Below are 54,848 nucleotides of genomic sequence, written 5' to 3'. Positions count from 1 at the left end.
GAGGCCCTGGTGTGGCGTCACGGGCGGCTCGTTGACACCGTCGCCGGGCTCGACCTTGGCGATGAAGATGTTGGCGCCGCCGAGCTTCACGTCGATGCGGCCGGGATTGCGCACGATCTCGCCGCCGAGGATCTCGCGGAGCCAATTGGCGGTCGCTTCGGGGTCCGGGCTGCGCAGATGGATGTGGTCCCAGGTGACTTGCAGCATCGTCGATGTCTTTCGAGTGAGTGAACCGCGGCCGCGGCAGCGGCGTTGGGCATGTGGCGGCAATATGCGGACTTCTACCGGCTCGCCGTCGGGGGCGCCAGTCCAGCACATGAAGCGGTATCCGGGCCTGCCCTCCTATTGTCGGCTTTGCACGCTACGTTTCCTCCGCTTGCCGATCGAAGCCTCCAGACGCCCGGCCGGGCAGCCGATGGTGCAGACATGAGCGCGGGTCTCTTTCATTCGCAGGAGCGCAAGCTTGGTCCTGCAGCTTCGCCGGCCGTGAAGCGGCGCGGATCGGCTTATCTGCCTCTCGGTGCCGCGCTGTTCGGATTGGCGACGCTCGCGGCATTGACGTTCGGGATGGTCGGCTGGGTGGTTCTGTCCGTCGACGAGGGCGAACTGGCCGAGGCCGACGCCAGCCTGATGCCGTTGACGTCTGATGCGTCGGCCGAGCCATCCGCGGGAGAAGAGGATCGAACGGAACCGTCGCGAGGCTTCGTGTCGGTGGCGCCAGGAGCAGCGGCATACGGCGCCCAAGCGACCGTCGGTGCGGTGGCCAGCCCGGCCTCCAGTTTCATGAATGCCAATGCGAGTCTTCCGCCGCAGCGGTCGGTACCGGCTGCTGGTGACCCGGCAATTTTGTCCGGCCTGCGGATCAGTTCCCAGTCCTGGCAGCGCGGCGGCATGGGATCGAAGGCGCTGGTGACGTTCACGCTCCGAAACAGCAACGGCTTCGCCGTGCGGGACGTCGAGATCAACTGCGCCTTCAGCCGCCGTGACGGCAGCCATGTGACCGAGCGCCGCCGAGTGGTCCCGGGCGAAGTCGGCTCCAGAAGCCGCAAGACCTTCGCCGCCGTCCCTGTCGGATTTGTCAACGTTAATGTCAGTACGGCCAAATGCGCGCTGGTTGCAGCGACGAAAATCTAATTATGTCGCGCTAGTTCTCCGTGACCTTTGAACCTGAGCGTTCGGCGCGGGAACATACCGTCATGATCCTCCGTTAGGTGGATGTCGGCGCAGGTGCCGACGGAGCGGTAAACTTATGCCCATTCTGCGTTACTTCCTTTTTGTCGGCGGAGCTTTGCTCGCGTTGTTGGTCCTCGCCGATTCGGTATTGCCGAGCGTGCCGCTGCCGACCACGTTAACATCTGCGTCGGAACTTCCCCCTGTCCGCATCCAGTCCACGCGCAAGTGGCCGGAGCGGATCGTGATGGATACGGCGGCCGTGGTTCCCGCAAGCGCTTCCGAGAAACTGGCCAAGGTGGAGCAGCACGCGCAGCCGGCGGTTGCTGTAGAGCCGGCCAAGAGCAGTGCACGGGACGCCTATGCCCAGATGACACCTGCCGAGGTGCGCCCACAGGCGGTCGCGCCCAAGTCGGCCGAAAAGCTCCACGCCGCGAAGCTCTCCGAGGCGGTCAAGACGACGGACTCGAAGAAGCGCAAGGTCGCGAAGGCGCCGGGCCGACCGATGATCCTCGTGGCGCAGCAGCCGCACTCCGGCCTGTTCGACTCGACCTGGTAACTCTGCGCTTCCGATCAGCCGACGGCGGCAAGCCGCGTACCACGCCGCCAGACTGCCTTGATCTTGCGCAAAGTGCGCTCTGCCCGGAGCGCCTAGCGTCACTTGGATGGGACCAGGGAGCGTTGCCCGGGGACCCACGGAGACGCTGTATGACTACCACGCCCACTTTGTCGATCTCGCCGGAAAAGGTCGCCTTTGTCGTCACCAAGACGCATCAGTACGAAATGGAAGCGTCCGAGCCCGAGCTGCTGGCCGGTCTGACTGATGATGATTCGTCCACCGGCACGGGCGGACGGGGGACGAGCACCGATCGCTCCGAGCTAGTCAGCTTCATTCGTGGGCTCAACGTCGACGAACAGATCGATCTCGTGGCGCTGACCTGGCTGGGCCGGGGCGACGGCTCGCTGGAGAATTGGGATGAGCTCCGCGCTCAGGCGGCTCAGGCTCACAACAATCGCACGGCAAACTATCTGATCGAAACGCCGATGCTTGGCGACTATCTGGAAGAGGCGCTCTCGGAGTTCGGCCTCTCCCTGGAAGACTTCGAAGAAGGCATCTAGCTGGACGACGTCAGTCTCCCAGCCAGCCGCTTGGTTCTTCGTTGATACTGCGAGGATGGAGTAAGCTCATGGACAAGATGAAGGTCGGAACGGGTGATTGGGTCGTCGTGTGCGACGGCCGCAAGGCGCTGATCCTCGAGAACATCGGCGACAGCATGTTTCCGAATCTGCATACCAAAGAGGTCCGCGAGCACGAGAACGAGCGGACCGGCGCTCAGGGTACGGATGCGCCCGGCTCGGTGCAGCAGTCGTTCGGCCACGCCCGCAGTTCGGTTGAACAGACCGACTGGCATGACCAGGCTGAGCGCGCGTTCCTGAAGCAACTGGCCGACCGCTTGCATCATGCCGTTCTGGCGGGCGAAACCAAGGCTGTGACCATGGTGGCCTCGCCCCGTGCGCTCGGCATGATCCGCGCCGACTATTCGGACGCTGTCCGCAAGGTCCTGCACGGCGAGGTCCACAAGGACCTGGTCAAGCTGCCGGTCTACGAGATCGAAAAACAACTGCTGGCTTGAGCCGAGGAGCCGGCCTTCGAACCGACGCCGCCGACACACTCGGCATCTGGATCCCGTCGCTGTCGTGTGGCAGCGACGGGATCTTTTTATGGCGCTCTCCTGCAACGCCTTCTCGAGGCTGTTGGCCAAAATCCGTCCAAACATGGTCGTACTGACGCCGCCCTGGAACCGGAGAAGTCGTTCCCGGTTGGAGCTTGCGGAACGTTGGCGGGATACGGAGTGAAGGGGATCGGGCCGATGCGGCTGTTGTTTTGGGTTACACTGCTTGGCGCGCTTGCGGTTGGCACCGGGATCTCGGCCGCCAACGAGACGTGCGGTCCAGGATGTCACGTTGCGCCTAACGGCGGCTGCGTGGTCAACGGCTGGGAAGTCGGCGCACCGGTGTGGAACGAGTGTCCCGCGGGCGCCCGCCCGCGACCGCCGTGCGGCGCGGGATTTCGATGGAGCAGGCAAGCCAGGGCCTGCTTGATGAAGTGAACCGCCGACGCGTGCGGCGTCGAGTTCAGGACTTTGAGGAGGGGACAGTCGGCGCGGGCACGGACTCGATGTCCAGCGTGAACAGTCGCTCTTCGTCCGAAATGTCCGAATGAGCCAACACCTGCTGCAGCAGCGTGATGATTGCAGTCGCCCGGTCCTGCTGATCTGCGTCGTCATAGCTCGCAGCCGCCAGCACCGAGCCGTTGGTTTCGCACTTCGCCTTGATCTGGATAATCATCGTTGCATCCTTGCCGTATTCGATGCGCGACAGACTGGCTGCAATCATCTTAAATTCGCGCCAAATGATCCGAGTAAACCCGCGGTAGAAAATGACCGGTGGGCTTGAACCGGCTGAAGTCGACTTCGTTCAGACCGGCTTTGCGCGGATCACGTCCCGCGGGGCGCTGGTGCCGAAAGACTTCCTTAACCATGTCCGTGCGGGAGCCTCGATCAGCATGTAGGTAATCCAGGCAATTGCCGTCGCGATCATGACGAACAGGCCCAACCGAAGCACAAGCTCGACGGCTCCAGGCGCGTCGGACTTGCCGATCATCGCCAGCCGAATGAGGAAAGGGTGCAGCAGATAGATCGAATAGCTGCATTCGCCGCCGACGATCATCGGTCGTGACGACAGCCAACGCGCATGGCCGTAGCGGCTGGCCGCAATGAACACGATCGTGAAGCCGATGATCTCGATCAATCGGACGGCGAGTTCGATGGAGAACGACCAGCCAGGCAGCCGTGGTTGCAGGAACAGCAGTACGGGTGCGCAGACGAGGCTGACCAGTGAGATCCAGAACAGGATGCCGACGCCGCGCCGTTCTCCATCGGTCACACTCGTATTCGCGCGGTTCTGATAGATCATCGCGGCAAAGCAGCCGGCGATGAACTGGGCGATATGGAGGTAGGGCGAGTAATAGGTGAGCCACTGCATCCCGTGCTGCGTGAGACTCGGCGCAACGGCCTTCAATACGGCATCGCCAACGCTGAAGAAGGCAACGATCGTCAGTGCAAACAGCGCGACGTTCACGAGCGCGAGCCCGACCATGGTCGGCAATCTGACGACGCTCCCGAGCAGCAGACAGACGAACGGAAACAGCAGGTAGAAGAACAGTTCGACGCTGATCGACCAGAGGTGCTGCAATGACGGAACAACCGCAACCAGCATCGTGCCGTTCTGAACCGGAAACCAGGCCTGGGTCATCGTCAGAATGAACCCCAGCGAAGGAGCCGACAGACTTCGGGCAATCATCAGATACGTGATGATCACAAGCACCACCGCCGCGTACATGGGATAGAGACGCGCAAATCGTGCGATCGCGAATTCGCGCAGGGCGGGGCCAAGCGGTTGCGACCGCAGGCGTTCGGCATAGTTCAGCCACAGCACGAATCCGCTGAGCACGAAGAACATTGTCATGCCGATGCTGCTGACCTGGGCGATCAGGTCCGGCAGCGGGCCTGACGCCAACGAGGGGGCGCCATGTCCGACGGCCACCGTCGCGGCCGCGACGAAGCGCAGGCCGGTCAGCGAGCCGATGAAGCGTTGGTCATTCACGGCTGGAGACTGTCCTGAGGGCTGGGTCACGCGGGCGTTTTAGAAACAGCAGCCCGCGCAGGCAACCGGATGTCGTGAGGACGGACCAGACAACGGCTCAAATCCGGAGTTTTGACCCACGTCCGCCGCGCCGAGACCCCCGACGAACCATTTCGCCAACCTTGGCCGGGGAACAGGCTGGCGCGCTCGGAGAGATTCGAACTCCCGACCCTCGGAATCGAAATCCGATGCTCTATCCAGCTGAGCTACGAGCGCGCAGTGCGGGTCAAACCCCACGTGAACCGGATACCAGACTTGGCTGGGCAAGGCCAGCCTCCGTCACGCATGAGGTGGGCGGTCGCAGAGGTGCGACATGCCGTGGAAGAAGTTTAGAAGCAGGGATGCCGGCGTCGGTCCTGGCCGATATAGGCCGCCGAACTCTGGTAGCAATGGTTGGTCGACGGGCCATCATAGAACGCGAAGGTGCCGGGCAGGGGGCCGGGACCGTAGTTATGGAGGAAGCTGATCGCGTAAGGCAGGCAATGGTGGTGGCGATGGTGCCGATGGTGGTGGCGCGCCTCCGAGGGCGCGGGACACAGGGCCACCCCGGCCGTGACCAGGGCGGCGGCGAGGAAAGCGAGCTTGCTCATGTCTTTTCTCCGGAAACAGCGCTAAGGCCAGCCAACTGGCCGACAATCTAACCCCGAACGGGCGGAAAGGGTGCCGCAAAGGCGGATATCGGTCAAAATTTTGGCCTTTTCCGCATGCTTAACGAATCCGTGACAAAGTCCGGCAAATTCGTCGTGCAGTGGCGGCCGGCCTTGTCGCGACCTTGCCGAGATACGACCAGGTTTTTCGTCCGCTTCATGAACCGCCTGATTCCATGCGTGCTGCTTTCGCTGGTCGCCGCCGCTCCGGCGCGCGCGGATCTGCATATCACGCGCGATCATGGCGGCTACATCGAGGAATACAAGGCGAAGTATAAGCACATCCGCGACACCCGCCAGCGTGTCATCATCGACGGCATCTGCAATTCCGCCTGCACGCTGGTGTTCGGCATCGTGCCGATGAACAAGATCTGCGTCACGCCGAAAGCGAGCCTCGGTTTTCACCAAGCCTACTACGACAAGGCCTTCACGTTCGGCATCAAGGTCACCAGCGTGGAGGGGACATCCGAGCTGATGTCCTATTATCCGGATTCCGTGAAGGACTGGATCCGCCGCAATGGTGGGCTGACCACCGAGATGAAGCGGATCAAGAACGGCGTCGAGCTCTGGAAGATCGTCGATCCATGCCCGGACGCCTGGTGAGCGGAACCCGGGGAAACAGCGACGCCGTCGACACGAACGAAACAATCCAGCGCCAGATCGTCCCCACTGCCGGGCACTGGATTGTTTCGCCTGGACTGTCAGCACCGGGCGTTGCCCGCCTTCAGTCCCCAACCAAGCCGATCAGCGCTTGGCCTTCTTCGTCTTCTTGGCCGCTTTCTTGGTGGCCTTCTTCGCAGTCTTCTTCGCAGCCTTCTTGGCGGCTTTCTTCACGGTCTTCTTGGCCGACTTCTTGGTGGCGACCTTCTTGGCCTTGGCGGCGGCCCGCTTGGGGGCGGCCTTCTTGGCGGGGGTCTTCTTCTTTGCGGCCCGCTTGGCCTTGGGAGCCGCGGCGGTCACAGGATCCGTCGCAGCCTCGGGCGGCGTGCCCGGCGCGGCGACGGTCGGGTCGGTGAGTGTGGTGTCGTCCATATCGGTCCCCCGATTTGTTGGAAACCCGAGGACGATAGCTGGATTCTCCGTGCTGTCAAAGCGAGCGCAACTAATCACTTGTGCGCAAGCGCGCGTAGGCCGCCAGCGCACGCTCGCGCCCCAGCTTGTGGTCGACGGCCGGCGCCGGGTAGGAGCGTCCGAGTGCCACGCCCGCCTCGGCGAGCTCGAGCGGCTTTGCTGCCCAAGGTTGATGGACCAAAGGGGCCGGCAGGCGCGCCAGTTCGGGAACCCAGCGCTTCACATAGGCGCCTTGCGGATCGAACTTCTCGCCCTGCAGCACGGGATTGAAGACCCGGAAATAGGGGGCCGCATCCGCGCCGGAGCCTGCGACCCATTGCCAGCTCGCCGGGTTGCTGCCCGGGTCGGCATCAACCAGCGTATCCCAGAACCACTGTTCGCCCTGCCGCCAATCGATCAGCAGGTGCTTCACCAGCAACGAGGCCACCACCATGCGGACGCGGTTGTGCATGCTGCCGGTGTGCCACAGCTCGCGCAGGCCGGCGTCGACGATCGGATAGCCGGTCTGGCCGCGCTGCCATGCCGCAAGCGCGGCGTCATTCTGAATCCACGGAAAGGCGTCGAACGACGGTTGCAGGTTGCGGGTGGCGAGGTCGGGATTGTTGAACAGCAAATGCCGGCTGAACTCGCGCCAGCCGACTTCGCTCAGGAACTTGTCGATCCCCTTCGCCAATGCGGGACGCTCCTCGGCGGCGAAGCGCGCCGCGTGAAAGACCTGGCGCGGGCTGATTTCGCCGAAACGTAAATGCGGTGACAGCCGCGAGGTGGCTTCGATGTCGGGGCGGTCGCGATCGGCGGCATAGCTGCCGACCGCCGTTTCGAGAAACTGAGTGAGGCGCTGCTGCGCCGCGCGCGCACCCGGCCGCCAGGCGTCGCGCAGTCCGCCGGCCCAGTCCGGCTTCGTCGGCTCCAATCCCAATTCGTCGACGGCGAGGCTCGCAAGGCCGGCCAGCGGCGTCAGCCGGACCGGCGTCGGCAGCGGCTTCGGCGGTGCGCCCAGCGCCAGCACGCGCTTCCAGAACGGGGTGAACACGCGCGGCCCGCGTCCGTCCTTGCCGCGCATCTCGGCCGGGTCGACCAGCAGGTCATCCGCGAAGACGCGGGTCTTCACATCGATCCTGCCAAGCGCCGCCTCGACACCGTCGGCGACGGCGCGGGGACCGCTCTGCGCGACGTCGTTCCAGTACACCGCGGCGGCCTTGGTCTCCGCCGCGAGGTCGCCGAGCACCTTTGCCGCCGGCCCCCGGCGAATCACCAGGTCGCTGCCGAGCGACTGCAACTCCGCGCGGAGTGCACGCAGCGATTGCGCCAGCCACCATCGCGTCGCTCCTCCGAGAGGACGGAGTTCGGGACTCTCCTGATCGTAGATGTAACTACAAACAACCGGGCCGCCGGCCTGGGCTGCGGTATACAACGCGGGGTGGTCAGATAGCCGCAGGCTCTCGCGAAACCATACGATGATAGGGCTGGAACTCATTCTCAGGTATCTTTTTGCCGCTTTGTGCAGGAGAGTCCGTATTCTTCCTGCCGGAAAATAATGGGTTGGAAACGAAGTACGGGCAGTTTGAGATTCAGTTGCAGTTCCCTGGGAAGGTTTCTGACGTGCCCGTCAAATTGAAGCTCGGCACCAAGGCGCTGATTGGCGCCGTTGTCGTCATCGCGTTGAACACGGCCCTCGTGGTCGGCGCCGCCTACTGGTCGCTCACGAACGAATTCGCCGATCGCGCCAAGCGCGACATCGAAGGTAATCTGCGGACGTTTGCGCTGGCGTTCGGCGAGACCTTCAAGGACGCCAAAGTCAACGTGCAGAACGGCGTCGTTTCGCGCATCGAGATCCCGGCCATTCCGGAGATCAAGGATCACGCCATCGTCGACCGCGCAGTCTCCTATGTCGGCGGCAGCGCCACCTTGTTTGTTGTCGATGACGGCGGGCAGTTCGTGCGCCGCTCGACCAATGTGAAGAAGGAGAACGGCGACCGCGCGGTCGGCACGCAGCTCGCGGCCGACCATCCGGCGCAGGCGTTGCTGCGCAGGGGCGAGGCCTATAAGGGGCCGGCCACGCTGTTCGGCAAGCCGTTCATGACCGCCTATTTCCCGGTGACCAGCCCGGCCGGCAAGGTGATCGGCATCCTCTATGTCGGCGTGCCCATGGCCGAGCTCGACGCGATGCTGTCGCAGGCGATGCAGACCATGATCGTAGCGGCCGCGGTCGCGGCGCTGCTGGTGCTCGGACTGACGATGCTGGCCGTGAGCCGCATCACCAAGCCGTTGAGCGCCGTCACCGAGGCGCTGACGGCGATCGCCGAGGGACGCGAGACTGTCGAGATCAACTCCGACGAGCGCGGCGACGAAATCGGCGAGATTGCCCGCAGCCTCGTCGTGTTCCGCAGTGCGGCCAGCGAGCGCCGCCGCATGCGCGAGGAGCAGGTGGCGGCCGCGACGGCCGCGGTCGAGCAGCGCAAGGCCGAATTGCAGCGCTTCGTCGACTCCTTCCAGGCCAGCATCGGCGGCATCATCGAGAACGTGCTGACCTCGTCGAGCGAGTTCGAGCGCGAGGCTCGCCAGCTCACCCAGACGGCGCGCACCACCGCAGACCTGTCGGGGCAGTCGGCCGGCGCCTCCGAAAACGCCTCGGAGCATGTCCGCACCGCTGCGGCCGCGTCCGACGAGCTGTCCGGCTCGATCGCCGAGATCATCCGCCGCGTCCAGGAATCCAACGCCATCGCCGCCGAGGCGGTCAACCAGGCGACCGCGACCGACCAGCGCATCAAGGAGCTGTCCGACGCCGGCAACCGCATCGGCGACGTCGTCAAGCTGATCACCTCGATCGCCGAGCAGACCAATCTGCTGGCGCTGAACGCCACCATCGAGGCCGCCCGCGCCGGCGATGCCGGTCGCGGCTTCGCGGTCGTGGCCCAGGAGGTCAAGACGCTCGCCGGCCAGACCGCCAAGGCGACCGAGGAGATCTCCAGCCAGATCGCCAATATGCAGACCGTGACGCAGGAATCGGTCGACGCCATCAAGGCGATCAGTTCGACCATCGAGCGCATCAACGAGATCGCGGCATCGATCTCGGCCGCTGTCGAGCAGCAGCGCGCCGCCACCCAGAACATCACCCAGAGCGTTCGCTCGGCCGCGAGCGGCACCGCCGAGGTCGTCAGCAACATCCGCAGCGCGGCGCGCGGGGCGGGCGAGACCGGCGAAAGCTCCAACCGGATGTTCGCCTCCGCCCAGGCGCTGTCCGGCGAGAGCCTGCGGCTGAAGGCCGAGGTGCAGAAGTTCCTCGACGGGATGCGCGCGGCGTGACATCGCGGCTCGCCTCGCGTCGACGCCAACTCTGTCGTCATTCCGGGGCGCGCGACGCGCGAGCCCGGAATCCATAGACACGACTGGCAATCGCGCCGAAGAACGACGCCACGGGAATCTCGCTCCGCCATGACCTTTCGTGGCTATGGATTCCGGGCTCATTCGCGCGGCTTCAAAATGGCTTCGCCATTTTGCGCGCGAATGCCCCGGAATGACGGCTTGGAAAGATCTCGTCGAAGTCACATGGATCACCCATAGAGCAGCCTCGGCAGGATCGTTACGATGCCCGGGAACAGCGTGAGCAGCAGCACGAAGGCGACCATGATGATGAGATAGGGGGCGGTCACGCAGGCGATATAGCCGAGACCGTCCTCCGTCAGGCCCTGGATCACGAACAGGTTGAAGCCGACCGGCGGCGTGATCTGCGCCATCTCGACCGCGAGCACCAGGAAGATCCCGAACCACACCTCGTCGAAGCCGGCGCCCTTCACGATCGGCAGCACGATCGGCAGGGTCATCACGATCATCGAGAAGCCGTCGAGGAAACAGCCCAGGATCAGGTAGAACACGATCAGGACTACGATCAGCATGAACGGCGACAGGCCGAGGCCCTTCACAAAGGCGGCCACCGCCTGGGGAATGCCGAGGAAGGCCGCGGCGTTGCCGAGGATCGAGGCGCCGAGCACGATCAGCGCGATCATCGAGCAGGTGATGACCGAGCCGATCATCACGTCGCGGACGACCTGCTGAGACAGTGCTCCCTGGAAGAACGCGACCAGCGCCGCGCCGAGCACGCCGACGGCGGCGGCTTCCGACGGCGTCGCGAGGCCGCCATACATCGAGCCGAGCACGCAGGCGATCAGGAACAAAGCCGGCGCAAGATCCTTCAGCGCGGCGAAGCGCTCCGCCCACGGCACCTGTGACAGCTGCGCCTCGGCCTTCGGCACCATCGCGGGCTTCAGCGTAGTGTGCAGCATCACCCAGCCCATGAAGGTGCCGGCGAGCAGCAGGCCCGGCAGCACGCCGGCCGTAAAGAGCTTCAGAATAGAAACGTCGCCGAGCACGCCGTAGATGATCATGATGTTCGACGGCGGGATCAGGAAGCCGAGCGTGCCGGCGCCGGCGAGCGAGCCGATCGCGATGTCGCGCGAATAGCCGCGGCGCAAGAGCTCGTTGAGCGACATCCGGCCGATGACCTGCGTGGTCGCGGCGGACGAGCCGGAGATCGCGGCGAAGATGGTGCAGCCGATAACGTTGACGTGGAGCAGGCGGCCCGGGAGCAGCCCGGCCCACGGGGCGAGGCCCTGGAACAGCGAGCGCGACAGGCGGGTGCGGAACAGCAGCTCGCCCATCAGGATGAACAGCGGCAGCGCCAGCAGCTCCTGGGTCGTCAGGATGTTCCAGGCGTACTGGGGGAGCAGCTTGTCTAGCGGGATCGAGCGGAACATCGCCAGCAGCAGGGTCGCGGTGAAGGCGAGCGTGAGCCCGATCCACAGGCCGCCGGCCAGCAGCGCGAACAGGATGGCGAAGAGGGCGATGACTTCGATGGTCATGGGGTGGGGGAGTCCGCGGTGAGGAGAGCGGGCGGGAGAGGGTCGGCGGAGCAGGGAGCGGCAGCAGCATCAGTTGCTATTTGCCCGAGTTGGGCACAGATCCTGCGGCGCGAGCGGTGCAACCTCGCCCCGCTTGCGGGGAGAGGTCGGATTGCATCGTCAGATGCAATCCGGGTGAGGGGGTACAGGTCTAACGGTGACCACTGCCCGTGCGGCTGCCCCTCACCCCAACCCTCTCCCCGTAAGAACGGGGAGAGGGGGCGCACCGCTTGCAAGGCGAGGGCTCGATGACAGCTGTCAGGTCTTAGGCACGAACGACGTACCTCGGAGGCCGCGGCCCGCGAAGAACTGATCGTCGCAATATCAGCCCGTCCCCTCATTCGACCGGCGAGGCCTTCATGCGGTGGTCTTCAAGCGGCAGTCCCAGCGCGGCCTGGATGGCGCGGGCGAGGAATTGCAGGGTGAGCAGCAGCATGCCGAAGGTGACGACGGCTTGCGGAAACCACAGCGGGGTGTCGCTGGAAGTCGAGACCTGGCCGCGGATGAAGGAGCCGAAGGCGAACTTCGTCATGGCCGAGGTGAGGTAAGCCATGAAGGCGAAGCCGGCGGCGGCGGCCAGCACTTCCAGCGCGCGCTGCAGCGGCGCTGGCACGTTCTTCAGCAGCAGCACCACGCGGATGTGGCCGCCGACCCGCAACGTCATGGCGGCGCCGAAGGTGAACGACGCCGCCATCAGATAGGACGAGTATTCCCAGGCGATCGAGATCGTCGGCGGGAAGAACGGTAGCACGTTCGACAGCGCCCGCGTGGTCACCTCCGCCAGCATCAGCGTGGTCAGCAGCAACAGGCAGCCGCCGCCGATCCAGCCGTCGAGCCGGCCGAGCCGGTCGATGACATCGAGCAGGATGCGCAGCGGCGCGGGCGCCGCTGCATTGAGGCTCGCCCGATCGGCCGGCGAGGTGGCTTGCGCGATCTCAGCCACGCTTCATCTCGGCGAGATAGGCCTTCACCGGCGCCTCGGCCGCGGGCACGCGTTTGAGGAAGGCTTCCATCTGCGGCGCGGTCTTGGCGCGGATCTCCGTCATCATCGCCTCCGAGACCGGCACCACCTCCATGCCGCCTTCCTTCAGCCGGTTGAGGCTGTCGACGTCGGCCTTGACGGAGTTGGCCCAGAACGTCGGCTCCATCCTGGCGGCGATGTCGCTGATGATCTTCTGCTGCTCCGGCGTCAGCGCCTTCCAGGAATCCAGGTTCACGTTGAGCATCTGCGACGACCACACATGGTTGGTCGGGTAGACGTATTTGAGGAACTCCCAGAACTTGCCGTCGACGCCCGACACCGACGAGGTCGAGACGCCGGCGACGGCGCCAGAGGCCAATGCCGGAATGGTCTCGCCCCAGGGGATCATCACCGCGGCCATGCCGATGGCATTGAGCATGTCGACCGCGTTCTTGTCAGGCACGCGGATCTTGATGTTCTTCAAGCCGGCGACGTCGGAGGACTTGACCTTCAGATGCAGGTACTGCGTCGGCCACGGCACGATGTAGAGGATCTTCTGGTTGTTGCGAGCGGCGATCTTCTCGTATTCCGGCCGGACGTATTTGTGCAGGACCTTGAGCTCGTCCATCGAGCCGGCCAGGAACGGGATGCTCTCGACGCCCATGAACGGCTCGTCGCCGACCTGCTGGATATTGAGCACGTCGGCGAGCGGCACGAGGCCGTCGCGCACCGCGCGCAGATGCTCGGGCCCCTTGAAGCCGAGCTGACCGCCGGCCTTCACCGTGATGTTGACGGCGCCATTGGTCTGCTTCTTCACCTCCTCGGCGAAGGCCATCGCATTCTGAGTGTGGAAATTGCCGTCGGGCCAGACCGTGGACATGTCCCAGTTGGTCGTGGCCGCGCGGGCGCGCGTCGAGACCTGGGTCGCAGCGAGCAGGGAGGCTGCTCCGGCGGTGAATGTGCGTCGCGTGATCATGAGGGTCTCCGCTTCGTTGCTGAGCTAACGAGTTTAAAGGATGCAGTGAGGTAGGCAGAGTTGCGGCCGCCTCTCACGTGCGGCGCCGGTCTCGAATGTCGACCCTGTCCATCAACATGCCTTTCGGTGTGTTCATGGTCAGGTTCGCAGTGCCGATCTCGGCTCTTGATCCTCATGGTGAGGAGCGTCGCCCTTGCGACGCGTCTCGAACCATGAGGCCCAAGTCCGGGCCTCGCCCTTCGAGACGCTCGCCTTCGGCGAGCTCCTCAGGGTGAGGAGTAACAGTTGCGCGCCTTCCTCCCACGAGGACTCGGAGAGATGATCTCACGAACGGACTCCTGGGCTTGCGAAGCGCCTGGCGTTCGGCGCGTACGAGTTGCTCACAGTCCATGCCCATAAACCTTCGCCGCGTTGTCCGCCGACACCAGTCCGCTCTCGACATCGCTCTGCACCAGCACCGCCGCGCGCTCGCGGGGATCGCCGATGCCCGCCCCACCCGGTGTCAGCACCACAAGCCGGTCGTCCGGCGGCACGGTCTGGAAGCCCTTGCCGCGCAGCCTCTTTCCCGACGCGAGCCCGACATAGCCGGCTTCGCCATTGTGGCCGCCGTCGCGGCCGCGGGGCGGGTGGTCGATGCGGTCGAAGGCGGCGAGGATGTCGAACGGCGCATCGACGCCGCTGCCGACCTCGATGATCTGGCCAAGGCCGCCGCGAGTGCGGCCGGCGCCGCCGGAATCTGGCCGCAGCTCCTTGCGCCAGAAGATCAGCGGCGTCTGCGTCTCCGCGATCTCGACCGGCGTGCCGCGCACGCCGCTTGGATAGGCTGTCGCCGACAGGCCGTCCTTGTCGAAGCGCGCGCCGGTGCCGCCGTTGGAGGTCACCGCCATCGAGAACCCGTAATTGCCGCCGGCGCCGGAGCGGGTCTGGCCGCGCACGTTGAGATTCCACAGGCAGGAGGTGCCCTCGGCCGGCACCCGCTCCGGAATGATCTGGCGCAGGCAGCCGAACACGACATCGGGGAGCATCTGGCCGATGACGTGGCGCGAGGCGACGGGCGCAGGCTTCGGCGCGTTGAGGATCGCGCCCGATGGCGCTGACACGGTCAACGGCGACAGCGATCCGGCATTGTTGGGGATCGCTGACGCCACCACGCAGCCAAGGCCGAACACGGTGTAGGCGGTGGTGTAGGACAGCGGCACGTTGATGCCGAACTTCGACGCTGTCGACGTGCCGTCGAAATCGACGTGAATGCCGTCATCGCTGATCGTCAGCGCGGCCTTGATCGTCACCGGCGCATCGTAGCCGTCGACCACCATCTCGTTGCGCCAGGTACCCTTCGGCAGCTTGGCGATCTCGGCCAGCACAGCCTCGCGCGAGCGGTCGCAGACGTAGTTGCCGAGCTCGTCGAGCGTTGAGATGCCGAACTCGCGCATCATCTCGACCAGGCGCTGGCAGCCGACATCGTTACAGGCGGCGAGCGAGTAGGTGTCGCCCTCGGTGTCGACTGGCAGCCGCGTGTTGGCGCGGATCATCGCCATCAGGGTCTCGTTGACGACGCCCTGGTCGATCAGCTTCAGCATCGGGATGTATAGTCCCTCCATGAACACGTCGGTGCCATCGGGGCCGAAGCCGATGCCGCCGATGTCCATCAGATGGCTGGTGCAGGAGAACAAGGCGACCGGCTGACCGTCCTTGAAGCAGGGCGTGGTGACGACGAAGTCGTTGAGATGGCCGGTGCCCATCCAGGGATCGTTGGTGATGTAGGCATCGCCCGGCTTCATCGTCTCGATCGGAAAATGCGCGATGAAGTGCTTCACCGACTCCGCCATCGAGTTGACGTGGCCTGGCGTGCCGGTGACGGCCTGCGCCAGCATGCGACCCTTCAGATCGAACACGCCCGCTGAGAGGTCGCCGCATTCGCGCACGATCGGGCTGAAGGCGGTGCGCAGCAGCACCTGGGCCTGCTCCTCGACCACGGCGATCAGCCGGTGCCACATGATCTGCAGGTCGATCAGGCTGGTTTGGGATGCGCTCATGGTCACGCCGCCTTCCGTTCCATGACGATGCTGCCGGCACCGTCGATATGTGCGTCGAAACTGTTGGAGATGAAGGTCGAGGTCTCGTCCTCGGCGATCACGGCGGGACCTGCGATGACAGCGCCCGGCGCCATCTGCTCGCGGCGGTACAGTGGGATGTCGACGAAGCGGCCGGCGCGGCCGTCGAAGAATTTGCGGTGGCCCGAAGCCGCGCCGGCGGGCTTGCGCGTGATCTCGGCGACGGTGGCCGGCTGGCGGGCGTCCGTCGTGGCCAGCACCGACCAGCTCAGCACCTCGATCGCGGCACCTGGAATGGCGCGCTCGAACAACGCAGCATAGCCGGCCTCGAAGGTCTTGCGCAGGGCAGGGAGGTCCTCCGCGGTCAGTGCGCGGTTCGGCAGCTCGACGCTGATCTCGTGACCCTGGCCGACATAGCGCATGAACGCCGCACGGCGCTCGCGGACCGGTGCGCCGGCCGCGCCGGGCTCGACGAGGGCGCGGGCCTCATCGGCCATCTCCTGCAGCAGGCTGGAGACGCGCGCGGTGTCGAAGTCATCCAGCCGCGCGTGGCGGCTGCGTACCAGCTCATAGGCGATCGGCGCGGCAAGGAAGCCGACGGCCGAGCCGACGCCGGCATTCGATGGCACGATGACCCTGGCGACGCCGATCTTCTCGGCGACGCGGGCGGCGTGCAGCGGCGCGGCGCCGCCGAATGCGATCAGCGTGTGCTGGCCGATGATCGCGCCGCGTTCGACGGCGTGAACGCGCGCGGCGCTCGCCATGTTCTCGCAGACGACCTCGTGCACCGCATAGGCTGCGGTCTCGGCATCCAGGCCGAGCGGCGCGCCGACGTCGCGGAGCAGGGCCTGTTTCGACAATTCCGGATCGAGCTTGATGGTGCCGCCCGCAAAGGCGTCGGGATCGATCATGCCGAGCGCGACGTCGGAATCGGTGACCGCCGGACGCTGACCGCCGCGGCCGTAGCACGCCGGGCCCGGCTCGGACGAGGCGCTCTCGGGACCGACGGTGACGCGCTTCATCGCATCGATGCGCGCGATCGAGCCGCCGCCGGCGCCGATCTCGACCATCTCGATGACGGGGATGCGCACCGGCAGGCCGGAGCCCTTCAGGAAGCGCGCGGCGCGATCGACCTCGAATACGCGCGAGCTCTCCGGCTCGAAGTCCTCGATGAGACAGATCTTGGCGGTGGTGCCGCCCATGTCGAACGACAGCACCTTGCGCTCGCCGAGCCGTGCGGCGATCTGACCGGCGAAGATCGCGCCGCCGGCTGGGCCGGATTCGACGAGGCGCACCGGGAAACGCCGCGCCGTGTCGATCGAGGTGACGCCGCCGCCTGAGGTCACGAGATAGATCGCGCCGCGGAACTGCTCGATACGCAGCGCCTGATCCATCCGCGCGAGATAGGAGTCCATCAGCGGCTGCACATAGGCGTTGGCGACGGCCGTCGAGGTGCGCTCATATTCCCGGATTTCGGGACAGACCGCCGAGGACAGCGTGATCGAGACGCCCGGCAACTCTTCGGCAACGATCTCGCCGGCGCGGCGCTCATGCGCAGGATTGGCGTAGGCGTGCAGGAAGGCGATGGCGATGCTGCTGACCTCCAGCGCGCGCAATTGTGGAACGAGCGCGCGCACCGCCGCTTCATCGAGCGGCAGCCTGACGTCGCCATGAGCATCGACGCGCTCAGGGACGGTGAAGCGCAAGCTGCGCGGCACCAGCGGCTTCGGCTTGTCGATGGAGAGATCGTACTGGTCGTAGCGGCTCTCAGTTCCAATATCCAGAACATCGCGGAAGCCTGAGGTGGCGATCAGCGCCGTCTTCGCGCCGCGTCGCTCGATGATGGCGTTGGTCGCGAGCGTGGTGCCGTGGATGAAGACGTCGATGTCGGAGATGCGGGCCTTCGCATCGGCGAGAATCAGGCGCGTCCCGTCCAGCACGGCCTGCTCTGGCTGCGTCGGCGTCGTCAGCACCTTGCGTGTGCGGCGGTGATCGCCGATGTCGAGAACGATATCGGTGAATGTGCCCCCGATATCGACGGCCAGCCGGACTTCGGCTCCTTCAAGCATTCGGTCATCTCCGCAAGCGACGAATTGAGGTGCGATTTGAGCAAGTCCCATGCCATTGCGCCAGCGGAGATGCGTGTTGCTGCTCTGCGTTTTGTGCGGCGCGGACTTGAGGTCGCGGTGTCGTGCGGGCTCAACCTTGCTGATCGACATGCGACCGTTGCCTGCTCCATCCTCATGCTGTTGCGCGAAGCCAGCCATGTGAGATGTACGATGTTTCCACACCGTCATTCCGGGGCGCCCGGAGGGCGAGCCCGGAATCCATACTCCCGATCGTGGTTATGGATTCCGGGCTCGTCGCTTCGCGCCGCCCCGGAATGACAGCGTATGTGTTGAACGAGCTTGGCAGACGCGCATTCGCATTCCCGCGGCATGATCAGCCCGAGTTCTGCCGTCAGTTCACCCTCACGCAACAAGAGGGCGCAAGGAATGCCGGGTGAAGGCCTCACCCATGGCCCGCCTGCGAAAAAAATGCAGGCGGCAGGTACCACAGGTTCAGCCGAACATCCGGCATTCCCTGCGCGGTGTCTTCACGCTTATACGCAGTCTCCCTGGCGCGCCGGGCTTGTTGGCCACCATGCCGCGACAATGCTTGCGCATTGCGCAGGGGATACCAGCATCGGGGTATCAGGACGCTGCGACTTCACGTCCGCAATCATGACGGTCGTCTGCGCTGAAAGCGCGTCCGACATGACCTGCGGCACCGCATCCCGCCCCGACGTTCGTGACGACGCGTACGTCCCTCTGCATGGGGCGGGACACGCGGATCATACATGATTTCCGTAAAAGCGAAAGAGCAAAATTCGATTTTTTGGAAATCAAGCGAAGCGCCGCGTCATGTCTCTTGAGCCTTCGCCGTTGCCCGTCCCATGACGACAATCGGGTTGAAGCAGCCGAGGATCAGGCGCTTGGGATCGAAAGGGATGTCTGCTGGGATTTCGAAGCGGTCGTCGTCGCGCAGCCGCGCCTCGGCCGCATCGCATGTCGCCCTGTCGGGCCAGACCTGCCAGGAGAAGACGATCTTCTCGCCGGGCTTGGCGGCGACGGCCCGGCGAAAATCCGTGAGCTGGCCGTCGGGAACGTTGTCTTCCCAGGATTCGACGATTTCAACGCAGCCATATTCTTTGAACAGCAGGGCGCCTCGGTCCGCCCATCGGCGGTAGGCCTCGAGTTTCTCGGCGGGCACCGGGATCACAAATCCTGCGACATACATGGCCTCGTCTCCCCTGGACTCCGGTAAGGCTAGCACGACCGGGGCCAGCGCGCTGGGCCGGGCAGAGTCGGGGTTTTATGGCCTCGTGTTCCGGCGCGGCTTGGCGTAAAGCAGCCGGAATCGAAGAAAGGTCTTTCCTTGTCATTCCCCGCGACCAATCCGCCGCTGGCCCGCGCCCTGGCCGAGCGCAATTATGTGAATCCCACGCCCGTTCAGCTCGCCGTGCTCGACGAGGACGCCGAGGGCCGCGACTTGCTGGTGTCGGCGCAGACGGGGTCGGGCAAGACCGTGGCCTATGGGCTGGCGATGGCGGCCGACCTGCTGGGCGAGGCCGAGCGCTTCGGCCCGGCCGCGGCGCCGCTGGCGCTGATCGTGGCGCCGACGCGTGAATTGGCGCTGCAGGTGCAGCGCGAGTTGGCCTGGCTGTATCAGCATGCCGGCGCGCGGGTGATCTCCTGTGTCGGCGGCATGGATCCGCGCCGCGAGCAGCGCGAGCTGGAGGCGGGGGCGCATATCGTCGTCGGCACGCCCGGGCGGCTGTGCGATCATCTGCGGCGCAACCGTCTCGACATTTCGGAATTGAAGGCCCTGGTGCTCGACGAGGCCGACGAGATGCTCAACCTCGGCTTTCGCGAGGACCTGGAATTCATCCTCGAGACCACGCCCGAGACCCGTCGGACGCTGCTGTTCTCGGCGACGTTCCCTCGCGGCATCGTGGCGCTGGCCAAGGAGTATCAGAACGACGCGTTCCGGATCGAGGTCGAGGGCGACGAGGGCGGCCACGCCGACATCGAGTATCGCGCCATCCGCATCGCGCCTGGAGATGCCGAGCACGCGGTGGTCAATCTGCTGCGCTTCTATGAATCGCCGAGTGCGATCGTGTTCTGCAACACCCGCGAGGCCGTCCGGCATCTGCAGGCGGCGCTGCTGGAGCGCGGCTTCTCGGTGGTCGCGCTGTCGGGCGAATTGACGCAGAACGAGCGCACCACGGCGTTGCAGTCGCTGCGCGACGGCCGTTCGCGGGTCTGCGTTGCGACCGACGTCGCGGCGCGCGGCATCGATCTCGCCAATCTCGATCTCGTCATCCATGCCGAGCTGCCGAACGATCCCGAGGTGATGCAGCATCGCTCGGGGCGCACCGGGCGGGCCGGGCGCAAGGGCGTCAGCGTGCTCCTGGTGCCGCCGGCGCGGCGGCGCCGCGCGGAGATGCTGTTGAGCCTCGCGGGCGTCGAGGCCGTCTGGGGCACGGCGCCGCAGGCGGACGAGATCCGCAAGCTCGATCAGCAGCGCATGCTGCAGGATTCGATCTTCACCGAAGAGACGACCGCGGACGATCTGGCCCTCGCGCAGCTCCTGCTCGCGCAACGGCCGGCCGACGACATCGCCGCCGCGCTGGCGCGGCTCTATCGCGCCCGGCTGCCGTCGCCGGAGGACATTCTCGATGCCGTCGAGGATCGCGGCCGGCCGCGGCCCGAGCGTGCCGCGCGCGAGCGGCCGTCGCGGGACGAGGAGCGCGCGCCGGCGCCGCGGACCAAGGGCGGCAAGCCGTCGCGCCACGGCATGGGCGAGCCGAGCGTCTGGTTCCGCGCGGCGATCGGGCGCCGCAAGAACGCCGAGGCGCGCTGGCTGCTGCCGATGATCTGCCGCCGCGGCGGCATCGACAAGCAGGACATCGGCGCGATCAAGATTTCCGACACGACCACCGAATTCGAGATCGCCGCCCGCGTCGCCGACAGCTTCGCTGCCAACATCCGCCGTCCCGACAAGGAGGACACGATCCGCATCGAGCCGCTCGCCACCGCGCCTGCAGCGCAGCCTGCGGCCGAGAAGGCGCGGCCGCAGAAGCCGCCGCGGCGCAAGGCGGAGGAGGGCGCCTATCACCCGCTCCACCGTGACGAGCCGCGCGAACGCGCGGAGGAGAGGCCGCGCGGCAAGCCGCATCGCGAGGCTCCGTCGAAGTCGTTCCGCGAACCGGCGTTCGCGAAGAAAAAGAAGCCGCGCGACAAGTCCGGTCATGGCGGTCAGGCGTTTCCTTCGAGCCATCCGCGCGCGAAGCCGCCAAGTGGCAAGAAGCCGAAGACCAAGCGTCGCGGCTGATCTGGCCGGTCGAGGCGCTCGCGTCGACCGCTGAACCGTGAGGGAGGAGCCGTCCTTGAGCCGCTACGCCGTCCTGTATTTTGCAACTCTGGCCGTGCTGCTCGGCTTCGACATTCCGTTCCTTGCCATCGTGGCCAAGGGCTTCTTCCAGTCGCAGGTCGGCGAGATGCTCGGCGAGGTCCGCCCCGTTCCGGCCGTGCTGTTCTATCTGATCTATATCGCCGGCGTGCTGATCTTCGTGAACGGCACCGCCGACGCCACCTGGCGCTCGACCTTGCTCTACGGCGCGCTGTTCGGGCTGTTCTGCTACGCCACCTTCGAGCTGACCTCGCTCGCGATGCTCAAGCAGTGGACCTGGACGGTGGTCGCGGTGGACATCAGCTGGGGCGTGTTCGTGACCGCGGTGTCGGCGACGGCCGGGCTGCTGATCGCGGACTGGGTCACGCCGCGGGGGTAGTTGGCAGTCATTCCGGGGCGCGCACAGCGCGAACCCGGAATCTCGAGATCCCGGGTCCGCCTCTGCGAGGCGGCCCGGGATGACGGAGGCGAACGTGGTTCGCCGCCATCACTTCGGCTGCGGAACCACCCGCAGATACGGCTTCGGCGCCTTCCAGCCGTCCGGATAGATCGTCTTGGCCTCGTCGTCGGACACGGAGCCCGCGATGATGACGTCCTCGCCCTGCTTCCAGTCGGCGGGGGTGGCGACGCGATGCTTGGCGGTGAGCTGCAGCGAGTCGATGACGCGGAGAATTTCCTGGAAGTTGCGGCCCGTGGTCATCGGGTAGACCAGGATCAGCTTGATCTTCTTGTCCGGGCCGATGATGAAGACGTTACGGACGGTCAGGTTGTCGGCGGCGGTGCGCTTGGCCGGATCGCCCGAGACCGCCGCGGGCAGCATGTCGTAGAGCTTGGAGACGTTGTAGTCGATGTCGCCGATCAGGGGATAGTTCGGCGCCGCGCCTTGCGTCTCGCGAATGTCCTCGGCCCACTGCGAATGCTTGTCCACGGGGTCGACGGACAGGCCGATCAGCTTGACGCCGCGCTTGTCGAACTCCGGCTTCAACCGGGCGAGCGCGCCGAGCTCGGTGGTGCAGACCGGGGTGAAATCCTTCGGATGCGAGAACAGCAGCGCCCAGCTGTCGCCGATCCAGTCGTGGAATTTGATCTTGCCTTCGGTGGTCTGAGCCTCGAAGTCGGGCGCGGTGGAGCCGATTTGCAGAGCCATGGGAGTCCTCATGTGACTGGAAGGGGCGGGATAAAACGTTCTCTCGACTATAGGAAATACCGCCTCCCATGGGAACCGTTCCAGAAAAAAGAGAACATCCTTCTCCTGCAGCCCGCGCGCGCAACAACTTCTTTTGAGTTCACAGCCTGCGGCGAAACATCCGTGAGACTACCGCCTGCCCAGATTTCGCCACGTCTCGGTCGCAACACGCCGCCCCTCGCTTGAGCCGCTTTGAACCGTGATCGAGGTCACTGCGGCAAAAGGGCAACCGATACAAAAACCCACAACGCCGTTTCGAACCATTAACCACTCGTTCAGACGCGGACCGACAAGGTGGGTCAACACAGCAACTGAGAAGAGAACATGGCTAGCTCTGCACCAAAAACCATCGATGGTCTCGAACCCTCCTCGTGTGAGACCGCTGCTTCCGCGCTCGGCATCGTGCGCGACGGCGTGATCACCGGCGAGGGTCCGACCACCGCAGGACGGGTGCACTTCTCCCGCATGCTCGACGCCGAGGACGCCGCCTGGTGCGCGCGCATCCTCACCGCAACCGCGATCAACGACACGCCCGTCAGCCGCGCCGAGGCCGAGGCGCTGTTCGAGATCGACGCCGCCGCGACCGAGCGCAAGGATGACGGCCGGTTCGAGGATCTGCTGGCCAAGGCGATCGCGCATCACACCGCGTCCGCCTCCGGCCTGCCGGTGCCGCCGCGCAGCGTGGCGCTGTCGCCGGAGACGCCGATCGAGAGCTGGGCGCCGATGAACGCGCGCGGCGTTCGTACCGATGCGCTGGAGTGGGTCGCCAAGCGCATGCGCGGCAAGCACCACGGCAATCGCGCGCTGCGCGCGATGGTCGCGACCCTGGTCGGCGTCTCGGTGCTGCCGCTGGCGCAGCTGCCGTCGATGATCGATATCGGGATGTAAGGCGCGCAGCGCCGCAGTCCGGTCGAGAGATTTCGAAGAGCGCGATGATCCCATCGCGCTCTTTTCTTTTGTCGATCCATCGCGTTGCGTCCCGATGCCCCCGGCCTCTTGATGATGCGGTGCTGCCGGTCAATAGATCGGTGGTGATGGGATCGAGCACGGAGACGATGAGATGAGCCGATGGAGCTTTCCCGCGCGCCTGCTGGCGGTGGCGGCGACGGCGCTGCTGCTCATGATGGCCTGGCAGAGCTTCCCGCTGATCCAGGCCGAACTGCTCGGCCTGCGCGCCAAGCCGCGCGACATCACGCCACGCGGCGATCTCGCCGCCGACGAGAAGAGCACGATCGCGCTGTTCGAGAGCCGCAGCGGCTCGGTGGTGTTCATCACGACCGTTCAACAGTCCGTCAACCCGTGGACCGGCAATGCGCAGCAGGAGCGCTCCGGCACGGGCTCCGGCTTCGTGTGGGACGAGCTCGGTCACGTCGTCACCAACTATCATGTGATCGAAGGCGCCACCGAGGCGCTGGTCAGCCTCACCGACGGCCGCTCGTTCCGCGCGGCGCTGGTCGGCGCCAGTCCGGAGAACGACCTTGCGGTGCTGGTGATCGGCGTCGGCGTCGACCGGCCAAAGCCGCTGCCGGTCGGCACCAGCGCCGACCTCAAGGTCGGGCAAAAGGTGTTCGCGATCGGCAATCCGTTTGGCCTCAGCAGCACGCTGACCACGGGCATCGTCTCGGCGTTGAACCGCAATCTGCAGGTCACACAGGAGCGGACCTTGAACGGCCTGATCCAGACCGATGCCGCGATCAACCCCGGCAATTCCGGCGGACCGCTGCTCGACAGTGCGGGGCGCCTGATCGGCGTCAACACCGCGATCTACAGCCCGTCGGGCGCCTCCGCCGGCATCGGCTTCGCCGTGCCTGTCGACAAGGTCAACCGCATCGTGCCGCGGCTCATCGCAAGCGGCCGCTATGTCAGCCCGAGTCTCGGGATCAGGACGGATGCCAAGGCCAATGAGGCGTTGGCCGCGCGGCTCGGCGTCTCCGGCGTGTTCGTGCTCGATGTCGAGCAGGATTCGGCGGCGGAGAAGGCCGGGCTGATTCCGGCGCGGCTCACGCGCGACGGCGGCTTCGCGCTCGGCGACGTGGTTCTGGCGATCGACGGCCAGGCGGTGGACTCGCCTGACGACATGACGCGTGCGCTGGAAACCAAGACCCCTGGCGATCGCGTGGTGCTGCGCGTGCTCCGCAACCGTAAGACCATCGAGGTCCGGGTGACGCTCGATGTGGCGCGGTGAGATGGTCGTGAAGTCGCTGGATGTTTCCACACGTCATTGCGAGCGCAGCGAAGCAATCCAGGGCTGCGCGCGCGACTCTGGATTGCTTCGCTGCGCTCGCAATGACGTGGAGAGAGCGGTGCTTCTCATTGCGAAACACTTCGCGGGACGAGGTCCCCGGGGGCGTTTCCGCTCGCCCGGGGAGATGTGCATTCGCGTGATCTGACTACTTCGCCGCCGCCTTCTGCTTCGTCGCTTCGTCATCCAGGCCCACTGTGCGTCCGGGGAAACCCGCGGCGTCGAAATAGCGCTGGCTGCCGACGCGCTGCAGCTTCAGCACTGTGCGCAGGCCGCCTGCAGCCGGATCTGACTTGATGACGTCGGAGGTCGCCTTCGGCGTCGCGCCGTTCGGCATGGCCTCGGTCATGACGCGGCCGATCAGCTTGCCCTTGGGCGCGACCTTGAGGTCGAGCAGCCTGGCCGCGGTGATGCCGACGTCGGCGTTGCTGACGGGCAGAGGATCGACGAAGCCCGCTTTGAAGTCGGGGCCGATGGCGGCCATGAAGTTGTAGGTGTCGCCGCGGCTGAACGAGCCGTGCATGCCCTGGCCCTGGCGGAGCACGGTGTCGGCCACCTCGACCGAGCAGTTGCTCGGCACGTCGCAGCCAGGCGCGACATAGGAGCGGAAGTTGACAACGATCGCCGGATGCGGCGTCACGGCCTTGCCGTCGAGATTGACAACCGACAGCGGCAGGGTGCCGGGGATCTCGCCGAGCTTGTCGTCGACGAAGATGCCGGAGACGTAGTCCTGCTCCAGCAGCGCCTTGACGGTGCGGCGGGCCAGCTTCCTGTCGTTGTTCGGCAGATAGATCAGGTCGGAGCCGCCATTGGTGGCGACGACGAGATCGGGCTTGGTCGGGTCCTTGCCGAGCACGCCGTTGCCGGCCTTCGGATGCTTGCCGGCGGGCACGGCAGCGTTCTTGTCGTTGGGATCGAACAGCGGCAGGTCGAGCGCCTTGGCGAGGTCGAGCGCCAGGAAGCCCATCGGCAGAAAATCCTTCGGGGTGTCGTCATAGCTGACTTTGGCCGAGGGCGAGGTCTTGCTCTCCTTGGAGATGGTCGAGAAGCCGTGGTCGGCCTGGACCATGATGTTGGTCGAGGCGGACAGGCCGAGATCGTCGAGCGCCTTGCGCAGCGCGGCGAGATTGTCGTCGGCATTCTTGATGCCGGCCATCGAGGTCGGGCCGTTGATGCCCGGGGTGATGGTGTTGAGGCTGTCGCCGTGATTGTGCTGGCTGCCGTCGGGATCGCGCGACCAGAACACCAGCACGAACGGCTTGTTGCGCGCCTTGAACATCGGCAGCACCACCTTGGTGGCGACGTCGACCATGTAGGCCTGCTGGGCGACGTTGGCCGAGGTCGTGCCTGGCGTCTTGGCGTCGCCCGCCTTGCCGTTGTCGCCGCGCGGCGGCGTCGCCAGCGCGAGGCCGGCCTTGGTCAGGGCGTCCTTGACCTCGTCGGTCACGGGCACGCCGTTCTTGTTGCCGGTGGAATCGTCGATCACGATCGAGGAGGACGCGCCGGGCTTGCAGGGGCAGCCGGTGTGGTCGAACAGATAGGTCGGGCCGAGCTTGCCGATCGCAGCCGTCGAATATCCGGCCTTGCGGGCGAGCTTCAGGATCGTGTCCTCGTTGAGATAGTCGCCGTTGAAATGCTCGTCGATGTCGCCGAGCACGGCGTCGTTCTCGATGAAGGGCACCACGGTGTCGCCGGCGGGCGCCGAGGTGTAGCCGGTGAAGATGGTGTTCGAGAACGTGCCGGTGTCGCCGAGATAATGGCCGGTCGCCATCGCCGAGCCGTTGGCCATGGTGAAGGTCGGAAACAGCGAATGCGAATTCTTGAAATTGACGCCCTTGTCGCGGACGGCGGCCATGGCCGGGGTCGCCTCCGGCGTCACCTTCGCCGCGCGCAGGCCGTCGGGAATGAACAGGATGAGGTTATGGGGCGTGGCGTTCTGCGCGGATGCGGCGCCGGAGGACAGCAGGGTCAGTCCGGCGCACAGCGCTAGGAGCGGGCGGCGCATCAAGAACTCCTCAAATCGATCAAAGGAATCGCGGCGTGTCGCCGCAGGGAGCGGTTTAGTTTTGCCGCGTGACGGTTTTGTTACAAGGGGCTCGTCAGGCGCCGGCGCCGCTCCGGGCAGGATTTTCGTCCGGCGGTAGTCCATTGCAGGAACCAGGGTGTGGCTTTCCGGTTGTCGGGTCACAACACAGGGAGCACACCATGGCTGCAGACAAAGACCTCAACGAACTTTTTCTCGATACGCTGAAGGACATCTACTACGCCGAGAAGCAGATCTTGAAGACCCTGCCGAAGATGGCCAAGGCTGCGCAGTCGGACAAGCTGCAGGCCGCCTTCCTCAAGCACCAGGACGAGACCGAAGGTCAGATCGAGCGTCTCGAGCAGATCTTCGAGCTGATCGGCAAGCCGGCCCGCGGCAAGAAGTGCGATGCGATCGAGGGCATCATCGACGAGGGCAAGGAGATCATGGACGAGTACAAGGGCACGCAGGCACTCGACGCTGGCCTGCTTGCTGCAGCGCAGGCGGTCGAGCACTATGAGATGTCCCGCTATGGGACCCTGAAGGCGTGGGCCCTCAAGCTCAATCTGCCGAAGGCGGCCAAGCTGCTCGACCAGACCTTGAACGAAGAGCGCAAGACGGACGAGAGCCTGAGCAAGATCGCGGAGACCGCGGTCAACTACGAAGCCGCCGCCTGATCCCACGAATCGCTACCACAATGCCGCCGCCAGCGCTGCCAGCAGCGCTGGCGGCGTCGTCACGAGTCCGATCTTCAGAAACTGCCAGGCCGTCACCTCGATCTTTTCGCGCCGCAGCGCGGTGAGCCAGAGGATGGTCGCCAGCGAGCCGGTGACGGAGATGTTGGGGCCAAGATCGACGCCGATCAGGATCGCCCGGATCACCTCCTGAGGCAGGTGATCGCTGGCCGCGACCGAGCCGGCGACCAGGCCGACCGGCAGATTGTTTGCGACGTTGTCGGCCACGGCTGTGATCAGCCCCGCGGCCCAGGCCGTGCCGGCCGGCGAGGCGGCGACGCCCTGATGCAGCCACGCGCTGAGCTGGCCGATCGCGCCGGCGCGGCCCAATCCCTCGACCATCACGAACAGGCCGCCGACCAGCGGCAGCACGCCCCAGGACACGCCTTTGACGATCGGCCAGGGTGACTGCCGGCTGACGAGCAGAATCGCGGCCGCCGTGACCACGCCGCAGACGAAGGTCGGCAAGCCCAACTGGACGTCAAGCGCGGAAGCGGTCAGCAACACGGCGGCGATGGCGACAATGCCCATCGCGGCAAGCCGGCCTTCTCGGCTCAGATGCGGCTTCTCGACATCGGTCCGCAGCGTCTCCTCGCGCAGGGCGCGGCGCTGGGTCAACCAGAGCGCGACATAGGTTAGGGCAATGGCCGCGATCGATGGCAACGTGAACTGGCGCAGCCAGTCCGTCAGATGCGGCATGTGCTGGCCGAACACCACGAGATTGGCCGGGTTGGAGATTGGCAGCACGAAGCTCGCGGCATTGGCGATGAAGGCGCAGACGTAGAGATAGGGGAGCGGCGAGGCGCCGGCCGCCCGCGTCGCGGCATAGACCGCCGGTGTCAGCACGATCGCGGTGGCGTCGTTGGAGAGCAGCACGGTGACCAGGGTGCCGACCGCGTAGACCAGCAGGAACAGCAGCTGCGGCGAGCCGCGGGCGTGCTCCACCGCGTAGGCCGCGAGATAGTCGAACAGGCCCTCGCGGCGGGCGAGCTCGGCGATCAGCATCATGCCGATCAGGAACAGATAGACGTCGACGCCCTTGCGGATGCCGGCGAGCGCGTCCGTCCATGGCAGCAGGCCGAGCGCCACCAGGAGGAGCGCGCCCGTGACCGCCCAGATCGCTTCGGGCAGCCGGAAGGGGCGGATGATGACGCCGGCAGTGGCGGTGATGATGATGGCGTAGGCGAGCCAGGTCGTATGTGCGAACATGATCGGGGATGGTTAGAGCAAATCATTCGGCGGGGATAGCGGGCGCCGCGGCCGGGGTTGGATGTGCGGCTTCCGCGCCTCCGGTTTCCGGCAGCAGCAGCCAGCACACGATCACGGCGATGGCCGCCGTCGCGCCGAGCACCAGGAACGCGGCGCTGTAGCCGCCGTGGACCACGACGAGACCTGCCATGGCGGTGGAGAGCGCAGCCCCGATGCTTTGCGCGGTGATGACCGCGCCCTGCGCGACGTTGAACCGGCCGGTGCCGCGCATGAGGTCCGCCACGATCACCGGCATGATGGCGCCGAAGATGCCGGCGCCGACGCCGTCGAGCAGCTGCACGCCGACCAGCCACGCCTTGTCGTCCGACAAGGTATAGAGCACCGCCCGCAGCGGCAGGATCAGCAGCGCCGCCAGGAAGAACCGCTTGTGGCCCCAGCGGTCGGCGCGGGCGCCGACTAGGAGCGCCATCGGCACCATCACGAGCTGCGCCGCGGCGATGCAGGCCGACATCAGGCTGGTGCCGAGATTCTTGTCCTGCAAGGCGAGCTTCTGGCCGACCAGCGGCAGCATCGCCGCATTGGCCAGGTGAAACAGCGCGACGCAGACCGCGAAGATGAGGAGGGGGCGGCAGCTGAGGAGAATGCCCAGCCCTGAGGGTTGCTCGCCTTGAGTGGGGGCCGCGCCGTCTTTCTGATGCGACAGGCCGCGCGCCGCGTCGTGATCAATGGCGCGCTCGGGAATCGCGAGCACGCTGATGAGGCTGCCGGCGGAGGTCACGGCCATCAGATAGAACACGGCGGACGGTCCGAGTGCGTAGGCGGCAGCGCCGGCGATCACGGCGCCCACTGCGTTGCCGGCATGGTTGAAGGTCTCGTTGCGCCCGATTCGCGCCGTGAAGGCGCGGGCACCGACGATGCCGAGCGACACCGCCGCGATCGCCGGCGCGAAGATCACGCCGGCCGCGTTGGCGATGCTTTGCGAGATCGCGACCGGCCAGAAGCTCGACATCAGCGGCAGTGCCAGGGAGCCTGCGGTGACGATGATCGCGGCCACGATCATGATCATGCGCTTGGCCCTGGTCGCATCGACCAGCGCGCCGGCCGGCGTCTGGGCGACGATGCCCGCGATCGTCGCCAGCGACATCACGACGCCGATCGAGGCTTCGTCCCATTTCTGCTCGGTCAGCAGATAGATCGCGAGATAGGGACCGAGGCCGTCGCGCACGTCGGCCAGGAAGAAATTCGCGGCGTCGAGCGCGCGGCCCGCCCGGCGCGTGGTGGTTTCATCCTGTGACATGCTGTTGGCCTCGGCTCTCGTGACGTTCGGCGCGCAGGCGATCACGCGTGGGCGTGATCGTGCTTAGGTCCATGCTTAGGTCCGTGCTTGGGGCCGTGCTTGTGCTTCGGTCCGTGCTTGTGACCATCAGCATGCTTCGGCTCCGGCTTGACGTGCTTGAGCGGCTTGAGCGTCTTCGGGCTCGCACCGGCCTCGCGCGCGTGAATCACCCGGCCGAAGCGCGTGTCGATGCCGTCGCCGCGGACCGCCAAGGTGGCGTTCGGCGCAAGCAGGCCGGCGATGCCAGTGGCTTCCTTCGGCCCGATCCTCACGACCGTGCCGTCAGTCAGGAGCGCACCACGCAACTCGCCCTTCGGCCCGAACAGCGACAGCCGCACCGTGCCCTCCGCGTCCATCTTCTGATGCTCGTGCTTGGGATGCTCACGCTCCTCGTCGGGTCCGTGATCGACGATCTGCCGTCCGTTTGCGCCGGTCACTGCGATGGCGGCGAGCAAGTCAGCGCCGCGCGGCTTGACCGCGTGCACGCCGACCTTCTCACCAGCCTTGATCTGACGCGTCAGCTCGGCCTCCATGTGCGGGGGCGTGTGAACGAGCACGTCATTGTCGCCCGCGCGCATGACGAAGCCGTCGACCTCGCCATGAGGATTGAGCACGAAGCGCTCGAGAATTCCGGTCACGGCCGGCAGGCTGTCGGGGTCGATCCAATGCATGATTGTCTCCTCAGGTCTGTTTCGTTGGTTTGGAGGGCTCAGCCGCGCGGCGGAGGCGGCGGCGGGGGGCCGAGCCGATCGGGACCGCCCCTCGGGCCACGCGGCGGCGGCGGGCCTTCGATCTCCGTCAGCTGACTAGGCGAAGCGCCGATCGCCCTTACGTCGACCAGCCTGCCGAGCGCGGTCTCCAAGAGATCGCCGCGGACGGAGATCGTCTGTCCCACACGCAAGGTGTCGGCGAGACGCTCGGCTTCCGGCGGCGGCAGCCGCAGCTCGGTGCCGTCGTCGAGCACCGCGCCGTTGACCTCGCCGCGCTTGCCATGCAGCAGCGTGGCGATGCGTCCGCTGATGGTCTGATCGCTGCCGCGCCGTCCCGGTCCATCCGGCGGGCCGTTGTCGACCACGCTCTTGCCGGTCGCGATGTTGGTGACCTGGCTGGCATCGACCAGCGGCAGCGCACGGGCGCGCAAGCCCCGCACGGACACGCCGTCGCCTGGCTTGATGGTGAACACGACCTGCGCCGTCAGATGCGGCGGCAGCTTCACCTCGGTGCCATCGTTGAGGATCAGCCCGTCGACGTCGCCGCGCGGCGTCAGCGTGTACTGCTTGACGATGCCGCGCGTCTCCGGAAGCTGCGACGCATCCCATGTCGCATCAGGCGGGGAAAGCGGGGCTTGTGCCGAGGCGGTGCCGAGGCCTGCAGCGAGCGCGAGCAGGGTCACGATCGGCGTCATCTTTCGCGTCATCCTGGAACTCCTTGTCGAGGGTGGTGACGCGAATTGTTTCGCAACGGCCGTGCCAGTTGCGAGACCACGACAATTCAAGGAGTTGCATGATTGCGACGGGCGCTAACCGTCGTCTTTCCCGACGCTGCGCGTCAGATTTCCTGACACCTCGTCGCCGAGGCCGTAGCGCTGCATCTTGGTGTAGAGCAGCTGCCGGTTGATGTTGAGCTGCCGCGCCGCCTCGGTGCGATTGCCGCCGCAGGCTGCGAGCGCGCGGCGGATCAGGCGCTCCTCGAGGCGCGCCACGGCCGTGGGCAGATCCGTGGCAGGATCTCCGTCCGCATCGATCGGGTTCTTGGTGATGTCGATGTCGCCGGCGTCGATCAAGCTGCCGCGCGTCAGCACGCAGGCGCGTTCTATCGTATTGCGCAGCTCGCGCACATTGCCGGGCCAGGACGCGTGGACGAGCTTGTCGATGGCGGCGTCGCTCAGTTGCGGACGGAGGCGGTCCGTCGTGGCCAGCGCCAGAAAGTGGTAGGCGAGCGGCAGGATGTCTTCGCTGCGCTCGCGCAGCGGCGGCAGCTCGATCGGGATCACGTTCAGCCGATAGTAGAGATCCTCGCGGAAGGCGCCGTTCGCCACCTGCCTGGCGAGATCGCGATGCGTGGCGGCGATGACGCGCGCGGCCACTTTGACCGGCTTGCCGCCGACCGGCGTGATGATGCGCTCCTGCAGCGCGCGCAGGATCTTGGCCTGCATCGCCAGCGGCATGTCGCCGATCTCGTCGAGAAACAGCGTGCCGGCGCCGGCGTCGCCGAAGGCGCCGGAGCGATCGGAGGTGGCGCCGGTGAACGAGCCCTTCACATGGCCGAACAATTCGCTTTCGAGCAGGTCTTGCGGGATCGCCGCGCAGTTCACGGCGATGAACGGGCTCGCACTGCGCCGGCTGTGGACATGCAGTGCGCGCGCAACCAGCTCCTTGCCGGTGCCGGTCTCGCCCCGGATCAGCACTGTCGCCTCGGCATCGGCGGCAAGGCCGATCGTCTTCTGCACCCGGCGCATCGCCTCGCTGGTGCCGATCAGGCCGCTGTCGTCGGTGCCCGGTTTGTCATGCTGCAGATGGGCTCGCGGCGGCAGGCGCTCGATCAGCTCGCGCAAGGCGTCGCGGCCGATCGGCTTGACCAGATGATCGAAGGCGCCGAGACGCATCGCTTCGATGGTGTTCTCCGGGCTCGCATAGGCGGTCAGCACGATCACCGGCGGCGCGTCGCCATCGGCGCGGATGCGGCGCAGGGTTTCGATCCCGTCGATCCCGGGCATGCGCAGATCGAGCAGCACGGCATCGGTTTCGGCGCAGACCATGCCGATCGCCTCGCGACCCGAGGCTGCGGTCTGTGCGCGGTGACCGAGATCGGTCACCGTTTCCGCGAGACCATCGCGCAGGCCGGCGTCATCGTCGACGATCAGGATGGTTGCCATGGCAGGGAAATCTCGAAGCTGGTGCCGGTTGTGACAGGAGCAAGTCTCGCCTCGCCGTGATGAGCGCGGGCGATCTCGCGTACGATGGCGAGGCCAAGGCCGGTGCCATCGGCGCGGTTGCTGACGAAGGGTTCGAACAGGCGATCCCGGATGCTGGCATCGATGCCGGGGCCGCTGTCGGTGACGCGGAAGAGCAGGCGGCGATCATGGATTTCGGCCGCAACGACGATCTCGCCGCCCTCTGGCGTGTTCTGGATCGCGTTGAGGATGAGATTGTCGAGCGCGCGCTGCATCTGGGCGGGATCGAAGCAGGCGGCCTCAGTGGGGGAGGGCGCGAGCGCGCGCAGCTGCAGGCCGCTGCGCGTGGCCAGCTCGCGATGGGTCTCGATCGTCGCCTGCAGGAAAGCTACGAGATCAACGGTGCGTGGGGCCGGACGACTCGTTTGCGTCATCGCGAGCAGATCGCGCAGCAGCGCGTCGAGCCGCGCGACCTGCTGCAGGATCGCCTCGAGCGCGCGGCTCTTGCGCGCGGGATCAGGCGAGGCGAGCGCATTCTCGGCCTTCAGCCGCATCGCCGCGATCGGGTTGCGGATCTCATGGGCGAGGTTTGCCGACAGTCGGCCGACGGCGGCGAGCCGCTCCGCAGCTGTCGCGCGCTCGCGCTCCGCCGCGAGCCGATGGCCGGCATCGTTGACGGCGTCAACCAGGCGGTCGAGCTCGCGCGCGCCTGTGTGCGGCAGTTGCGGCAGGTCGGCGGTGTTGGGCGCCGCGCCGAGCGCGGACTCGATGATCGCGATGCGCCGCGACCACGAGGCCAGGATGAAGGCGAGCCAGATGGCCGAGCCGAGCAGAGTGAGCGCGAGCACGGAGAGACCCGTCAGCAAATGCGCGTAGGCTGGGCCCTCCGTTGTGGCGGCGCGCGTCATCGTCCACGCCGTGACGTTTTGCAGCGGACCGCGCAGCGGGCAGGCGTGGACGATCAGGGTCTGCGAGCGTCCGGCATTTTCCGTCGTCGCGGGACGGCCGCTGCGCTGGGCATCGCCATTGACCTGCTGGATGACGCTCGACTCGGCCGCGGGGAGATCGGTCTTGGGTCCCGTCCCCTCGTAGGTGGGATAGGCATAGGCAAGCGAGCCATGCTCGGCCTGCCAGATGCCGCCCTCGACGCCGGGCGATGCCGCCAGCGCGGACTGCACCACGGGGATGAGGTCTTGCTTGATGCGATCATCGATCGGCGCGCCGCCCCAGCCCGAGACGAAGAACTGATAGCGGTCGGCGATATCACGGCAGCCGCGCACCACCAGATCCTGCGCGCGTGCCACGCGCGCCTGCGACGATTGCTGAAACGATTCGACCAGGAGATAGGCCGTCGCCGCGCCGGAAACCGCCAGCATGAGCCAGAGCGCCGACAGCCGCGAGCGTAGGGAGCGCATCAAATGGTCCGCAATGACAAGGGATGCCGAGCGTGCGTAACCATCCGCAGAATACGGATCGCGGCACCTCACCGCCGAACAGAACGCTCGATTGGCAATGTTGGTTCCCGTGCGACCGCCTTAGCGCGGCAGCGGCGCCTTCTCGGCCATCGCCTTGCGCAGGATGCGCGACAGCGACTCGACCGAATAGGGCTTCTTGATCAGCTCGAAGCCGTGATGGGCGTTCTCCGCCAGCACATGGCTGTAGCCCGAGGTGAGCACGACCGGTAATCCGGGATAGCGATCGCGGATGATGCCGGCGAGCTCGAGGCCGTTGATCCCTGGCATGATGACGTCTGAGAACACCAGATCGACCGCGAATTCGTTGTCGGCGAGGATCGCCAGCGCATCCTGGCCGTTCGACACGCGACGCGTGACGTAGCCGAGATCTTCCAGCAGTTCGGTCGAGAACTGCCCGACCTCGTCATTGTCCTCGACCACCAGCACGCGGTAGCCGCGGCCGATCGTGGCGGGCTCGACGCGCGCGGCGCCGGCATCAGTACCGGATTGCGGCGCCGCCGCCTGCGGCAGGTAGATCGTGAAGGTCGCGCCCTGGCCGAGCCGGCTGTCGACGGCGATGTCGCCCTCGGACTGCTTGGCGAAGCCGAAGGCCTGGCTGAGGCCGAGGCCGGTGCCCTTGCCGACTTCCTTGGTCGTGAAGAACGGCTCGAAGATCGCATTGATGTTCTGCGGCGCGATGCCTGCGCCGGTGTCGGTGACCGAAATCGCGATGAAGGCGCCGGGGCGAGCGCCCTGGCCGCGCAAGGACGGGATCTGGTCCGTCCGCTGCACGCCGATCGTCAGCCGTCCTTCGCCGTTCATGGCATCGCGTGCATTCACCGCGAGGTTGATCAGGGCGGTCTGGAATTGCGCGATGTCGGCCAAGGTGAACAGGCTGGCTTCCTCGGCGGCCAGCTCTATATGAATGCGGCTGCCGACCAGCGGGCGGATCAGCTGCACCACGCTTTCGACCTGCTCGCCGACATTGAACACCTGCGGCGTCAGCGGTTGCCGCCGCGCGAAGGCGAGCAATTGCCCGGTCAGCTTGGAGGCGCGCTCGACGGTCTCGGAGATCGCATCGACGTAGCGCCGCCGTCGTTCCTCGGCGAGATCACGGCGGCGCAGGAAGTCGGTGGCCGACCGTATGATGGTGAGCAGGTTGTTGAAGTCGTGCGCCACGCCGCCGGTAAGCTGGCCGACCGCCTCCATCTTCTGCGACTGCCGCAACAGCTCCTCGCCCTGGATGCGCTCGGTGATGTCGACGGCCTCGGCCACCGCACCCATGATCGTCTCATGCTGGTCGAATAGCGGCCGCATCGACAGCTCGAAATGCCGGTCGCCGTTGGCGAATTCGAGCCGGACCTCGGTGCGGAAACTGTCACCGGCGAGCACGCGCGCAAACGCCGTGCGCAGCATCTCGCTGACGCCGGTCGTGTAGGTGAACCAGGGCGCGTCCCAGAGCGGCTGGCCGATGACATCTACGCCGCCGGCGCGCATGCCCATGACGGCAATGCGGTTGGCATGGGTGATGCGGCCTTCGATGTCGAGAATGGCCTGATACTGGTTGCTGGTGTCGAAGATGGCGCGCATACGCGCCTCGTTGGCGGCGAGCTGTGCGGTGCGCTCCCGGATGCGCTCCTCCAGCGTCTCGTTCATCCGGCGCAGCTCGATCTCGCCCTGCTTGGCGGCGGTGACGTCGTGGGCGACGCCGATGAAGCCGATGTGCTGGCCGTTCGCATCCCAGCGCGGCTGCGATTCCGAGCGCAGCCAGCGCCATTCGCCGTCGGCGCGGCGATAGCGCGCCTCGAGAAAGAACGGCTTCAGCGAACACTCACCCGATTGCTGCTGGCCGAGAATGCGCGGCAGGTCGTCCGGATGCAGCGCGTTGCGCCAGTCGAAGGCGAGCGCCTCGTCATGCGGCAGCCCAAGGAAATCGACATAGGCGCGATTGACGAAGGAGCGGGTGCGGTCGAGCTTGGTCACCCAGATCGGCACCGGCGCGCTGTCGGCGATTAGGCGGAAGCGCTGTTCGCTCTCGCGCAGCTTGGCTTGCGCATCCATCTGATCGGTGACGTCGATATGCGCGCCGACCAGCCGGATGGCGCGGCCGTTCCAGTCGCGCTCGATGCGGGCGATGACGCGGATCCAGCGGGTCTCGCCATCGCTCGGGCGAATGATGCGATATTCGGTGGTATAGTCTTCCTGCTTGCTCTTCACCGCCGCGATGAAGTCCTGCTCGGCCTTGGCGCGGTCCTCGGGGTGGACACGCCTCACCCAATCCTCGTGGGTCTCGTTGGCGGCTTCGGGCGGCAGGCCGTGAATGATCAGATATTCGGGGGAGCGGCGGTTGCGAAAACCCTCGCGGAGATCGACCTCGACGCCGCCGACCCGCGCGATGCGCTGGATGCGCGCCAGCTCGCCCTCGCGCTCCTGAAGGGCCCGGTAGGCCTGGTCGCGGTCGCGCGCGATCTCCTCGATGTGCTGGCGCAGCTCGGCCGCGCCGGTCGCATCCGGGACAACGTCGTCTCTGGGCGCATCCGCGCTGTTCATGCTGACCTGCACTCGAAGGGCAAGCGGTCGCCGGAAAATCTCACCGCAGGTGTTCGGAAGCGTGGCGACATCGGGTTCAATGACAACAAACTGGCCAGCAATTGAGGCGGACGAACGTCCGCGTGACGAAAACGTAGGGGCAGATAAAAAGTTCCGCAGCCCCGGAACGGACTGTTACTGTCATGCGTCGTCAGGCGCTAGACACCGCAACGCGTAGGTCCATACCGTGAAGCTCTTCGTCTGTCAGGCCTGCAAGAATATCCTGTATTTCGAGAATCGCAGCTGCGGGCGCTGCGGACATCAGCTCGCCTTCATGCCGGAGCGCCAGACGCTCTCGGCAATCGAGCCGGCGGGCGAAGGCTTTCGAACCTTGGCCGACGGCGGGGAGGGGCGGTTCTTCTGCGCCAATGCCGAGCACGACGTCTGCAATTGGCTGCTCGAAGCCGGCGAGACCACGGGCTTCTGCCGCGCCTGCCGGCATAATGGCACCATTCCCAATTTGTCCGACCCTGCGCAGCTGGTCAGCTGGCGCGAGTTGGAGGTGGCCAAGCACCGGCTGTTCTATTCCCTGATTCGTTGGAAGCTGCCCTTGAAGACGCGGCTCGAGGACCCGCAACACGGCCTCATCTTCAACTTCCTCGCCGATGATCCGGCCGGGCAGCAGAAGGTCATGACCGGCCACGACAACGGGCTGATCACGATCGCTCTGGCCGAGGCTGACGACATCGAGCGCGAGCGCCGCCGTCTGGAGATGGACGAGCCGTACCGGACGCTGCTCGGTCATTTCCGCCACGAGGTCGGGCATTACTTCTGGGACGTGCTGGTGCGCGATGCCGGCCGGCTCGAGCAATGCCGCGCCGTTTTCGGCGACGACAGCCAGGACTATGGCGAGGCGCTGAAGCGTCATTACGAGCAGGGGGCACCGGCCAATTGGCAGGACAATTTCGTGTCGGCCTACGCGACGACCCATCCCTGGGAGGACTTTGCCGAGACCTGGGCACACTATCTGCACATCGTCGATACGCTGGAGATGGCCTCCGAGTTCGGCATCGAGATCGATCCGCCGGCCGACCAGATCGGCGGGCTGACGGCCCGCGTCACCTTCGATCCCTATGTCGCCGATGATTTCGACGTCATCGTCAATGCCTGGCTGCCGTTCACCTTTGCCATGAACAGCGTGGCCCGGGCGATGGGCGCGCGCGATCTCTATCCGTTCATTCTGACGCCGCCGGTGATCGAAAAGCTTGGTTTCATCCATGGTCTCGTGCGGCAGAGCGCGCAGACCGTCGCGGCGCGCCGGACGCCGGACAAGCCGCAGGCCGTGCAGAAGGAGGAGGTCGGGGCGGTGTGATCCCGGCCTTGACTCTCAAGAACATAAAGTGAACAAAAGCGACTGCAGATGTCTACGATGGCGATCCTTCGATGTCGACCAAAGTCCGCTCCAGCTCTGAGGACGATCAGCTCGAGGCCGCCGTGGACCAGGCGATTGCAGCCTGCGGTGGTGATCTCAGGGGCACCATTCGCGCGCTGATCGTTGCGAATGATTATCTGGAGACCGAGGTCGCCGAGCTGATGAAGGCGGTGTCGCACGCCTATGCGCGGGGACGTTTCCACAGCTATTCCGGGTGACGGCACAGCGCGACTGGCATGCCTCGGAGGACGACTTGATCAGACGCAAGGCGGGTTGCGCGCGGGCGATTTTGCTATAGACGAACCGGTCAAGCCCGCGGTCCATTGCTTCGCCGCGAGCGGGGAGCCCGCCCAAAGGTATCAAGCAAGAACATGTTCAAAACCATTCTGATCGCGAACCGCGGCGAGATCGCCTGCCGGGTCATCAAGACCGCCCGCCGCATGGGAATCAGGACCGTTGCGGTCTATTCGGAAGCCGATCGCGATGCGCTGCATGTCGAGATGGCCGATGATGCCGTGCTGATCGGGTCGCCCGCCGCCGCCGAGAGCTATCTGCTGATCGACCGCATCGTCGAGGCCTGCAAGAAGACCGGCGCGCAGGCCGTGCATCCCGGCTACGGCTTCCTGTCCGAGCGCGAGGCGTTTCCGCGCGCGCTGCAGGAGAACGGCATCGTCTTCATCGGCCCCAATCCCGGCGCGATCGCGGCGATGGGCGACAAGATCGAATCGAAGAAGGCGGCCGCCAAGGCCAAGGTCTCGACCGTGCCGGGCTTCCTCGGCGTCATCGAGGACGACAAGCACGCGGTGCGCATCGCCGACGAGATCGGCTACCCCGTGATGATCAAGGCCTCCGCCGGCGGCGGCGGCAAGGGCATGCGCATCGCACATTCGACCGCCGAAGTGGCCGAGGGCTTCAACCTCGCGAAGGCCGAGGCCAAGGCGTCGTTCGGCGACGACCGCGTCTTCATCGAGAAGTTCATCGTCGATCCGCGCCACATCGAGATCCAGGTGCTCGGCGACAAGCATGGCAACGTGATCTATCTCGGCGAGCGCGAATGCTCGATCCAGCGCCGCAACCAGAAGGTCATCGAGGAGGCGCCGTCGCCGCTGCTCGACGAGGAGACCCGGCGCAAGATGGGCGAGCAGGCGGTCGCGCTCGCCAAGGCCGTGAACTACGATTCCGCCGGCACCGTGGAGTTCGTCGCCGGTCAGGACAAGAGCTTCTATTTCCTGGAGATGAACACCCGTCTGCAGGTCGAGCATCCCGTGACCGAACTCGTCACCGGCATCGATCTGGTCGAGCAGATGATCCGCGTCGCCGCCGGCGAAAAGCTCGCGCTGGCGCAGAAGGATGTGACGCTCACTGGCTGGGCCGTCGAGTCGCGCGTCTATGCCGAGGATCCGTTCCGCAACTTCCTGCCCTCGATCGGGCGCCTCACGAAGTATCGCCCACCGGCTGAGAGCAAGGCTGATGGCATCACCGTGCGCAACGACACCGGCGTGCAGGAGGGCGGCGAGATCTCGATCTATTACGATCCGATGATCGCCAAGCTGGTGACGCACGCGCCGTCGCGCGCCGCCGCCATCGAGGCGCAGTCGACTGCGCTCGACGCGTTCTATGTCGACGGCATCCGTCACAATATCCCATTCCTGTCGGCGCTGATGAACCATCCGCGCTGGCGCGAGGGCCGGCTGTCGACCGGCTTCATCGCCGAGGAGTTTCCCAAGGGCTTTGCGGCGCGTGCGCCGGAAGGCGAGATTGCGCGCCGGCTCGCCGCCGTCGGTGCTGCGATCGATCACGTGCTCGGCGAGCGCAAGCGGCAGATCTCGCAGCAGATGATCGGCCGTCCGGTGACCCGTCAGGGCCGCCGCGCGGTGTGGCTGGGCCGTGACGAGATCCTGCTCGACATCGCCAGGGACAACGGCGCGATCACGGTCCGCTTCGTCGGCGCCGACGGCAAGGTCGGCACTTCGCACGCGCTGGTCTCCGAATGGAAGCCGGGCGATGCGGTCTGGCACGGCACCATCGATGGCGCAGAGATTGCGGTGCAGACGCGCCCGATCCCGAACGGCGTGCGGCTCGCACATCAGGGCGTCGAAGCGCCGGTCTACGTCTACACGGAAGCTGAAGCAGCAGCGGCACGGCTGATGCCGGTGGTCACCGCGGGCGACAGCGGCAAGAAGCTGCTCTGCCCGATGCCCGGTCTCGTCGTGTCGATCGCCGTGACCGAAGGCCAGGAGGTCAAGGCCGGCGAGACGCTCGCCGTGATCGAGGCCATGAAGATGCAGAACGTGCTGCGTGCCGAGCAGGACGGCACGGTGAAGAAGGTCCACGCCTCGGCCGGCGCGACGCTGGCGGTCGACGCGCTGATCCTGGAGTTCGCGTAAGTCTAACCGGCGTCATTGCGAGCGCAGCGACGCAATCCAGGGCTCAGCCCGTCACTCTGGATTGCTTCGTCGCTTCGCTCCTCGCAATGACAAGAGAGGAGCCCGGAATGACCTTTCGTATGCGTCGAGAGGCGCTTCGCACAATCCTCGCCGGCGACCGCTGCGTTCACCCAGGGTCGGTCTATGACGCCATCTCGATCCGGATCGCCGAAGACCTCGGCTTCGAACTCGGCATGTTCGGCGGCTCGGCCGCGTCTCTGGCCATCCTCGGCGATCCCGACATGGCGCTGATCACCCTCACCGAACTTGCCGAGCAGATGCGGCGGATGTCGCGTGCCGCGGCGCTGCCGGTGCTGGTCGATGCCGACCACGGCTACGGCAACGCGATGAACGTCCGCCGCACCGTGCAGGAGCTGGAGGCCGCCGGCGCCGCCGGCCTGACCATCGAGGACACGCTGCTGCCGCAGGCGTTCGGCGCCGCCAAGCCGCAGCTGATCTCGCTCGCCGAAGGTGTCGGCAAGGTGAAGGCCGCGCTCGACGGCCGCGGCGATCCCTCGCTCGTGGTCCTCGGCCGCACCGGCGCCGTCTCCATCACCTCGCTCGATGACGCGATCGCGCGCGCCAGGGCCTATCAGGCCTGCGGCGTCGACGGGCTGTTCTTCACGGGGATCAGCAGCCGTGATCAGCTCGATGCGATCGCTGCGGCCACCAATCTGCCGATCGTGCTCGGCGGCGCGCCGGAGGAGATGGCCGATCTCGGCTATCTCGCGTCACGCCGCGTCCGCGTCGCGCTGCAGGGCCATGCCCCGATCGCCGCGGCCACGCAGGCTGTGTACGAGACGCTGAAGGCCTTGCGTGATGGCACCCCGCCGAAGCAGCTCAAGGGTCTCCCGTCGGCCGAGCTGACGTCTCGCGTCATGCGCGAGGGCGATGTGAAGGCGCGCCTGCGCGACGTGCTGGGGCTCGGATCATGAGCGATCGAGTCATCGTCCATGTCAGCGTGCGCGGCCGCGTCCAGGGCGTCGGCTATCGCGCCTGGGTCGAGGACCAGGCCATCCTGAACGGCCTCGAAGGCTGGGTCCGCAACCGCAGCGACGGCAGCGTCGAGGCGGTGTTTGCCGGCCCGCCTGATGATGCCGCAGCCATGGTCGCGGCCTGCCACAAGGGACCGCCTGCCGCGCGCGTCGATGCGGTCGTCGAGACGCCGGGGACGATCGGGCAGCTCGCTCTCCGCCGCGCCGGCGAGCCGTTTTCGGTGCTGCCTACCGTCTAGCCGCCGACGATTGTCGGGTGTCGAGGAGCCAACCCATGCGGCGCATCCTTTGCAGGCATCCGAGGCGCCGGTGATGATCGAGCTGGTGTTTGATGCAATCGCGCAGGTGGCGATTGCCGTCAGCTTGGTAACAGGACGCGCTGTCCTGATCGTCGCTTCACTCGGACGTATCAGGACTGGACCATTCTGGGGAGGCCGCAAAGCCCGTCGATTTGGTCTCAGCCGGGATGCGACTGGACACCTGCTGGTCGGCGATCTCTGGGCTGTCCTGTGCGGAGCGGCAGTCTGGGCCACATTCATCTTGATCGGGTGGTGGCTGACCTGACGCGAATTGCGCGGTATCGCCTGCCTACGCGGCCGAGATGACCAGCGCCTGAATCTGGCCTTCGATCGGACCATCGCCGAACCTGCGTGCGAGCGCTTCGGTGGCGGCTTGCGTGACAGCGGCAAGGCCCGGCGCGCCGCGTGCTTCGATCTCGCCGCGCATCGGTGTGCCCTGGCAGTAGGCGATGGCTGGCCCTTGCGCAGAGGCGGCACGGCTGCGGTGAGGCAGTGGCTCGACGATGATATCGGAGAAGCCGGCCTCGCTCAGGTCGGCCCTGATCTTCACTGGATCGAAATAGCCATGTGGCGCGCGGGTGAAGAACTGGGGCGGATTGTCCGAGAACACCTGTTGCAGTGTGTCGTGTACGACATGGGCGAACTCATTGTCCTCGATCCGGTCCCAGACGTTGAAGACGAAGCGTCCCCCGGGCCTCAGTACGCGGCGCGCCTCGGCATAGCCCTTCACGCGATCCGGGAAGAACATCACGCCGAACTGGCAGGCGACGACATCGAAGCTCGCGTCGGCAAAGGGCAGGGCCAGCGCATCGGCCTGCTGGAATGCGACGCGGCGGGCGTCAGTGGGATGCGTCTTGGCCTGTGCCAGCATCGGCTCGTTGAGGTCGGTCGCCGTGATCCGCACCTCCGGCGGCAGCTCGGCATCCAGCGCCCTGGTGACGACGCCGGTTCCCGCTGCGGTTTCCAACACGTCGCGCGGCTGGAGAGTCTTGATGCGTCGCGCGAGATCCTGCGCATAGGGCGTGAAGATCAGGGGAACCAGTAGTTCGTCGTACATTTGCGGGATCGAGCCGGTGAAGGCCTTGTCGGATGCCGTCATGGCTTACTCCTGTTCCAGACCGGGCAGGGAAGGATCAGGCGCGATCGTCAGCGGCGGACGTCTGCGCCTTCATGTCCGTCTTGCCAAGCGGCCCTCCGGTTCAGCGGAACGGACGCTCTTGACATTTAGCTCCATCAGTCGGATATTTCTGTCATGACAGAAATTACAGGCAAGAAGAAGCTGCCCGCCGCCGTCGAGCGCTTCATCCTCAACTGGGGCGACATGGGCGACCAATGGGGCGTGAACCGCTCGGTGAGCCAGATCCACGGCCTCTTGTATCTCGCCGAGAAGCCGATGACGGCGGAGGACATTGCCGAGACGCTCGGCATGGCGCGCTCCAACGTCTCCAATTCGCTGAAGGAGCTGCTCGCCTGGGACCTGATCCGGCGCGTGCCGATCTTGGGCGACCGCCGCGATCATTTCGAGGCCGAGACCGACATCTGGGAGGTGGCGCAGCGCATCGCCGCCGGGCGCAAGGAGCGCGAGATCGATCCCGCGATCGCTGCGCTGCGCGCCTGCGTGGCGGAGGCGACCGCGGACCCCGCCATCAGCGCGGTCGCGAGCAAACGGCTGAAGGACATGCTGGCTTTCACCGAACTGGTCGACCGCTGGTACGCGCAGATGCTGAGGGTGCCGCGGCCGCGTCTGGTCGCGCTGATCAAGCTCGGCGAGAAGATCGCAAACCTGCTGCCGTCGGGACGGTCTCGGTCCGGCAGCGACTAGTTCAGAGGAGGGCGTCATGGTGAGCCACCGACATCTCGGACTTTCAGCGCCCTCCAATGCCAGGCTTCACGACGATCACCGCTTTCGCGCGCTGCTGTCGGCGGAAGACTGGGGCCGGTTGCCGGTGTCGATCTGGCGCCGCTTCTCCAAGCGCCTCGCCGAGGGCGCGACGGTGGTCTATGTCGGCGAGGTCGATCAGGCCGGGACGAGCCGTGCCGGCTTCTGGTTCGCGCAGGCCGCGCGGCTGATCGGCGGGCCACTGCCGACCTCGACCGCGACCGGCGTGCCGATGATCGTTGCGGTCACGGAAGATGCGGCGAGCGGCGGGCAGGTTTGGACGCGCATCTGCGGCCGTCCGCATGGTTTTCCTCAAGTGATCCACTCGGCCAAGCGTTTCGCCGGGCCGACCGGGCTCGAGGAATATCTCGGCTGGGGTTTGAGCATGAGCCTGCGCGTCTGCGTGAGCGATGGCGCGCTCGTTTTTCATAGTGCCGGCTACACCCTTGCATTCGCCGGCCGGCGCTGGCGGCTGCCGTCCTGGCTCACGCCCGGCGATCTCACTGTCACCCATTCCGATCTCGGCGGCGGAAGCTTCCGCTTCACGCTGGAGATCGTCCATCCGCGCTTCGGCCGGATCATCCGCCAGAGCGCCACGTTCCGGGAGTCCTCACCATGACGCCGCTGCTCTGGTCCCTGATCGCCATCCAGATCTTTATGGGGGTGTTCGACACCTTTTATCACCACGAGTTCACCGAGCGGCTGGCGTGGCGGCCGTCGCAGCAGGGCGAGCTCAGGCTGCATGGCATTCGCAATCTGCTCTATGGGCTGCTGTTTCTCGTTCTCGGCTGGTCCGAGGTGCACGGGCTGTTCGCTATTCTCGTGCTGGCGGTGCTGATCGCCGAGATCGCGATCACGCTGACGGACTTCGTCGAGGAGGACCTGACCCGCAAGCTGCCGCCGAGCGAGCGGATCAATCACACGCTGCTTGCGATCAACTATGGCGCCATCCTGATGCTGCTGGTGCCGCTGTTGATCGACTGGGCGATGCGGCCGTCCGCGATCGTGCCGGCTTATGCTGGAGTGTTGAGCTGGATCGCTGCGGCCGCTGCCGTCGGTGCCAGCCTGTGCGGCCTGCGTGACTTCATGGCGGCGAAGCGGCTTTCGCGGATGACACAGCCCGATGCGGCCGCGCTGGTTGGGGCGTTGCCACCGGCGCAGACGATCCTCGTCACCGGCGCGACCGGCTTCATCGGCGCGCGGCTGGTGGCAAGCCTGACGGCTGCCGGCCATCACGTGATCGCCCTGGTTCGCGACCCCGCCAAGGCGGCCGCCTTGCCGCCGCCGCTGACGCTCGTCACCGCGCTCGACCAGATCGCCTCCGACACCCGCATCGATGCGATCGTCAATCTCGCGGGCGAGCCGATCGGCAACGGCGCGTGGACCGCGGCGAAGCGCGACAGGATCGTGCAGTCGCGGGTCGCCATGACGGAGGCCGTCGTTGCGCTGATCGGCCAGCTCGACCGCAAGCCGAAGGTGCTGGTCAACGGCTCGGCGATCGGCTGGTATGGTTTGTGGCAGGACCAGCCGCTGACGGAATCGGCCAAGTCGCACGCCTGCTTCAGCCATGAGCTGTGCGAGGCCTGGGAGCAGGGCGCTGCCTGCGCGCAGGCGCATGGCGTCCGCGTGGCGCTGCTGCGGATCGGCCTCGTCGTCGGCCGTGACGGCGGCTTTCTGGCGCGCATGCTGACGCCGTTCGAGTTCGGGCTCGGCGGTCCGCTCGGCTCCGGCCAGCAATGGATGTCGTGGATCGAGCGCGACGATCTGATCCGGCTCATCGCCCATGTGATCGCCACCGACGGCATCACCGGCCCGGTCAACGCGACGGCGCCGCTGCCGGTGCGCAATCTCACCTTCACGGCCGAGCTCGCGCGCTGCCTGCGGCGGCCGGCCTTGCTGCGCGTGCCGGCCGGGCTGCTGCGCCGGATCGGCGGCGACTTTGCCGAGGAGCTGCTGCTCGGCGGGCAGCGCGTGGTGCCGAACAAGGCGCTGTCGAGCGGCTTCGTGTTCCGGCACCAGAGCCTGCGCAGCGCGCTGGAATCCATCCTGTGAGGCCGTCGTGCCCGAACCGTCATTTGCGCTCCGCCCGCGCCATGGTCACCGACGGCAGCTCGCCGAACGTGGCGCGGTAGTAGCGGGCGAAATGTCCGGCATTGGCGAAGTTGCAGGCGGCGGCCGCGGTGGCAACCGTGACCGCCGGATCGCCCGAGCGCAGCATCTCGTGCGCCCGGCGCAGCCGGACGGATTTGGCGAACGCCATCGGCGAATAGCCGCGCACGCGCTCGAACAGGCGAAAGATCGAGCGCGCGCTGACGCCGGCTTCGCGGGCGAGCCGCTCGATCGTGATCGGTTCGCGCCAATTGGCTTCGATGTAATCCTCCAGCCGCTTGACGAGGCCGAAATCCGGCATCGGACTGGGGTCCAGCAGCAGGTCGCGGTAGCGATGCCGGCTGGCGCAGAGAAACGCCACGTGCACGGCGTCCTCCAGCTCGCGGTAGACGGCGGCCGGGAACACGGCGCCCGGCTCGTTGAGCTGGGTGGTGAGGAAATCCAGCAGCCGCATCAGGCTGCGGGCCTGCGGATCCGCGGCGGGGATGGCGGGATCAATCGCGTAATCGGCCCGCGGCTGCGCGCCGGCCAGCGCGGTCAGCCGTTGCCGCAGCACCTGCGGGTCGAGGCGCAAGGTCAGGCGGCGATGGCCGCTTTGACAGGCCATCTGCCAGGGCACGCCGGCGGGCGCCACGGCAAACTGATTCTCGTTCACGTCGGTCGCCTCGCCGCGGGCGCAACTCACGGCGCGCCCCTTCAGCGCGATCTGCACCCTGATGAAGTCGGCTGCCCGATGGTCGGAGACGATGTCGCAGGTCGACGTGCCGAAGCCGAGGCCGATGGTTTCGAGCTCGATGAGATTGACGATCGTCTCGAAACGCTCGGCGTGCCGCAAGTCCACCCGCTCGGCGCCGAGTTGCCGGTCCGCGAGGTCGCGCAACACCTCCGCATTGGACGTCCGGATCAGCGTGTGACGATGGAGGGGTTCGAGACCGGGAGGCGCCGGGCTCGGATCGGCCGCGCCGACGAGGTCTGCTGCAGTCAAGAGACGGTTCAAGCCGCTGCTCCTGAGCTCCGATTGTTAACGCATGTTACATTACGTCCCGGTCACGTCAATTCATTCGACATTGCAGCGCTCCGAAAGGCGGCGGCCAGTGTGCGCAACGCGGTCCGCTTGGCAGCGTCGCCGACCTTGGCATGGATAACGACCTTGGAGCGGCCGAGTTGCGGCAGTCCGAGGTCCGGTCCGACGTCGATCAGTCCGCTCGGGGCGATGCGGCGGGCCAGCGGCGCAATCGCAAGGCCGGCGCGCGCCGCGGCCGTGACCGCCGTGACGCCGCCGCCGACGAATGTCTCGCGAAAGGCGAGCTTGGCGCGATCCAGCGCGCGGACGGCGATGCTGCGCACGCCGCAGGGCGGCGCCAGTGTCGCGAGCGGCAGGGTGCCGTCGGGCGGCAGACGGAAGCGTGGAGCCGCGAACCAGCCGAATTCGTCGGTGATCAGCGTCTCGCCGCCGCGGCGGCTCGCCTCGCGCCGCACGATGACGGCGTCGAGCTGCCCGGCGTCGTAGCGGTCGAGCAGGTCGCGGGAGAAGGCGATGCTCACCGAAAGCGCCAGATCTGCCGTGGCCCTGTGGAGCTGTTCGAGCATCGGCACCAGTTCGGGACCGGCGACGTGATCGCTGATTCCGAGCGACAGAAGCGCCCGCTCGACCGGCTTTCCCCTGAGCGCAAGGTCGTGCGCGGCGATGAGCGCCACGGCGTGCTCGGCGAAGGTGGCGCCGTCGGCCGTGATCCGGACGGCGCGCGGTGAACGCTCGACGAGCCGCTTGCCGAGCAATGCCTCGAGGCGCTGCAGCTTCAGGCTGACGGCGGCCTGCGTGGTGCCGAGAATCTCGGCCGCGCGGGTGAAGCTCTTAAGCTCCGATACCAGCAGGAAAGCGCGGACGGTGGTGATATCGAGCGTTGCCGTCATATCCGACCGTTATCATTGATATCCATGACGATAAGATACCAAAATGAGAAGGCTGCGGCTAGCTTTGGTGACGGAGCGCGTCGATGCGCTCGAAAACGGGAGCCGACCATGCCGTTGATCAACATCATCTACGCCAGCTCGCGCCGCCAGCCGGCGCTGAAGAAGCACATTGCCGATGCCGTCACCGAGTTGACGGCGCGCATCCTGCACAAGGATCCCAAGGTCACCGCGGTCATCGTGTCCGAAGCGGACGCCGCGGACTGGTTCGCGGGCGGTGCGTCGCTCGCGGAGCAGGGGCTCGCCAGCTACTGGATCGACATCCATGTCACCGAGGGCACCAACACCAAGGACGAGAAGGCCGCCTATCTCGCCGCCGTGTTCGACCGCATGTCCGAGCTCATCGGTCCGTTGCATCACGAGACCTACCTGCATGTCGACGAGGTCAAGGCCGACGCCTACGGCTTCGGCGGCTTGAGCCAGGAGCGCCGCTATGTCGCGGCCAAGCTCGAGGTGCCGCCGCAGCGCGGCACCTGACGTTCAGGCGGTCGCGGCGAGGTCGGCAGCGACGGCGCCGAACACGCTCTCGAAGGCCTGCCGGAGTGCGACGTCGACGTCGGCCATCGTGACCGGCAGGCCGAGATCGACCAGGCTCGTCACGCCGTAACGCGGATCGGTGACGCCGCAGGGCACGATCGCCTGGAAATGCGACAGATCCGGCTCGACATTGATGGCGATGCCGTGAAAGCTGACCCAGCGCTTCAGCCGGACGCCGATCGCGGCGATCTTGTCCTCATAGCCCGCGCCCTTGTCGGGGCGCTTCACCCAGACGCCGACGCGATCCTCGCGCCGCTCGCCGCGGACGTTGAAAGAGTCGAGAGTGCGGATGATCATCTCTTCGAGGGCCGCGACGAAAGCCCGCACGTCCGGCCGGCGCCGCTTCAGATCGAGCATGACATAGGCCACGCGCTGGCCGGGGCCGTGATAGGTGACCTGGCCGCCGCGTCCGGTCGACAGCAGCGGAAACCTGGGATCGCGCAGGTCCTCGGCCTTTCCGGACGTCCCGGAAGTGTAGACCGGCGGGTGTTCGAGCAGCCACACCAGCTCCGCCGCCTCATGCGCCGCGATCGCCGCAGCCCGCGCCTCCATGGCCGCGGTCGCCTCGGCATAGTCGACCAGCGAATCGGAGATGCGCCATGCGACCGCGTTGCCGGGCGGCCCGGCAAAGCTGGTGAGGTCGAGGGTTTCGCGGCTGTTAACCATTGGCTAACCGTAACATGGTGATCTCTGGGGCAACGGATTCCAGTGACTTGGGTGCTCTCGCAGTGTCAACCCTCGATAAAGTGACAGTCGACCTGATGGTCGTGCTCGGCACCTGTTCAATGCCCATCCACCAGGTTCTGCGCCTGTCGCGCGGCGCCATCATCGAGCTGGACGCGACCGAGGCCGACGACGTCAAGGTGCTGGCCAACAATTTGCCGATCGCCAACGGCGTCGTGCTGGTCGATCGCAACCGCATTGCGGTCGAGGTCAAGCAGATGCTGCCGCGCTCGCCGACCCCGACGACGCGATAGGGTCCCAACAACGTCCCCGAGGCGACGCAAAAACCATCCACAATCCGGTATTTTAGGGCAGGGCGGGGGTTGTCCCCCCGAGATCGATTTGATACACGGGCGCCACTGATCCGGTGCCGCCTGTTTCCAGGCTCCGGCTTCTCCTTCGCGCTCGTGGCGGAATTGGTAGACGCGCTGCCTTGAGGTGGCAGTGGGTAACACCGTGGGGGTTCGAGTCCCTCCGAGCGCACCACAAACCCACGTTTTCCCTTGAAATCGTTACGGTTTTTTCCGGATGTTACCCGGGAATGTTACCACTTCGTTCCCGCCCGCCGTTCCCGTCCTGTTTTCCGCGACAGGCCTCAAAAAATCATCCAGAGACTGGCCCTGGTCGAACGCGACCACCTTGTCCATTCCGCTGATGCCGAGCTTCTCGCGGTTGGCCTGGGCGATGTAGTGCGCCGGCATCTTCGGGTCGGTCCAGCCGAACATCGCCATCATCTGGCTCTCAGTACACTCGGCATAGGCCGCCACTTCGGCGCGCGCCTTGCGCACCCCATGGCAGCTTTTCTTCGCCTCGTTGACGCCGGCAAGGACGGCGTACTTCTTGAACTTCATCGCCCACGCCTTCTTGTTCATCGGCAGCACGCGCCCCTTCAGGCGCTTCCCGGTGAACACGTCGGCGCCGATGATTCCGGCGGCTCTTGCGGCCCGCAGGCTCTCCGCGAATTCCGGGTGCACCGGCACGGTCACCATCGTATTGCCCCGGCTTTTTTCGGTGGTGATCTGCACGGCCATCTTGCGCACGATCTGGCGCAGGTGCGGCGGCCCAAAGCGATGCGCATCCCCAAGCCGCAGGAACGTGTAGTGCAGGATGTCGAACATCAGCCGCGCCTCGGTCCCGAGCGGCCATTTGGCCCGGTATTTGGCCATGTCATCCTCGGTCCAGGGCAGAAAGCCACCGCTCTCTCGCGACGCACGCGCCTTCCCGGAGCGAAGGCCGATGGTCGGATCGTCGTCCTCGTCCAGGTGGCCCTCGTCGATCATCCAGCGCATCAGGCCGCGCAGGGCCGACAACAGATTGCCGGCCTGAGAGGGGGTCCGCGCCTTCATCTCCGCCTTGATGACGTTGCGCGTGAGCACTGAAAACGGCTTCTCGCCATTCTCGATCAGCAGGCTTTCAATCAAACCAGTCCGCTGGAGGCGAGTTGTCTCGGCAAGACCGGCATGGCCGACACTGAGATCGCCGAGCCAATGATCGCTTTGCCTGTATCCGTACCAGTACCAGCGCAGTGTCCCGGGCTTAGGCGGCGAAGTGGGGCGCGCAGGGCAGGGCGCGTTACGCTGCTTCTGGGCGTTGACGTAGTCACTCTCCTGTCCGTAGAGCGCGATCTGGGAGGCGATGGCGGCATCGACCTCAGCATCAAATTCTGAAGAACCATACGCGGCCTTGATCCGGATCTTTGGCAGTTTGTTGCGGAGCTGCACGTAGTAGCGCAATTGACCGCGCTGGCTGACATCGACGCAGAGATAGCGGCGCTCCGGCTGACCGGGCTTGCTGGTTCCTTTGACGCGCCGCATCCGCAACACTCCTCCGAGTGCGGCGACCGCCGCCTCATAGGCGGCATCGAACGCTCTCGTACCGTAGTCTTCGGCGATCCCGATCCGGCGTCCCTTCCGGCTGACCTTGACGTACCAGCGCAACGATCCGGATTCGGAATAGTTGAAATAGAGGTACATGCGACGATCCCCACGCGCGCGGGGGTCGGGACGTTCCGTCTCAGGCATTGGTCGGCTCCCTGAACCAATGCCTGGAGTCTACGAATCCTCGGATTCGACATCAACGGTGAAAGGTGCGTTTCACCCGCTTTCGGTGCCATTGAGACGGCGCGCAAGCGCCTCGGACGGCGTCCAGATCTCGTCGAAATTGATCTTTGGCTGACGGGTCGACTGAGCGCTCGAGGTCAGAGCAATCCTGATCACGCCGTCCGTATCGACGACGACCTCGGCCGCGCCGGCCTCCTTTGCGGCGCGGATCGCGCGCGCGATATCGGCCTGGGTAACCTTGGCTGGGCGGCGAGGCATCGAGGATCTCCATTCGATCTATGATCGCCACCGGACTGCGCTTGTCCGATTCTACGAAACGCCGAGGGCGATCGCCAGCAAGAAACGCCGAAACGCGCCATTGAAACAGTGCTGGGTCCCTCGGTGGAGAACGTTCGGCGGCGATTGCGCGTGAAACGGACAGCCGGTGCCGAGTTCGACGATGAATGGAATGAGGCGCCGTTGCGGCAGATCCGCTTCGACGGCACCCGAACCGGCGCTATTTGTCCTTTGCCGTCGGTTTGACGGGGCCGTCGTCCAGCAAGGGACGGTACCTCTTGCGCAACTCGTCCACCGCAGTTCGGTCGAGCTCGCCTCGTCGCTGACGGTCGCGCAGAACAGCACGGTCCTCCACCGAAAGGGCGATCAGGAATTCCCAGCCTTCGCCCCTGTCCGGGAACAGCTCGACGATCCGCAGATCGAGCCGCGCGGCATCATCGTCGTCATGGGCCGGTCCGATCGGCTTGGCCTGCAGATGTCCGCGGGACGCCTGAGGCAGATGGTTCGCCGATGCCGGTGATCTGTTTTTATTTATTTCTTTATAGGCAGGTCCCTGAGGGCCCCGCGGTGCTTCTTTATACGCAGGTCCCTTTTGGACCCGCGGAGCCGCAGGTCCCTTTTGGCCCCGCGGCCGACCAGCAACATTGGCAGGGACCGGCACGTCGCGGACGACATAGTCGATCTCACCGAACCGCTGGCCGTCGGCGAGTCGCTGCTGCTCTCGGGTGACGTAGCCAGCCGAGATCAACTCACGGAAAATGCGTTGCAGTTTCTTGCGGCCGACCAGAAGCGTCCGTCCGATATGATCGAGACGGACCCGCCACCTGTGTGGACGTGACAGCAGGAAACCGAGCACGCCCTTGGCCTCGACCGAAAGCCGTTCATCGGTGAACACGGCATTCGGCACGATCGTGAAATGCGTCCTGTGCTCGCGACGCACGATGGTCAAGAGGGCGCTCCCAAATCGTCGGCCCTTGTCTGCGCCATTGACCAGGACCGAGATGCGGGAAGACCAACAGCGCGGCGCATGAGCGTTGCAGGATTGGAAGCGTCACGGCCTCTCTCAGCCGCCGGAGAGCAGGCCGGCCGCATGGACGAGGTTGCTGAGGGTCTTTCGGTGCCGGCTTCGGTGGAAGCCCACGAGAACACGCCCGTGCACCGTCGGCGGTCCATGCTGAGCGCCGCTCGCCGGCGGATCAGTTTGACCGCACGCTGATCGATCATGCCTTCGGACGCGCTCTCGCTGACTGCAGCTGGATGAGCTTCACTAGAAGCGCGTGGTTGTTGAGAGCGAGGGTTGCTGTAGTTCATGAGCGAACATGCCACGGCAAACGCGAACCACCATCATGCCGATCCTACGATCCGCTTCGACAAAGTTGCTCATGTTCCGAATGAGGTGCCGGCTATTCCCCGGGATGGAGAAACCGCGTCCTGCTAGAGCAACCGTCGCTCGTCATCGCGACCATCACGTGTGCTGATCACCGAGGCCAATTCTTTGCAGTCCTGGATCATCGAGGAAAGCACGTTCTTCCGTCGAAGGTCCGATTCCGCCGATCCCACGCAGACGTACGCTATGGTGCGAATAGTGCCATTCGGGGGATTGATCCTCCTCACCAATTGTATTCAAACAGCAACAATGAAGTTCGTGAGTGCCAGAGTGCTAGTAGTCAAGACAAGCACTTACGACCGTCGATTCTACGCCGCGGAGAGGCGCTTTTATCTTGCCTATCAACCCGTCCTCTGCTCGGCGATCTCCAATCCTTGGACCGAACTGCACTCTGGCACTACGCGGAAGCAGCGCCGGTGGCGAAATTAGCGCACCATCTGCATCAGATTTGGAACGATCCGAAATTGGTTCAGACCCTGCCTTCTCGGTGGTCTATCGGCAGGAGCCAGACTGGTCGATAAGCATGGGCCAAGCTGCTCGTCTACAAATCCGGTGCAGGAGCTGGAAGCTTAACGAGCGTCAGTTCAGCATCACACATCCGTCCAGCGTGCAGCTGAGCTTTTGTTCGTGTCCGATGACCGAGAGCGAGAGAGAAGCCCACGGCGCGCGCAATGTGGCTCTTAGGGGGAGCTGCAGCGTGCAACATCGAGCAATTCCGCCGTACCGTTCCGGCTTCAGAAATGTCAGTTTCGTGGCACGCCCGCGTGGATTTCAGTTGGTGAAGCTCGGCTTGATCGGCTTTCACGAAGCGGCGGCAGAAGAGTCGTGATCCGGCAACACTGCGGAAACTCCGCGCCTGCACTCAAAGGGAGCAGGGGAATACGCGATCCCGGTTAGGCGAAGAGCTGTCCCGTTTCTGCCGCCGAGGTCGTCGTGTTTGAAGCGGCCGCCTCTTCGCGGCCTCGCGCGGCGGCCGGACAGAAGGAGCGTCCGATCGTGATAGAGCCCATGACACCCCACCCGTTCGATGAAACGGAGGCACTGGCCTGGCTGCGCTCCCAACCCATGGGCCACCTGACGATCAGTGCCGCTGAGCTTGGACGGCGATGGGGTTGGAACAGGATGCGAACCGGTCGTCGTCTGAAAGCTTGGGAACGCGCTGGCCTGATCCGCCGTAACGCTGAATCAATCATTGTGACGGGCAGCGTGACGTCGACCATTGAAGAGGGCTCGGTCTCCGTTACAGAGGTCGCCGCCGTCACAGGGAAATCCCGAGCTGAAGCGTCTGGTCGTGATACGACACCAGTCAACCTCGCATCTTTCATTGTGGCTTTGGCGATGGCGAGCGTTTCGGCGGCCTTCTCCATTGATGGCCTGACAGCAATCTTCGCCGGCGCCTTTTGGCCTGTCATCATGATGGGCGCGGTATTGGAGGCCGGTAAGCTCGTCGCAGCCGCCTGGTTGACCGAGCACTGGAATTCGGCCCCGTTACTCCTGCGGTACGTCCTCGTCCTGATGATCGGAGCCCTGATGGGCCTGAACGCTATAGGCGTATTCGGCTTCCTGACCCGAGCCCATCTTGACCATATGGCCTCCGTAGATCTCGCCCTTGCCGACAGAACCGCAGACGTCGAGGCTCGCCTCGGAATACAGAGCCAGAAGGTTGCGGACATCGACCGGCGTACTGCCCAGATCGACGCTGCCATCGACGAGTCCACACGCCTTGGCCGTCCGGTCGGCGCGATGACAATCGCTGACCAAAAGCGCCACGAACGAGCCAACATTGCCGCTGAACGCAGTCGCGAGTCGGAGTTGCTCGCGAACTTACAGATCGAAAGGGCCAGGATCCAAGCGCTGCGACGGCGCGCCGAGGCTGAAGTGGGACCGATCCGATACCTCGCCGAGTTGATGGGGATACCCTCTACCGACATTGAGCGAGCAGTCCGGCTGCTCACGTTGGCGCTCGTCGCCGTCCTTGATCCGATGGCGGTCACGCTCCTTCTCGCCGCCGGCCTTCACAGGCGTGCGCGTTCGTCATGACCATCGCCGTTTTATCTAGAGCAAGTTCGCCTGCTGGCTTCAATCATGCTCGTTCGTGCAAACCTTTGAGCATGCTGCAGGCGTCAGCCATCCGGACCGGAGCCTCGGGCGGCAGAGATCGAGGCCGTGTGATCCGTGACTTTCAATAGGCGATCGAGATGCGCTTTTTGGC

At 65.8% G+C, this 54,848-nt stretch carries 53 protein-coding genes and 2 tRNA genes (2 of these 55 cut by a window edge); 25 read left to right on the top strand and 30 right to left on the bottom strand.

What is annotated here, in order from left to right; genetic code table 11:
• Positions 1-207: the 5' portion of a VOC family protein gene (locus tag ACQR1Y_RS01600; protein WP_434878147.1), read on the bottom strand. It extends 177 nt beyond the left edge of the window; 207 of the gene's 384 nt are visible here — the first part of the coding sequence; its start codon is at positions 205-207; its stop codon lies off the left edge, out of view.
• 219 nt (positions 208-426) lie between these two features.
• Between ACQR1Y_RS01600 and ACQR1Y_RS01595 the strand changes: the two genes are divergently transcribed.
• The 5 genes from ACQR1Y_RS01595 (at position 427) to ACQR1Y_RS01575 (ending at position 3,281) form a co-directional block, all read left to right on the top strand.
• Positions 427-1,134: a hypothetical protein gene (locus ACQR1Y_RS01595; protein WP_434878148.1), complete on the top strand. Its 708-nt coding sequence runs from the start codon at positions 427-429 to the stop codon at positions 1,132-1,134.
• Between the two features lie 115 nt (positions 1,135-1,249).
• Positions 1,250-1,729: a hypothetical protein gene (locus ACQR1Y_RS01590; RefSeq protein ID WP_434878149.1), complete on the top strand. Its 480-nt coding sequence runs from the start codon at positions 1,250-1,252 to the stop codon at positions 1,727-1,729.
• Between the two features lie 149 nt (positions 1,730-1,878).
• Complete coding sequence (locus tag ACQR1Y_RS01585; protein ID WP_434858755.1) at positions 1,879-2,289, top strand: DUF3775 domain-containing protein; 411 nt, start codon at positions 1,879-1,881, stop codon at positions 2,287-2,289.
• Positions 2,290-2,357: 68 nt separating this feature from the next.
• A complete protein-coding gene (locus ACQR1Y_RS01580) occupies positions 2,358-2,804 on the top strand; it encodes a host attachment protein (RefSeq protein WP_434858756.1) in 447 nt (148 codons plus the stop codon).
• 237 nt (positions 2,805-3,041) lie between these two features.
• Positions 3,042-3,281 carry a hypothetical protein gene (locus tag ACQR1Y_RS01575; RefSeq protein WP_434878150.1) on the top strand — a complete coding sequence of 80 codons (240 nt, stop codon included), beginning with the start codon at positions 3,042-3,044 and terminating at the stop codon, positions 3,279-3,281.
• Between the two features lie 25 nt (positions 3,282-3,306).
• Here the strand turns inward: ACQR1Y_RS01575 and ACQR1Y_RS01570 are convergent, their stop codons facing one another.
• From ACQR1Y_RS01570 to ACQR1Y_RS01555, 4 genes are all read right to left on the bottom strand, one after another.
• The gene (locus tag ACQR1Y_RS01570; RefSeq protein ID WP_434878151.1) at positions 3,307-3,567 is read right to left on the bottom strand and encodes a hypothetical protein; all 261 of its coding nucleotides are present in this window, start codon (positions 3,565-3,567) and stop codon (positions 3,307-3,309) included.
• Between the two features lie 81 nt (positions 3,568-3,648).
• Positions 3,649-4,836 (bottom strand): acyltransferase family protein, encoded by a 1,188-nt coding sequence (locus tag ACQR1Y_RS01565; RefSeq protein WP_434894292.1) that lies wholly within the window; start codon positions 4,834-4,836, stop codon positions 3,649-3,651.
• Between the two features lie 178 nt (positions 4,837-5,014).
• A tRNA-Arg gene (locus ACQR1Y_RS01560) sits at positions 5,015-5,091 on the bottom strand.
• 113 nt (positions 5,092-5,204) lie between these two features.
• Positions 5,205-5,465 carry a hypothetical protein gene (locus tag ACQR1Y_RS01555; protein ID WP_434878153.1) on the bottom strand — a complete coding sequence of 87 codons (261 nt, stop codon included), beginning with the start codon at positions 5,463-5,465 and terminating at the stop codon, positions 5,205-5,207.
• Positions 5,466-5,681: 216 nt separating this feature from the next.
• Here ACQR1Y_RS01555 and ACQR1Y_RS01550 point away from each other — a divergent pair, with 216 nt between their 5' ends.
• Positions 5,682-6,125, top strand: coding sequence for a hypothetical protein (locus ACQR1Y_RS01550; RefSeq protein ID WP_434878154.1), 444 nt, complete (start codon positions 5,682-5,684; stop codon positions 6,123-6,125).
• A gap of 141 nt (positions 6,126-6,266) precedes the next feature.
• Here the strand turns inward: ACQR1Y_RS01550 and ACQR1Y_RS01545 are convergent, their stop codons facing one another.
• Both ACQR1Y_RS01545 and ACQR1Y_RS01540 read right to left on the bottom strand, forming a co-directional pair.
• On the bottom strand, positions 6,267-6,554 hold the full coding sequence (locus ACQR1Y_RS01545; RefSeq protein ID WP_434858762.1) for a histone: 288 nt from the start codon (positions 6,552-6,554) through the stop codon (positions 6,267-6,269).
• Between the two features lie 70 nt (positions 6,555-6,624).
• Entirely contained in the window at positions 6,625-8,070 is a 1,446-nt protein-coding gene (locus tag ACQR1Y_RS01540; RefSeq protein ID WP_434878155.1) for a cryptochrome/photolyase family protein, read from the bottom strand.
• A 125-nt stretch (positions 8,071-8,195) separates the two neighbouring features.
• On the opposite strand from ACQR1Y_RS01540, the gene ACQR1Y_RS01535 reads away from it, so the two are divergent.
• Positions 8,196-9,899, top strand: a complete 1,704-nt coding sequence (locus tag ACQR1Y_RS01535; RefSeq protein ID WP_434858764.1) for a Cache 3/Cache 2 fusion domain-containing protein — start codon at positions 8,196-8,198, stop codon at positions 9,897-9,899.
• A gap of 248 nt (positions 9,900-10,147) precedes the next feature.
• On the opposite strand, the gene ACQR1Y_RS01530 is transcribed toward ACQR1Y_RS01535, so the two are convergent.
• The 6 genes from ACQR1Y_RS01530 to ACQR1Y_RS01505 form a co-directional block, all read right to left on the bottom strand.
• Positions 10,148-11,452: a TRAP transporter large permease gene (locus tag ACQR1Y_RS01530; RefSeq protein WP_434878156.1), complete on the bottom strand. Its 1,305-nt coding sequence runs from the start codon at positions 11,450-11,452 to the stop codon at positions 10,148-10,150.
• Positions 11,453-11,828: 376 nt separating this feature from the next.
• Positions 11,829-12,434 carry a TRAP transporter small permease subunit gene (locus ACQR1Y_RS01525; RefSeq protein ID WP_434878157.1) on the bottom strand — a complete coding sequence of 202 codons (606 nt, stop codon included), beginning with the start codon at positions 12,432-12,434 and terminating at the stop codon, positions 11,829-11,831.
• Entirely contained in the window at positions 12,427-13,428 is a 1,002-nt protein-coding gene (locus tag ACQR1Y_RS01520; protein ID WP_434878158.1) for a TRAP transporter substrate-binding protein, read from the bottom strand. Before ACQR1Y_RS01520 ends, ACQR1Y_RS01525 begins: the two co-directional genes overlap by 8 nt.
• A 380-nt stretch (positions 13,429-13,808) precedes the next feature.
• Positions 13,809-15,464 (bottom strand): hydantoinase B/oxoprolinase family protein, encoded by a 1,656-nt coding sequence (locus tag ACQR1Y_RS01515; RefSeq protein WP_434878159.1) that lies wholly within the window; start codon positions 15,462-15,464, stop codon positions 13,809-13,811.
• 2 nt (positions 15,465-15,466) lie between these two features.
• Positions 15,467-17,551 (bottom strand): hydantoinase/oxoprolinase family protein, encoded by a 2,085-nt coding sequence (locus ACQR1Y_RS01510; protein WP_434878160.1) that lies wholly within the window; start codon positions 17,549-17,551, stop codon positions 15,467-15,469.
• 832 nt (positions 17,552-18,383) lie between these two features.
• Positions 18,384-18,761: a DUF1428 domain-containing protein gene (locus tag ACQR1Y_RS01505; RefSeq protein ID WP_434862265.1), complete on the bottom strand. Its 378-nt coding sequence runs from the start codon at positions 18,759-18,761 to the stop codon at positions 18,384-18,386.
• 138 nt (positions 18,762-18,899) lie between these two features.
• Here ACQR1Y_RS01505 and ACQR1Y_RS01500 point away from each other — a divergent pair, with 138 nt between their 5' ends.
• Positions 18,900-20,858: a DEAD/DEAH box helicase gene (locus ACQR1Y_RS01500; RefSeq protein ID WP_434878161.1), complete on the top strand. Its 1,959-nt coding sequence runs from the start codon at positions 18,900-18,902 to the stop codon at positions 20,856-20,858.
• A gap of 55 nt (positions 20,859-20,913) precedes the next feature.
• On the top strand, positions 20,914-21,315 hold the full coding sequence (locus ACQR1Y_RS01495) for a DUF2177 family protein (RefSeq protein ID WP_315719722.1): 402 nt from the start codon (positions 20,914-20,916) through the stop codon (positions 21,313-21,315).
• A 108-nt stretch (positions 21,316-21,423) separates the two neighbouring features.
• Here ACQR1Y_RS01495 and ACQR1Y_RS01490 read toward each other — a convergent pair whose 3' ends face one another.
• Positions 21,424-22,083, bottom strand: a complete 660-nt coding sequence (locus ACQR1Y_RS01490) for a peroxiredoxin (RefSeq protein ID WP_434862263.1) — start codon at positions 22,081-22,083, stop codon at positions 21,424-21,426.
• A 363-nt stretch (positions 22,084-22,446) separates the two neighbouring features.
• On the opposite strand from ACQR1Y_RS01490, the gene ACQR1Y_RS01485 reads away from it, so the two are divergent.
• Both ACQR1Y_RS01485 and ACQR1Y_RS01480 read left to right on the top strand, forming a co-directional pair.
• The gene (locus tag ACQR1Y_RS01485; RefSeq protein ID WP_434862262.1) at positions 22,447-23,010 is read left to right on the top strand and encodes a hypothetical protein; all 564 of its coding nucleotides are present in this window, start codon (positions 22,447-22,449) and stop codon (positions 23,008-23,010) included.
• A gap of 172 nt (positions 23,011-23,182) precedes the next feature.
• Positions 23,183-24,307 carry a S1C family serine protease gene (locus ACQR1Y_RS01480; protein ID WP_434878162.1) on the top strand — a complete coding sequence of 375 codons (1,125 nt, stop codon included), beginning with the start codon at positions 23,183-23,185 and terminating at the stop codon, positions 24,305-24,307.
• A gap of 205 nt (positions 24,308-24,512) precedes the next feature.
• Here the strand turns inward: ACQR1Y_RS01480 and ACQR1Y_RS01475 are convergent, their stop codons facing one another.
• Positions 24,513-26,369: an alkaline phosphatase family protein gene (locus ACQR1Y_RS01475; protein WP_434878163.1), complete on the bottom strand. Its 1,857-nt coding sequence runs from the start codon at positions 26,367-26,369 to the stop codon at positions 24,513-24,515.
• Positions 26,370-26,569: 200 nt separating this feature from the next.
• On the opposite strand from ACQR1Y_RS01475, the gene ACQR1Y_RS01470 reads away from it, so the two are divergent.
• A complete protein-coding gene (locus ACQR1Y_RS01470) occupies positions 26,570-27,064 on the top strand; it encodes a ferritin-like domain-containing protein (protein WP_257165135.1) in 495 nt (164 codons plus the stop codon).
• Between the two features lie 12 nt (positions 27,065-27,076).
• Here ACQR1Y_RS01470 and ACQR1Y_RS01465 read toward each other — a convergent pair whose 3' ends face one another.
• The 7 genes from ACQR1Y_RS01465 to ACQR1Y_RS01435 all read right to left on the bottom strand — a co-directional run bounded on the left by ACQR1Y_RS01465 (position 27,077) and on the right by ACQR1Y_RS01435 (position 36,563).
• Positions 27,077-28,330, bottom strand: a complete 1,254-nt coding sequence (locus tag ACQR1Y_RS01465) for an arsenic transporter (RefSeq protein ID WP_434878164.1) — start codon at positions 28,328-28,330, stop codon at positions 27,077-27,079.
• Positions 28,331-28,352: 22 nt separating this feature from the next.
• Positions 28,353-29,627 carry an MFS transporter gene (locus tag ACQR1Y_RS01460; protein WP_434878165.1) on the bottom strand — a complete coding sequence of 425 codons (1,275 nt, stop codon included), beginning with the start codon at positions 29,625-29,627 and terminating at the stop codon, positions 28,353-28,355.
• A 41-nt stretch (positions 29,628-29,668) separates the two neighbouring features.
• Positions 29,669-30,337, bottom strand: coding sequence for a hypothetical protein (locus tag ACQR1Y_RS01455; RefSeq protein WP_434878166.1), 669 nt, complete (start codon positions 30,335-30,337; stop codon positions 29,669-29,671).
• A 38-nt stretch (positions 30,338-30,375) separates the two neighbouring features.
• Positions 30,376-31,071, bottom strand: a complete 696-nt coding sequence (locus ACQR1Y_RS01450) for an OB-fold nucleic acid binding domain-containing protein (RefSeq protein ID WP_434878242.1) — start codon at positions 31,069-31,071, stop codon at positions 30,376-30,378.
• A gap of 114 nt (positions 31,072-31,185) precedes the next feature.
• On the bottom strand, positions 31,186-32,541 hold the full coding sequence (locus tag ACQR1Y_RS01445; RefSeq protein WP_434878167.1) for a sigma-54-dependent transcriptional regulator: 1,356 nt from the start codon (positions 32,539-32,541) through the stop codon (positions 31,186-31,188).
• On the bottom strand, positions 32,526-33,974 hold the full coding sequence (locus ACQR1Y_RS01440) for a sensor histidine kinase (RefSeq protein WP_434878168.1): 1,449 nt from the start codon (positions 33,972-33,974) through the stop codon (positions 32,526-32,528). The genes ACQR1Y_RS01445 and ACQR1Y_RS01440 overlap by 16 nt, the downstream gene beginning before the upstream one ends.
• 120 nt (positions 33,975-34,094) lie before the next feature.
• Positions 34,095-36,563: a PAS domain-containing protein gene (locus ACQR1Y_RS01435; RefSeq protein WP_434878169.1), complete on the bottom strand. Its 2,469-nt coding sequence runs from the start codon at positions 36,561-36,563 to the stop codon at positions 34,095-34,097.
• A 226-nt stretch (positions 36,564-36,789) separates the two neighbouring features.
• Here ACQR1Y_RS01435 and ACQR1Y_RS01430 point away from each other — a divergent pair, with 226 nt between their 5' ends.
• From ACQR1Y_RS01430 to ACQR1Y_RS01405, 6 genes are all read left to right on the top strand, one after another.
• Complete coding sequence (locus ACQR1Y_RS01430) at positions 36,790-37,914, top strand: zinc-binding metallopeptidase family protein (RefSeq protein WP_434878170.1); 1,125 nt, start codon at positions 36,790-36,792, stop codon at positions 37,912-37,914.
• A gap of 71 nt (positions 37,915-37,985) precedes the next feature.
• Entirely contained in the window at positions 37,986-38,192 is a 207-nt protein-coding gene (locus ACQR1Y_RS01425) for a hypothetical protein (RefSeq protein WP_434878171.1), read from the top strand.
• Between the two features lie 153 nt (positions 38,193-38,345).
• Positions 38,346-40,361 (top strand): acetyl-CoA carboxylase biotin carboxylase subunit, encoded by a 2,016-nt coding sequence (locus tag ACQR1Y_RS01420; RefSeq protein ID WP_434878172.1) that lies wholly within the window; start codon positions 38,346-38,348, stop codon positions 40,359-40,361.
• A 107-nt stretch (positions 40,362-40,468) separates the two neighbouring features.
• Complete coding sequence (locus ACQR1Y_RS01415; protein ID WP_434878173.1) at positions 40,469-41,335, top strand: isocitrate lyase/PEP mutase family protein; 867 nt, start codon at positions 40,469-40,471, stop codon at positions 41,333-41,335.
• Complete coding sequence (locus ACQR1Y_RS01410; RefSeq protein WP_434878174.1) at positions 41,332-41,634, top strand: acylphosphatase; 303 nt, start codon at positions 41,332-41,334, stop codon at positions 41,632-41,634. The genes ACQR1Y_RS01415 and ACQR1Y_RS01410 overlap by 4 nt, the downstream gene beginning before the upstream one ends.
• A gap of 73 nt (positions 41,635-41,707) precedes the next feature.
• Positions 41,708-41,959 carry a hypothetical protein gene (locus ACQR1Y_RS01405; protein WP_434878175.1) on the top strand — a complete coding sequence of 84 codons (252 nt, stop codon included), beginning with the start codon at positions 41,708-41,710 and terminating at the stop codon, positions 41,957-41,959.
• A 24-nt stretch (positions 41,960-41,983) separates the two neighbouring features.
• Here the strand turns inward: ACQR1Y_RS01405 and ACQR1Y_RS01400 are convergent, their stop codons facing one another.
• Positions 41,984-42,793, bottom strand: coding sequence for a class I SAM-dependent methyltransferase (locus ACQR1Y_RS01400; RefSeq protein ID WP_434878176.1), 810 nt, complete (start codon positions 42,791-42,793; stop codon positions 41,984-41,986).
• 153 nt (positions 42,794-42,946) lie between these two features.
• On the opposite strand from ACQR1Y_RS01400, the gene ACQR1Y_RS01395 reads away from it, so the two are divergent.
• From ACQR1Y_RS01395 to ACQR1Y_RS01385, 3 genes are read left to right on the top strand one after another with little or no spacing between them, the layout of a single operon-like run.
• Positions 42,947-43,516: a GbsR/MarR family transcriptional regulator gene (locus ACQR1Y_RS01395; protein ID WP_434878177.1), complete on the top strand. Its 570-nt coding sequence runs from the start codon at positions 42,947-42,949 to the stop codon at positions 43,514-43,516.
• A gap of 16 nt (positions 43,517-43,532) precedes the next feature.
• Complete coding sequence (locus tag ACQR1Y_RS01390; RefSeq protein WP_434878178.1) at positions 43,533-44,192, top strand: DUF4166 domain-containing protein; 660 nt, start codon at positions 43,533-43,535, stop codon at positions 44,190-44,192.
• On the top strand, positions 44,189-45,625 hold the full coding sequence (locus tag ACQR1Y_RS01385; protein ID WP_434878179.1) for a TIGR01777 family oxidoreductase: 1,437 nt from the start codon (positions 44,189-44,191) through the stop codon (positions 45,623-45,625). The genes ACQR1Y_RS01390 and ACQR1Y_RS01385 overlap by 4 nt, the downstream gene beginning before the upstream one ends.
• A 19-nt stretch (positions 45,626-45,644) precedes the next feature.
• On the opposite strand, the gene ACQR1Y_RS01380 is transcribed toward ACQR1Y_RS01385, so the two are convergent.
• Both ACQR1Y_RS01380 and ACQR1Y_RS01375 read right to left on the bottom strand, forming a co-directional pair.
• Positions 45,645-46,679 carry a helix-turn-helix domain-containing protein gene (locus ACQR1Y_RS01380; RefSeq protein WP_434878180.1) on the bottom strand — a complete coding sequence of 345 codons (1,035 nt, stop codon included), beginning with the start codon at positions 46,677-46,679 and terminating at the stop codon, positions 45,645-45,647.
• Between the two features lie 50 nt (positions 46,680-46,729).
• Positions 46,730-47,596, bottom strand: coding sequence for a LysR family transcriptional regulator (locus tag ACQR1Y_RS01375; RefSeq protein ID WP_434878181.1), 867 nt, complete (start codon positions 47,594-47,596; stop codon positions 46,730-46,732).
• 108 nt (positions 47,597-47,704) lie between these two features.
• Here ACQR1Y_RS01375 and ACQR1Y_RS01370 point away from each other — a divergent pair, with 108 nt between their 5' ends.
• Positions 47,705-48,130 (top strand): tautomerase family protein, encoded by a 426-nt coding sequence (locus tag ACQR1Y_RS01370; protein ID WP_434878182.1) that lies wholly within the window; start codon positions 47,705-47,707, stop codon positions 48,128-48,130.
• 3 nt (positions 48,131-48,133) lie between these two features.
• Here ACQR1Y_RS01370 and lipB read toward each other — a convergent pair whose 3' ends face one another.
• Positions 48,134-48,856, bottom strand: coding sequence for a lipoyl(octanoyl) transferase LipB (gene lipB / locus ACQR1Y_RS01365; protein WP_434878183.1), 723 nt, complete (start codon positions 48,854-48,856; stop codon positions 48,134-48,136).
• A gap of 14 nt (positions 48,857-48,870) precedes the next feature.
• Here lipB and ACQR1Y_RS01360 point away from each other — a divergent pair, with 14 nt between their 5' ends.
• Together ACQR1Y_RS01360 and ACQR1Y_RS01355 are read left to right on the top strand one after the other, a co-directional pair.
• Positions 48,871-49,167 (top strand): FliM/FliN family flagellar motor switch protein, encoded by a 297-nt coding sequence (locus tag ACQR1Y_RS01360; protein ID WP_434862238.1) that lies wholly within the window; start codon positions 48,871-48,873, stop codon positions 49,165-49,167.
• 147 nt (positions 49,168-49,314) lie between these two features.
• Positions 49,315-49,399: transfer RNA gene (locus tag ACQR1Y_RS01355), tRNA-Leu, on the top strand.
• A 26-nt stretch (positions 49,400-49,425) separates the two neighbouring features.
• On the opposite strand, the gene ACQR1Y_RS01350 is transcribed toward ACQR1Y_RS01355, so the two are convergent.
• The 3 genes from ACQR1Y_RS01350 to ACQR1Y_RS01340 form a co-directional block, all read right to left on the bottom strand.
• Positions 49,426-50,886 (bottom strand): tyrosine-type recombinase/integrase, encoded by a 1,461-nt coding sequence (locus ACQR1Y_RS01350; RefSeq protein WP_434878184.1) that lies wholly within the window; start codon positions 50,884-50,886, stop codon positions 49,426-49,428.
• Between the two features lie 120 nt (positions 50,887-51,006).
• Positions 51,007-51,231, bottom strand: coding sequence for a hypothetical protein (locus ACQR1Y_RS01345; protein ID WP_172107825.1), 225 nt, complete (start codon positions 51,229-51,231; stop codon positions 51,007-51,009).
• A 238-nt stretch (positions 51,232-51,469) separates the two neighbouring features.
• Entirely contained in the window at positions 51,470-52,189 is a 720-nt protein-coding gene (locus ACQR1Y_RS01340; protein ID WP_434878243.1) for a hypothetical protein, read from the bottom strand.
• A gap of 1,380 nt (positions 52,190-53,569) precedes the next feature.
• Here ACQR1Y_RS01340 and ACQR1Y_RS01335 point away from each other — a divergent pair.
• Positions 53,570-54,676: a hypothetical protein gene (locus ACQR1Y_RS01335; RefSeq protein ID WP_434878185.1), complete on the top strand. Its 1,107-nt coding sequence runs from the start codon at positions 53,570-53,572 to the stop codon at positions 54,674-54,676.
• A 142-nt stretch (positions 54,677-54,818) separates the two neighbouring features.
• Here the strand turns inward: ACQR1Y_RS01335 and ACQR1Y_RS01330 are convergent, their stop codons facing one another.
• Positions 54,819-54,848 carry the end of a c-type cytochrome gene (locus tag ACQR1Y_RS01330; protein WP_434878186.1) on the bottom strand. 405 nt of this gene lie beyond the right edge of the window, so the window shows 30 of its 435 coding nt (coding positions 406-435); the start codon falls outside the window, past its right edge — the gene reads right to left on this strand; its stop codon occupies positions 54,819-54,821.

The organism is Bradyrhizobium sp. HKCCYLRH3099, from assembly GCF_051167855.1.
GTDB lineage: Bacteria > Pseudomonadota > Alphaproteobacteria > Rhizobiales > Xanthobacteraceae > Bradyrhizobium.
The sequence above is the reverse complement of the archived record's forward strand: the minus strand, read 5'-3'. Positions and strand labels throughout refer to the sequence as shown.

What these genes read in the sequence shown, in the direction of transcription:
- ACQR1Y_RS01595 (WP_434878148.1), top strand. Translation starts at nt 427, where the DNA reads ATGAGCGCGGGTCTCTTTCATTCGCAGGAGCGCAAGCTTGGTCCTGCA.
- ACQR1Y_RS01590 (WP_434878149.1), top strand. Translation starts at nt 1,250, where the DNA reads ATGCCCATTCTGCGTTACTTCCTTTTTGTCGGCGGAGCTTTGCTCGCG.
- ACQR1Y_RS01585 (WP_434858755.1), top strand. Translation starts at nt 1,879, where the DNA reads ATGACTACCACGCCCACTTTGTCGATCTCGCCGGAAAAGGTCGCCTTT.
- ACQR1Y_RS01580 (WP_434858756.1), top strand. Translation starts at nt 2,358, where the DNA reads ATGGACAAGATGAAGGTCGGAACGGGTGATTGGGTCGTCGTGTGCGAC.
- ACQR1Y_RS01575 (WP_434878150.1), top strand. Translation starts at nt 3,042, where the DNA reads ATGCGGCTGTTGTTTTGGGTTACACTGCTTGGCGCGCTTGCGGTTGGC.
- ACQR1Y_RS01570 (WP_434878151.1), bottom strand. Translation starts at nt 3,567, where the DNA reads ATGATTGCAGCCAGTCTGTCGCGCATCGAATACGGCAAGGATGCAACG.
- ACQR1Y_RS01555 (WP_434878153.1), bottom strand. Translation starts at nt 5,465, where the DNA reads ATGAGCAAGCTCGCTTTCCTCGCCGCCGCCCTGGTCACGGCCGGGGTG.
- ACQR1Y_RS01550 (WP_434878154.1), top strand. Translation starts at nt 5,682, where the DNA reads ATGAACCGCCTGATTCCATGCGTGCTGCTTTCGCTGGTCGCCGCCGCT.
- ACQR1Y_RS01545 (WP_434858762.1), bottom strand. Translation starts at nt 6,554, where the DNA reads ATGGACGACACCACACTCACCGACCCGACCGTCGCCGCGCCGGGCACG.
- ACQR1Y_RS01540 (WP_434878155.1), bottom strand. Translation starts at nt 8,070, where the DNA reads ATGAGTTCCAGCCCTATCATCGTATGGTTTCGCGAGAGCCTGCGGCTA.
- ACQR1Y_RS01530 (WP_434878156.1), bottom strand. Translation starts at nt 11,452, where the DNA reads ATGACCATCGAAGTCATCGCCCTCTTCGCCATCCTGTTCGCGCTGCTG.
- ACQR1Y_RS01520 (WP_434878158.1), bottom strand. Translation starts at nt 13,428, where the DNA reads ATGATCACGCGACGCACATTCACCGCCGGAGCAGCCTCCCTGCTCGCT.
- ACQR1Y_RS01515 (WP_434878159.1), bottom strand. Translation starts at nt 15,464, where the DNA reads ATGAGCGCATCCCAAACCAGCCTGATCGACCTGCAGATCATGTGGCAC.
- ACQR1Y_RS01510 (WP_434878160.1), bottom strand. Translation starts at nt 17,551, where the DNA reads ATGCTTGAAGGAGCCGAAGTCCGGCTGGCCGTCGATATCGGGGGCACA.
- ACQR1Y_RS01505 (WP_434862265.1), bottom strand. Translation starts at nt 18,761, where the DNA reads ATGTATGTCGCAGGATTTGTGATCCCGGTGCCCGCCGAGAAACTCGAG.
- ACQR1Y_RS01490 (WP_434862263.1), bottom strand. Translation starts at nt 22,083, where the DNA reads ATGGCTCTGCAAATCGGCTCCACCGCGCCCGACTTCGAGGCTCAGACC.
- ACQR1Y_RS01485 (WP_434862262.1), top strand. Translation starts at nt 22,447, where the DNA reads ATGGCTAGCTCTGCACCAAAAACCATCGATGGTCTCGAACCCTCCTCG.
- ACQR1Y_RS01480 (WP_434878162.1), top strand. Translation starts at nt 23,183, where the DNA reads ATGAGCCGATGGAGCTTTCCCGCGCGCCTGCTGGCGGTGGCGGCGACG.
- ACQR1Y_RS01475 (WP_434878163.1), bottom strand. Translation starts at nt 26,369, where the DNA reads ATGCGCCGCCCGCTCCTAGCGCTGTGCGCCGGACTGACCCTGCTGTCC.
- ACQR1Y_RS01470 (WP_257165135.1), top strand. Translation starts at nt 26,570, where the DNA reads ATGGCTGCAGACAAAGACCTCAACGAACTTTTTCTCGATACGCTGAAG.
- ACQR1Y_RS01465 (WP_434878164.1), bottom strand. Translation starts at nt 28,330, where the DNA reads ATGTTCGCACATACGACCTGGCTCGCCTACGCCATCATCATCACCGCC.
- ACQR1Y_RS01460 (WP_434878165.1), bottom strand. Translation starts at nt 29,627, where the DNA reads ATGTCACAGGATGAAACCACCACGCGCCGGGCGGGCCGCGCGCTCGAC.
- ACQR1Y_RS01455 (WP_434878166.1), bottom strand. Translation starts at nt 30,337, where the DNA reads ATGCATTGGATCGACCCCGACAGCCTGCCGGCCGTGACCGGAATTCTC.
- ACQR1Y_RS01450 (WP_434878242.1), bottom strand. Translation starts at nt 31,071, where the DNA reads ATGACGCCGATCGTGACCCTGCTCGCGCTCGCTGCAGGCCTCGGCACC.
- ACQR1Y_RS01445 (WP_434878167.1), bottom strand. Translation starts at nt 32,541, where the DNA reads ATGGCAACCATCCTGATCGTCGACGATGACGCCGGCCTGCGCGATGGT.
- ACQR1Y_RS01440 (WP_434878168.1), bottom strand. Translation starts at nt 33,974, where the DNA reads ATGCGCTCCCTACGCTCGCGGCTGTCGGCGCTCTGGCTCATGCTGGCG.
- ACQR1Y_RS01435 (WP_434878169.1), bottom strand. Translation starts at nt 36,563, where the DNA reads ATGAACAGCGCGGATGCGCCCAGAGACGACGTTGTCCCGGATGCGACC.
- ACQR1Y_RS01425 (WP_434878171.1), top strand. Translation starts at nt 37,986, where the DNA reads ATGTCGACCAAAGTCCGCTCCAGCTCTGAGGACGATCAGCTCGAGGCC.
- ACQR1Y_RS01420 (WP_434878172.1), top strand. Translation starts at nt 38,346, where the DNA reads ATGTTCAAAACCATTCTGATCGCGAACCGCGGCGAGATCGCCTGCCGG.
- ACQR1Y_RS01415 (WP_434878173.1), top strand. Translation starts at nt 40,469, where the DNA reads ATGACCTTTCGTATGCGTCGAGAGGCGCTTCGCACAATCCTCGCCGGC.
- ACQR1Y_RS01410 (WP_434878174.1), top strand. Translation starts at nt 41,332, where the DNA reads ATGAGCGATCGAGTCATCGTCCATGTCAGCGTGCGCGGCCGCGTCCAG.
- ACQR1Y_RS01405 (WP_434878175.1), top strand. Translation starts at nt 41,708, where the DNA reads ATGATCGAGCTGGTGTTTGATGCAATCGCGCAGGTGGCGATTGCCGTC.
- ACQR1Y_RS01400 (WP_434878176.1), bottom strand. Translation starts at nt 42,793, where the DNA reads ATGACGGCATCCGACAAGGCCTTCACCGGCTCGATCCCGCAAATGTAC.
- ACQR1Y_RS01395 (WP_434878177.1), top strand. Translation starts at nt 42,947, where the DNA reads ATGACAGAAATTACAGGCAAGAAGAAGCTGCCCGCCGCCGTCGAGCGC.
- ACQR1Y_RS01390 (WP_434878178.1), top strand. Translation starts at nt 43,533, where the DNA reads ATGGTGAGCCACCGACATCTCGGACTTTCAGCGCCCTCCAATGCCAGG.
- ACQR1Y_RS01385 (WP_434878179.1), top strand. Translation starts at nt 44,189, where the DNA reads ATGACGCCGCTGCTCTGGTCCCTGATCGCCATCCAGATCTTTATGGGG.
- ACQR1Y_RS01375 (WP_434878181.1), bottom strand. Translation starts at nt 47,596, where the DNA reads ATGACGGCAACGCTCGATATCACCACCGTCCGCGCTTTCCTGCTGGTA.
- ACQR1Y_RS01370 (WP_434878182.1), top strand. Translation starts at nt 47,705, where the DNA reads ATGCCGTTGATCAACATCATCTACGCCAGCTCGCGCCGCCAGCCGGCG.
- lipB (WP_434878183.1), bottom strand. Translation starts at nt 48,856, where the DNA reads ATGGTTAACAGCCGCGAAACCCTCGACCTCACCAGCTTTGCCGGGCCG.
- ACQR1Y_RS01360 (WP_434862238.1), top strand. Translation starts at nt 48,871, where the DNA reads ATGGTGATCTCTGGGGCAACGGATTCCAGTGACTTGGGTGCTCTCGCA.
- ACQR1Y_RS01350 (WP_434878184.1), bottom strand. Translation starts at nt 50,886, where the DNA reads ATGTACCTCTATTTCAACTATTCCGAATCCGGATCGTTGCGCTGGTAC.
- ACQR1Y_RS01345 (WP_172107825.1), bottom strand. Translation starts at nt 51,231, where the DNA reads ATGCCTCGCCGCCCAGCCAAGGTTACCCAGGCCGATATCGCGCGCGCG.